This window comes from Klebsiella ornithinolytica (assembly GCF_030505655.1).
Taxonomy (GTDB): Bacteria; Pseudomonadota; Gammaproteobacteria; order Enterobacterales; family Enterobacteriaceae; genus Klebsiella; species Klebsiella ornithinolytica.
In genome coordinates, this window is sequence record NZ_CP130153.1 from 4,104,493 (window position 1) to 4,162,163 (window position 57,671).

The following is a 57,671-nucleotide window of genomic DNA, read 5'->3' on the forward strand; positions in this document are numbered from 1 at the left end:
ATCCCGATCGCCGTCGCCACCAGCATGCCGCTGAACACCGTAGTGCCGATAATCCGCCGACTCTGCGCCCCGGCGCCGGTGGCGAGCATCATCGGCATAATACCGATGATAAAGGAGACGGCGGTCATCAGCACCGCCCGAAAACGCCGGGTGGCTCCCTCGCGGGCAGCATCCACCACCGACATCCCCTCTTCCCGTCTGGCCCGGGCAAACTCGACGATTAATATCGCGTTTTTCGCCGCCAGCGCGATTAACAACACCAGCCCTATCTGCACATACACATCGTTGGCATAGCCGGCTATCCACAGCCACAGCAGCGCTCCGCCGAGGGCAAACAGCACCGACAGCATCACGCTGGCCGGCAGCGTCCAGCTTTCATACTGGGCGACGAGGAACAACCACGCCATCGCCACCGCCGCCAGGACGATCCAGATGGCCTGGTTGCCGGTCTGCTGCTCCTGCCAGGAGATGCCGCTCCACTCGTAATCATACCCCTGCGGCAAATTCGACAGCAGAATTTGCTCCATCACCGCCATCGCCGTGCGGCTGCTGACGCCCTGTGCCGCAGAGCCGCTCACCGACACCGACGGGAACTGGTTGTACTGCTGAATGAACGGCGCGCCGACGGTGGGGGTGACGGTCACCAGATTGCTCAGCCGAATCCGCTCGCCGTGATGATTTCGTACGTACAGCTCGCCGATTTGCTCCGCCCGCTCGCGCCACTGCATCTCGTTTTGCACCACCACCGGATAGACACGATTGTTGATGCTGAAATCCCCGGCGCGCGTCCCGCCAAACGCCGTTTGCAGACTATTGAAGATTCGCGATACCGGCACATCCAGCCGCGCCGCCTGGTCGCGGTCGACGTTGAGCGTCAGCTGCGGCACGTTGCTACTCCAGGTGGTAAACACCTGGCTCAGCTGCGGATGCTGGTTCGCCATCCTTAGCACCTGCTGCGTTACCTGCTCCAGCTCTGCCGTCGATTGCCCGGCCTGTGCCAGAATGCGTAAATTGAACCCGGACGCATTGCCCAGGCCCGGCAACGTGGGCGGCGCAAAGGCCATAATGGTCGCCTCCGGCAGGCCCATCAGCTGTCCCTGCAATTTACCCATCACCTCATTCAGCGGCGGCCGCTGATGCCACTCCTTCAGCATCACCGAGATAAAGCCGCCGTTGGAGGCGCTGGTTCCGTTGAGAATATTAAACCCGGACACCTGAATCACATCCTCAACCGCCGGATTGGCCAGCAGCAGCTCGCGCGCCTGGGCCATCACCGCTTCGGTACGCTCCAGCGACGCGGCTTCCGGCAGCTGTACGCTGGCGAAGAAATAGCCCTGATCCTCCTGCGGCAGAAAACCTTTCGGCATCTGGCTAAAGCTGAAGGCCACCAGAGCGGCGGCAGCGATCGTCGCCACCAGCGCCAGCCACAGACGACGGTTCATCCACCCGACCAGCGCCCCGTAGCCGTCACGCACCGTCGCCAGAGCGCGGTTAAAAGCCCGCCAGAAGGCAGCAGGCTGCGCGGGACGCGGACGCAGCAACAGCGCGCACAGCGCCGGCGTCAGGGTGAGCGCGATGATGCTCGACACCGTCACCGCCGTCGACAGAGTGACGGCAAACTGGCGATACAGCTCACCGACAATCCCCGGCAGGAGCGCCACCGGAACAAACACCGCCAGCAGTACCAGCGTTGTGGCGATCACCGGCCCGGCGATTTGCCGTAGCGCCAGCGCGGTCGCCTCCGCACGCCCCACGCCTTCGGCGAGATGGGTTTCTACGCTCTCCACCACACGATGGCATCATCGACCACCATGGTCAGGGCGAGAATAATGGCGAATAAGCTCAGCGTATTGGCGCTATAGCCCAGCAGATAAAGTACGGCAAAGCTGCCGATCAGCGACACCGGGATCGCCAGGGTGACAATCAGCGTGGCCCGCCAGCTTTGCAGAAACAGCGATACCACCAGCACCACCGCCAACAGGGTCAGCACCAGCGAGACGCCAATCTCTTTAATCGTCGCCGCGACAAAGCGCGTCGTATCGAACTTCACCTCCCAGGTCAGATCCGCCGGAAAGCGGCTGTGCAGGCGGGTCAGTTCGGCGCGCACCGCGTCGGCGACCTGCAGGGCGTTGGCGGTTGGCGTCGGATAGATACCGAGATAGGCGGAGTCTTTGCCGTTCAGCTGCGCGCCGGAACTGTAGCTGCGCGCCCCCAGTTCAATGGTGGCCACTTCGGCGAGTCGAACCAGCTGACCGTGTTCCCCGCTGCGGATCGCTATCTGGCTGAAGCTTTCCGCATCGCTCAGGCGGCCGATGCCGTTGATGGTCAGCGTCTGCTGCTGACCGTTGAACACCGGCGGCGTGCCTACCTGCCCCGCCGCCCCCTGCACATTCTGCTCCCGCAGCGCCTGGGCAATATCGTCGGTCGTCACATTCAGCGCGTTCATGCGATCGGGGCGCAGCCAGACGCGCATGCTGTAATCACGGGCGCCGAACATCTGTACTTCGCCGACGCCCGGTAGACGGGCCAGCGCCTCGCGCACCTGGGTGCTGGCGTAGTTGCTGACGAACAGCGGAGAGAGCGTCTCCAGCGGCGAGTACAGGCTGACGCCCATCAGCAGGTTGCTCGCCCGCTTGCGCACCTGCACGCCGTTCTGCTGCGCATCGACAGGGAGTTGCGCCACCGCCTGCGACACCCGGTTTTGCACGTCAATCGCCGCCAGATCGGCATCGGTTCCGGCCGCAAAGGTCAGGCTCAGGCTGTAGGTGCCGTCATCGGAACTGGTGGACTCCATATACAACATATGGTCAACGCCGTTGAGCTGGGTCTCCAGCGGCGCGGCGATTGCCTCGGCGACGTCCGCCGCGCTGGCGCCCGGCCAGCTGGCGCTGACGTTGACCACCGGTGGCGTAATCTGCGGATATTGTTCCACCGGAATCAGCTTCAGTGCTACCGCGCCGATAAAGGTCAGCAGCAGCGCAATCACCATCGCAAAACGCGGGCGACGAATAAAAAACGTCAGCATCCCTTCTCCTTTCCTTATTTCAGCAACTGAACGGCGGCGCCGTCACGCAGACGCTGCGCGCCGTCCGTCACCACGCGCTCGCCCGCTTGCAGACCGTCCGCCACGACAAACAGCTGCCCCTGCTGGCCGCCCGATGTCAAGCGGCGCAGCGCAACGGTGTTATGGTCCGTCACCACCCAGCTATAAAACCCCTGCGCATCCTGCTGGACGGCGGCAACCGGGATCATCAGACTCTCCTGCGCCTGTCGCGGGCGAAGAATGACCGGCACGTTGCCGCCCGGCAGCAGGCGATGCTGCGGATTGGCGAATTCGGCGCGCAGCACGACGCTGGCGGTGCGGGTATCAATCCGGTTATCGACCGAGGTCAACACCCCATCTTCCCGCCTACCGTCGGGTTCAATCTGCGCCAGCCACGCCTGCTTCAGCGCGCCGATATCGGCATGCTGCCCGGCTTTACTGTAAAAGGCGGCTTCATCTAAGGCGAAAGAGACGCGAATCGGGTCGAGCTGGACGATATCCACCAGCATGCCGCTGGTCGGCCCCACCAGGCTGCCGACATGAAAACGACTGTGGCCAATACGCCCGCTGACCGGCGAGTCGATGCGCGTATAATCCAGCGTAATTTGCTGCGTGGTGACGCGCGCCTTCGCCTGTTCCACGGCGGCGGCGGCGACATCGCGCTGCATCCGGGCGTTATCGACATCGTTGCGGCTGATGGAGTGATTGTTTTTCAGCTGTTGATAGCGGGTCAGCAGCTGCTGGGCCTGACGCAGCGAAGCCTGCGCGCTTTTCAGCTCGGCCCCGGCCAGCGCCAGCGCAGCCCGAGGTTGGGCATCATCGAGGGTGAACAGCCGATCGCCTTCCCTGACGTACTGCCCGTCCTGGAAGTGGCGCTGCACAATGGTCCCCTCCGTGCGTGCGCGGATCTCCACGTCATGAATCGCTTCAATGCGGCCGGGAAGCGGACGTTCAGCCACATGCGGCAGCAGTTGAACGACGGTCGCGCGAACCGGGATGGCGGGCGCGGCGGTGGCCGTCAGGGCGTAACCGGCCAGGCCAAGGGTCAGGCAGACCAGGCGCAAAATGTTTCTCATCGGGATTCCTTGCTGGCGATGCGGCGTCCCTCCCCTGAGCGGAGAGGGGCGCCGGGCGGATCAGGCGGTTTTACGTAACGGGCGGGTCAGACGCTTCTCGACTTCCACCACCAGGAACATCACGATGGCAATCGCCAGGGTGATAAACCAGTAGCGCAGCGGCAGCGACTCGGTGCCAAACATCGTCTGCATAAACGGCAGGTAGATAATCGCCAGCTGCAGGAGCAGCAGCACGCCGCTGACCAGCCAGATGCCTTTGTTGCGCAGCAGGCCAGTATTTAATGAGAAGCCCTCGCTGCGACGGCAGTTAATCATGTACACCCACTGCGCGGTCACCAGCATCTGTAACAGCACGGTGCGGATAAACTCGGCGCTATGGCCGCGCGGCGCCAGCCAGGCCTCAAGAATAAAGGCGGCGACGGCAATCATGGTTCCGACGAAGGCGACGCGCCAGATGGCATAACCATCCATGACGTGCTGGCCGGTTTTCCGCGGTGGGCGGTTCATGACGTTGCGCTCCGCGGCTTCGAAAGCGAGACCGAAAGAGAGCGTGGCGGAGGTCGCCATGTTCATCCACAGAATCAACACCGGCGTCAGCGGAATAATGTTCCCCGCTAACAGGGCAATGATAATCAGCAGCCCCTGCGCCAGGTTGGTGGGCATAATAAACAGAATCGTTTTCTTCAGGTTGTCGTAGACGCGACGCCCCTCTTTCACCGAGCTGGCAATGGTGGCGAAGTTGTCGTCCGTCAGCACCATGTCGGCCGCCTCTTTGGTGACTTCAGTGCCTTTGATCCCCATCGCAATGCCGACGTCGGCCTGGCGGAGCGCCGGCGCATCGTTCACCCCGTCACCGGTCATGCCGACGACTTCACCGGTATCCTGCAGCGCTTTGACCAGGCGCAGCTTATGCTCCGGACTGGTACGAGCAAAAATGTCGTACTCCACGGCGGCTTTCGCCAGTTCGCCATCGTCCATGTGCTCCAGCTGATAGCCGGTCATCGCCTGATGGCTGTTGGTGATCCCCAGCATCTGGCCGATGCTCATTGCCGTCTGCGGGTGATCGCCGGTGATCATTTTCACGCGGATCCCTGCGGTCTGGCAGGCGTGAATCGCCTCTATGGCCTCCGAACGTGGCGGATCCATCATTCCGGCGATGCCGAGGAACACCAGCCCCTCACGCAGATCGTCGTGGGTCAGCGTCGTGCTGCCGGCGCGCGCCGGTTTACAGGCGGCGGCAACCATGCGCAGCCCCTGGCTGGCGAAGCGAGAGATCTCATCCTCCCAGTACTGGCGCTCGAACGGAACCGTCCCCTGCTTTGTCATCTGCTCGCGGCACATCGCGAAAATCACATCCGGCGCGCCGGTGATCAACACACGCTCAGCGGTGTCGATTCTCTGCTGCGTCGCCATGTACTTATACTGTGAATCAAACGGAATTTTGGCAATCAGCTGCGTCTCAACCGGCGGCAGCTTTGCCTTCGCCGCCAGCACTTTTAACGCCCCTTCGGTCGGGCCGCCGGTGATGCCCCACAGGCCGCGCGCGTCCTGTACCAGCTGGCTGTCGTTGCACAGGTCAATGGTACGCAGATACGTTTCCAGTACGCTTCCGGCATGAATTTGTACCGGCTCATCGCTGCCTTCCAGATAGATATTGCCCTGCGGCTCATAGCTGTCACCCTCAACCCGGTAGCAGCAGTCGGCGGTGATAATCGCTTTGACCGTCATTTCGTTCATGGTCAGCGTACCGGTTTTATCCGAACAGACGACGGTCATCGCCCCCAGCGTTTCTACCGTCGGGAGCTTGCGAATAATGGCGTGTTTGCGCGCCATCGCCTGCACGCCGAGGGAGAGGATGATCGAGATAATCGCCGGAAGTCCTTCCGGGACCGCCGCTACGGCCAGGCTAATCAGGGAGAGCAGCAGTTCCCCCATGGGGATATCACGCAGGGCCAGGCTGAAGACAAACAGCGCCGCCATCATGGCGAGGATAATGACGAAAATCGCTTTACCCAGCTTATCCATCTGCACCAGCAGCGGCGTGCGATGCTTCTCGATACCGGCCATCATCTGGTTGATATGCCCAAGTTCCGTATCCTGCCCGGTCGCCGTCACGACGCCGACGCCACCGCCGGCGCTGATGGTGGTACCGGAAAACACCATGTTGGTCCGGTCGCCCAGCGGCAGTTCGCCTTGCAGCGCATCGATGATTTTATCCACCACCGTTGATTCGCCGGTCAGGATCGCCTCTTCCACACGCAGGTTGTGAGTTTCGATCAGGCGCATATCCGCCGGAACGCGGTCGCCCGCCCGCAGAATAACGATATCACCCGGCACCAGATCGCGGGTGGGCAAGGTTTCGTGTTTACCGTTGCGCTGCACCCGGGCATTGCTGGAGAGCATGTTGCGGATCCCCTGCAGGGATTTCTCGGCGTTGCTCTCCTGCACGTGACCGATCAGGGCGTTGATGACCGTGACGCCCAGGATCACCAGGGTATCCACCCAGTGTCCCATCACCGCCGTCAGCGCCGCCGCCGCCAGCAGGACGAAAATCAGCACGTCGTTAAAGTGGGCCAGGAAACGCAGCCAGGCCGGCTTGCTTTTCTTTTCCGGCAGCGCGTTAGGGCCAAAGGAGGCCAGGCGTTCTGCGGCCTCGGCGGAATGCAATCCCTCGGCGCGACTGTGGTTCTGCGCCAGTACCTGTTCAACGGTCTGCCGGTAGGCTGGCTGTGCCGCAGTATCTCCCGCAGGAGGCGAATTATGGGGGTGATGGATTCTGGTCAAATTAAATTTTCCTTATAAATTCCGTTATTCGGAAAGCCTGAAATCATTTCTGGCCAATGAATGAATATGATTTTATATAGCGAGATGAAAATTGATCCAGGACAATTAACGGCCCTCGCAAAATTTAAAATCTGTGATAAGTTAATTCTTCAAACAACTATTACAGAATATTAATAAACATATATTAAACGAGGTTCATTATGTCAGGAATCTACCGTGGACGCCGCCTGGTGCTGTACATCCTGCTGGCTATCAGTATTGCCACGCTGGTGGGATATAGTACCTATACTTTTGTAAAGTACACTCTTTAATAATGACGTTAATTGACATTAAGATGCTATTAATTTAATTACAAATAACGCCAACAATATTAACAGAAGGAATAAAAGTCCTGATATTAGCGCTACGTATAATGGCGTAAAATAATCACTCAGGAAAGGATATTGCGTTAAATGTCATTATACCTGACAATATGTTTTTTAACTGATGATTAACAAGTAATGAAACATCCGCTCGAAACGCTGATCGCCGCCGCAGGCATTTTATTGTTGGCCCTGATCTCTTGTTTACTGCTGCCAGCGCCATCCCTTGGGTTAACGCTGGCGCAAAAACTGGTCGATACCTTCCATCTGATGGATCTCAACCAGTTTTATACCCTGCTCTTTTGCCTGTGGTTCTTAGCGCTGGGCACGGGAGAATATGTGGTGTTGCGTTGGGTCTGGCGCCGCTGGTTTTCCCTTGAGCGCTAACCCGGTAAAGTCACGCATTCCCGCCACCAGCGCCTCGCACCAGGCGGCATAATCATGGCCGCTTGATGAAGGATGGAAGCTGACGCGATAGCCTTTATCGCGTAGCGCCTGTTCAAAGGTAAGGGTATTGCTGTAGATCCCGCCATCGGCTCCCGAGGTCTCAAACCGGCCTGCCTGGAGCCAGAAACGTATCGGATAGCGCGGCGACTGCTGATACTGGCGCGTCAGCCAGCCGGCTTCCTCGCCTTTGGGCGCCCACCAGTAAGAGCCCGACAGACTGAGGACATTGGCAAACAGCCGCGGATAGCGCAGCGCGACCCACGATGCGGCCAGGCCGCCGTAGCTGGAGCCGGCGACAACGGTTTTTTGGCGAATGGCATCCAGCCCCTGTTGTCGCAGCCAGGGAAGCAGCTCATGGGCCATAAAATCGGCGAAGAAGGGGTTGGGCGGCAGCTCTTTCGCCCGGCGCGGGTGATCGAGACTATCAATAAACACCACGTTGATCGGCGGCAGCACATGGCTGGCGATCAGGCTGTCCAGCACGTTGGCGAAGCGGTATTCATCCTGATAGGTTTTGCCATCAAACAACATCAGCGTCCAGCGTGCGGGCTGCGGCAAGCGCGGACGGTAGATCATCACTTCCCGGGTATTATGCAAAAAATCGCTGCGCAGCTGATGGCGGGTCAAAGTGCCATAGCGCAACGGCTGCGCCCTACGCTGCGGCGTGCAGTAGCGCGCCGGATTGAGCGCCAGCAGCGAATAGCGGTTCCAGCGATCGCTGGCGCGGTTGACGCTGTTCGGATTCAGCGGATCGGCCTGAGCGCTGACCAGAATCGCCCGCCGCTGCTCGTGCCCGACGCCGTCGACCTGCGGGACATCCGGCGCCAGCTTATATTGCATCAGGGTATCTGCCGGTACCACGTAGCTGCGAAACCAGACATCGGAATGGCCAAGCCGAAACAGCGGATCGTGATCGCCCGCCGGGGATCCCAGCAGGAAGACGTTTTTTCTCGCCCCGCGCCACAGGAAGGTGACGCGCTTGTGTCCTGCATCCACCGGTTCCACCATCGGCGTCCCTTCCTGTTCGCGCTCCTGCCAGAAACGCGTCGTAGAGCCACCCGCCGCCAGCTCCTGCATCAGCTGCTGCAAACGGGGACTGACGGGATCCAGTGCCTGGGTTTTCGCCAGCGCGGTGGTCTCCTTCATCCGCCAGCGGAAATGCCAGCGGGTGCCTTCTTCGCCGTGGAGCACCAGCGCTGAAGCGCGGTTCACCGGCAGGGAGAACAGCAGCGTTTGCTCGCCATCCGGCGGCCCTCCCGCCAGCAGCGTACGCAGCCGACGGTTATTTTCATCCAGCAGGCGGGCATCCGTTACCCCGGAAATCGTCGCCGAAACGTAGTTTTCCCCTAACGTCGGCAGATCAAAACAGACTTCGCCGCTGGCATCGAATTTTCCCTGCAGCTCTCCCTGCCGCGAAGAAGATTCGCAGTTCATTGCCACCGCCGGTAGCGCACTCATGCCGATCAGCAGACCACCCCATGCCATTTTCATCGCCCGATTTATCCCTGTAAAAATTTGTTACTAACGCTAATGCAAATGGTAATGATTTGCAATAACATCAACTCCGCTCGTTCAGGCCATTAGATTTTTCTGATGGGGGAAAGGGATGATTATGGCAATTTCAACCAAGGACATAGCAAATAAAATGTTTAAATATAATAAGATAACTAAACTCTGGGTCACGGGTCTTGCCGTGGCGACACTCGCCGGGCAGGCGCTGGCGGAGGAGACCCTCGTGGTCACCGCGAGCAGTAATGAAGATCCCACCGCGCCGGTCAAAGGGATCGTGGCGACGAAAACGCTTTCCGCGACGAAAACCGCCGCCGGGCTGGTGAAAACCCCGCAGTCGGTCTCGGTCATCACCCGCGATCAGATGGCGGCGCTGGACGTGACGTCGGTGTCACAGGCTCTGCGCTATAGCGCCGGGGTGTTCACCGAGTATCGCGGATCGTCCAACCGCAATGACGAAGTCTTCGTCCGCGGCTTCAGCTATGTACCGAAGTATCTCGACGGCCTGAGCTATGGCGCCACCGCGTCGTCGCAAACCGGCACAATGGATCCGTGGCTGCTGGAGCGCGTCGAGCTGGTACGCGGCCCGGCCTCGGTGCTGTTTGGCCAGGTCAACCCCGGCGGGCTTATCAGCATGACCAGCAAGCGTCCCACCAGCCAGCCGGTGCATCAAATCCAGTTCCGTACCGGCAACGACAATCTGGCGGAAGGCGCCTTTGATGTCGGCGGGCCGTTAAGCGACGACGGCCACCTGCTCTATCGCCTCAACGGTATCGCCCGCAGCCAGAACAGCCAGGTCGAGGATTATAAAGAGACGCGCATCGCCATTGCGCCGGCGCTGACGTGGTATCCCAACGATGCGACGCGCTTCACGTTGCTGACCAGCTATCAAAAAGATCCCGACGCCGGTTATCGCAACTTCCTGCCGCGCTACGGCACCGTCAACAGCGTCGATGGCAGCTATATTCCGCGCGACTTTAACGTCAGCGACCCCGGCTACAACCAATCCTGGCGCGAGCAGACTCTCATCGGTTATGAATTTGAGCATCAGCTCAACGACATGCTGACCCTACGGCAGAACGCGCGCTATGGGACGATAAAGCAGAAATATCGCTATCTGGTCTATTCCAACAGCGCAGCCAACAGCTCCGTGCTCTCGCGTCGCGCCCAGCATGAGGAGCGGCAAACCGATGAGTTCGGTATCGATAACCAGCTTGAGGCGCAGTTCACGACCGGTCAGCTGGCGCACACCGTTCTCGGCGGCCTGGACTACAAAACCAGCAAGGATAAGCAGTACCTCGGTCGCGCCGGCGGTTCACAGTACGATCTCGACTGGCGTGCCCCGGTCTATGGTGTGAAGGTCGATGAAAGCACCTTCCGTACCGCCAGCGATGAACAGCAGAATCTCGATCAGGTTGGCCTCTACCTGCAGGATCAGCTGAGCCTGGAAAACTGGGAGCTGCTGCTTTCCGGCCGCTATGACTGGGCGGAAGTGCGTACCACCGACTTTACCGACAGCAGTCGCACCCAGAAAAACGACAGCAAGTTTACCTGGCGTACCGGTCTGCTGTACGCCTTTGACTTTGGCCTGTCGCCCTATATCAGCTACAGCACCTCCTTCGAACCCAACCTGCAAACCAATCGTGCGCCGGGCGTCGCTCCGTTCGACCCCAGCGAAGGGAAACAGGTGGAAGTGGGTGTGAAATATCAGCCTACGCCGACGGCGTTGATGACTCTGGCGATGTACGACCTGACCCAAAGCAACGTTGCGACCTGGAACAGCGCGGCAGGATGGTATGAGAACAGCGGTAAGGTCCGCTCGAAGGGGGTGGAAGCCGAAGCGCACGCCACCTTCTTTGACAACCTCAACCTGATTGCTTCATACACCTGGACCGACGCGGAAACCGTGAATACCACCGTCGCCGGCACCGAAGGGAAAACCCCGGCGCGCATTCCGACCCATATGGCCTCGGCGTTCACCAGCTACACCCTGCCCAATGGCGCGCTAAAAAGCCTGACCGCTGGGGTTGGCGTGCGTTATATCGGCACCAGCTACGGCGATGCGAAAAACACCTTCAAGGTACCGGCGGTGGATCTGTATGACGCGATGGTCAGCTATGAGTTAGGCGAATTGAGCTCGAGCCTGAAAGGGGCGAAAGCGCAGTTCAACATCAACAATATCGCCGACACTAAATATGTTGCCTCGTGCGCCGGCGATAGCGCCTGTTTCTATGGCGTGGGTCGTACGGTGACGATGACGGTAAACTACGCCTGGTAGAAGCCCAAAATGCGTCCGCCGGTCTTTCCGGCGGACGCGCCTCAGTGGGCGCGATTGTGATTCTCTTTGCGGTAGGCACCCGGCGGCTGATGAAAGGTGCGGGTGAAAATGCGGGTAAACGTCTGCTGTGAATCAAAGCCGTATTTCAGGCAGATATCATAAACCCGCTGATCGGTGTCGCGCAGGTCGCGCGCCGCCAGCCGCAGTTTACGTTCGCGGATATAGCGCCCCAGACTCTCCCCTTTGTACTGCAAAAAGAGTCGTTGCAGATGCCATTTCGAATAACCAGAGTGACGCGCAATATCATCAATACGCAGCGGCTGATGCAAATTGTCATCAATCCACCCGACGATAGTCTCAATCACCTGAGCGGAAATAGTCATAAGTCCTCTCCTCTTTAATCAAACCCGTATTTATCGCCACCAGGTAGTAAATGATTGCGTCTTATCAGCAACCCAAACCGGCTCGCCAAGCATCGGCGTTAACAACCGCCACGGTCTTTGCTGACTGGCCGCAGCCAGCCGCTTATAAGGATCGTCCCAGCTGTGTTTCGCCAGCACAAAGCGCCCCGCATGCCCCGGGAGCACCGCGCGCGTGCGGAGATCGTCGGCGGCCTGAGCCGTCTCGTCAGGCATCATATGAATGTATTTCCAGTCCTGGTCGTACTGGCCGTTCTCCATAATCGCCAGATCCACGGCGCCAAACTGTTCGCCGATGGCTTTAAAGTGCGGGCCGTAACCGCTATCGCCGCTGTAGTAAATCTTCTGCTGCGGGGTGACGAACATAAAGCTGGCCCACAGCGTTTGATTGCGCTTCAGCCCACGACCGGAGAAATGACGGGCCGGCAGCACATGCACGGTCAGTTCGTCGCTGACCTGCACCGCCTGATGCCAGTCCGCTTCGCTGATAATGGCGCTCTCCATGCCCCAGTAGCGCAGATGCGATCCCACGCCGAGCGGCGTCACCACGCGCTTGATTTTTGGCATCAGCGCTTTGATGGTGGCGTAATCCAGATGGTCGTAGTGATCGTGCGAAATAATCAGCAGGTCTATCTCCGGCATACGCTCCGCATGCCACGGATAGTCACCCGGGAAAGCTTTATTAATAAATGAGAACGGTGCGGCATAGTCGCTGAAGACCGGGTCAATCAGGATGCGTTTCCCCGCCAGCTGCACATACCAGGAGGAGTGGCCGAGCCACACCATCGTATCCTGCCCGATCGGCAGGCTGGCGAGATCGGTATTGACCAGCGGCAACGGCTGCGCGGGACGGGCATTTTCGCGTTTAGTCACCAGAAACTCCCACCAGGCGGCCAGCATATTTTTCTGCCCGGTGAAGCCCGGCGTGGGGAGCTGATTATGAAACTGGCCATCGCGATAGTGTGGCGACTGTTCCACCAGACTGAGCTGCGCGCCCTGCGGCGCCCGGCCAAACCCGGCATTTAAGACAAACGGCAAAGCTGTTGCTGAGGCTAATAACATAATGGCGACCACGCTGAAAGTGACACGGTTCATAACCTGACCAGATGAAACTCCCTATTATGAGAGTTTAGTGATATAACTTGATTATGAGTGAGTAAGCACTCATTATTAAGACGAATATGAAAGTCGTCAAGACGATTTTCAATTTTTTAACATCCACCGTTGCAGTGCCATGACATGGCGTGGTTAGATCGGGGTTTGATTTCGCGTGAGGTAAAATGTAGTGGCTCGTCCTAAGAGTGAAGATAAAAAACAAGCGTTGCTGGAGGCCGCAACGGCCGCCTTTGCCCAGTCGGGTATCGCCGCCTCAACATCGGCTATTGCCCGTAGCGCCGGGGTTGCCGAGGGGACGCTGTTCCGCTATTTCGCCACCAAGGATGAGTTACTCAACGAACTGTACCTCTCGATCAAGTCGGGGTTAGTTAAAGCGATGGTCTCCGGACTGACGCCAAACGAAAAACGGCCGAAAGAGAACGCCCGCAATATCTGGGACAGCTATATCGACTGGAGTATTCGCCACCCGATGGAGCACAAGGCGATTCGCCGGATGGCGCTCAGCGAACGCATCACCGATGAAACCCGAACCCGCGTGAGAGAGATGTTCCCCGAGCTCAACGAAATGTGTCAGCTATCGGTCAAGCCGGTCTTTCTCAGCGACGCCTACAGCGCCTTTGGCGACGCCCTGTTTCTTTCGCTGGCGGAAACCACTATCGAATTTGCCAGCCACGATCCGCAGCGCGCCCGCGAGCTGATCGCCCTCGGTTTTGAGACCATGTGGCAAGCGCTTCACGAGAACGACGCCTGATGGACCGCGCTTCGCTGCACGCCAGCGCCCACCGGATTGCGCTCAGCTATCCGTTTACCGAACACTGTTGGCCGTTCGGCCCGGAGTATGACGTGTTCAAAGTTGGCGGGCGCATTTTTATGCTCACCATGACCCTTCGCGGTCGGGCGCTGGTGAATCTGAAAGCCGATCCGCAAAAATCGCTGCTCAATCGGGAGATTTACCGCAGTATTGAGCCGGGATATCACATGAACAAAAAACACTGGATCACCGTCGTCCCCGGCGAGGATATCAGTGAGGATCTGCTGGCCGAACTTATCGATGATTCATGGAATCAGGTGGTGAATAAGCTGACAAAAAAAGAGCGGATTCGGCTCCGTCCGGAAGGATTTTCAGGCTAGCGCGATAAGTGTTATCGCATTTTTGTCTCTTATCATTTCCCCGCCTTCGCTGTACTCTTCTCCCACTAAACGCCCCGTAAGGGGCTGTAAACTCGAATTATCTTGAGCATAAACCGTGAGGAAGAGTTATGGATATCGTCTCCGTTGCCTTAAAGCGTCACTCCACAAAAGCCTTCGATGCCACAAAAAAACTGACGGCTGAAGAAGCGGAAAAGCTGAAAACATTGCTGCAATACAGCCCGTCGAGCACCAACTCCCAGCCGTGGCACTTTATCGTTGCCAGCACGGATGAAGGGAAAGCACGGGTGGCGAAAGCCGCCAGCGGCACCTATGTTTTCAACGAACGTAAAATTCTTGATGCTTCTCATGTCGTGGTTTTCTGTGCCAAAACCGCCATGGACGACGCCTGGCTGGAGCGCGTGGTGGACCAGGAAGAGGCCGACGGACGTTTCGCTACTCCGGAAGCCAAAGCCGCTAACCACAAAGGCCGCGTTTTCTTTGCCGATATGCACCGTAAAGATCTGCATGACGACAACCACTGGATGGCGAAGCAGGTTTACCTCAACGTCGGCAACTTCCTGCTCGGCGTCGCGGCAATGGGGCTGGACGCCGTGCCGGTTGAAGGGTTCGACGCCGCGATTCTTGACGCCGAATTTGACCTGACCGCACAGGGCTTTACCAGCGTGGTTATCGTTCCGGTCGGCCACCACAGCGTGGAAGATTTCAACGCCACGCTGCCGAAATCACGCCTGCCGCAGGCGACCACCATCACCGAGATTTAATCTCCCCGCGCACGCCGCTCGCCGGCGTGCCAGATTCGTTCTGCATAGCGGCCAATCACCGCCAGCGAAACGGCGAGGATCAGGAAGAACAGCACCTTGTGCATCCCGTCCCAGAAAAACTCGAAGAAACGCGTATAGAGATTGATAGCCAGGAAGGTCAGGCCAAAACCGCGCAGCATTCCGTCATCCGTTTTCAGACTGATATAAATACAGACGCCCGCCGCGACGCCGAATAACAGCGCCCACGGCAGCTGCTGCAGCGGTGAAATGCTGTACCAGGCGTCGGGATCCCGATAGCCAAAAATCGACAGAATCCATAGCGCGATAAACAGATACGTCAGGCCCATGGCCTTACTGACGGTAAACAGCCGGCGCTGAAGCAGCCACTTTTGCAGCATAAAACAGAGCGCCAGCAGCACGCCACCGAACAGCACAAAACGCAGCGGATAGTTCATGCCCAGCCAGTAGGCCCCCCATCCCGCCAGGTAGCCGGTTTCCGCTCCGAACCAGTTGCCCAGCGCCAGCAGGAAGAACAGCCACACCAGCCCGGAACGGGCCGCCAGGCCGATAGCACCATAAATAGCGCAGCCGACCAGAAACAGTGGCGCAATATGGCCGCTGCCGTCATCCAGCCGCACGCCGAGTTGCCACAGCGCCAGCGCGGTAAACACCACGCCGACAAACAAAATCGCCTCACTGCTGTAGTGCCAGTGCGAGGCCTGCCGCTGGCGACGGAATCCCCAGAGGTAGCAAACCAGCGCCACCGCCGCAGGCAGCGCAATCCGCGCCAGCGCCGAGTCGCTGAACAGGCTCATCAGCCAGGCAATCAGTTCACTATCGGCGAACAGGCTGCCCAGCGCGATCAGCAGGCAGGCCAGCGCCGTCCAGAAGGCATAGCGGCTCAGTCGCTGCCAGTCAAAGGTGCTGACGCGCAAAGTGCCCGCCAGCCGCTGGCTTTCCGCGTGGCTCAACTCCCCCGCGGCCTGCCATTCATCCAGCGCCTGCTGAATCACCCGCTGTTGTTTCCTGGTTACGTTCATCTGCGTTCCCTGTCGCTATAAGAGAGAATCCTGTTTATCCAGCCATGCCAGCGCCTGCTCGCCGGCGTCGTCCATCGGCAGGTACACCAGCAGCCGGGAGCCATTACGCGGGGCGGAATACCAGTACATCTGCTGCAGACTAAAGCGTCCGAGCTGGGGATGATTGAAATTCTTCACCTGATTTTCCACGCCGCGGACGTCATAACGCTGATGCCACAGCGTTTCAAATTCGGCGGAGGCGGCAAAAAAGCGCGCCAGCTTATTTTCCCACAGCGGGTCGCCCCGGTGTTCGGCCATGGCCGCGCGGAAATAGGAGACAAACGTCGGCAGCACATCGCGATTTTCAATACGGCTGCGCCAGGTCTCGTGGGTGAGATAGAGATAAATACAGTTACGGTTTTCTTCGGGAAGCGCGGTAAAATCGACGCCCATCAGCCGACAAAAACTGTCGTTCCACGCCACGATATCGAAATTGGGTTTCTGGATGCTGGCCGGCTGCGGCATCAGGCTATCGAGCATCCGCCGGGTCCCCGGAGCGATCCCTTCACATACGTTGACCTGCGTGGTTTCCGGCGGCGTCAGACCGGCCAGCACGAACAGATGGCGCGTCTCCAGCGGACTGCACTGCAGCGCATTCGCGACGCCCACCAGTACCGATTCCGACGGATTAACCTCCCGCCCCTGTTCCAGCCAGGTATACCAGGTCACGCCGACATCGGCCAGCATCGCCACCTCTTCCCGGCGCAGCCCGGGCGTGCGCCGCCGCCCTACTCGCGGCAGGCCAAGACGCTGCGGATCAAGGCTTTCACGCCGGGAGCGCAGAAAGGCGCCCAGCTGCTTACGGCTATCGTCGGGCGCTATCGGCACCGTTTCACGTTGCGGCATTCCCGTCATATTGACTCCAGCATGGTAGTACCAATACCAGTATAGACAGGAACTGGTACCCGTTTAATTTATCGGTAATGCTACGGCCATCCGCTGAATGACGCAATGGAGAGATCCGATGAATTCGTCTGCTGTTTCACCCGGCCGCGCCGGGTTACTGCTTCTGTTGACCGGCCAGATGCTGCCGCTGATCGACACCTCAATTACCAACGTGGCGCTGGACTCTATTACCCATTCACTGGATGCCAGCGCCACCCAGCTGGAGCTGATCGTCGCGCTCTACGGCGTCTCTTTTGCGGTGTGCCTGGCGATGGGCAGCAAACTGGGCGATAACTACGGCCGCCGCCGTCTGTTTATGTGGGGGGTCGCGCTTTTTGGCCTCGCCTCTTTGCTGTGCGGCATGGCCAACTCCATCGGCGGGCTGCTGGCGGCCCGCACGCTGCAAGGCGCGGGCGCGGCGCTGATTGTGCCGCAAATCCTCACCACCCTGCATGTGACGTTGAAAGGCAGCGCCCATGCGCGCGCGATCAGTCTGTATGGCGGGATTGGTGGGATTGCTTTTATCGTCGGGCAGATGGGCGGCGGCTGGCTGGTCTCGGCGGATATCGCCGGCCTGGGCTGGCGCAACGCGTTCTTTATCAATGTCCCGATCTGCCTGCTGGTGCTGGCGTTTAGCCCCCGCTATGTCCCGGAAACCCGCCGCGAAGCCCATTCGGCTATCGACTGGCAGGGCACCTTCAGCCTGGCGCTGATCCTCTGCTGTCTGCTGTTTCCGATGGCGCTGGGGCCGGAACTTCACTGGCCGTGGACGCTCCAGCTTTTGCTGGTGGCCGTGCTGCCGCTGCTGATCTGGATGCGGGCCAGCGCGTTGCGTAAGCAGCAGCGCGGCGAACAGCCGCTGCTGCCGCCCCGTCTGCTGAAACTCACCAGCATTCGCTTTGGCATGGCTATCGCCCTGCTGTTCTTCAGCGCCTGGTCCGGCTTTATGTTCTGCATGGCGCTGACCATGCAGGCCGGTCTCGGCATGGCGCCATGGCAGTCAGGCAACAGCTTTATCGCCCTCGGCGTGGCCTATTTCCTCTCTGCGCTGTACGCGCCGAAGCTGATTGCCCGCTTCAGCATGGGACGTATTCTGCTGATTGGGCTGGTAGTGCAGATAGCCGGTCTGCTGCTGCTGATGGCGACCTTCGGTCACTTCGGCGCTCACACCTCGTCGCTGGCGATGGTGCCCTCTACCGCGCTTATCGGCTACGGCCAGGCGCTGATCGTTAACAGTTTTTATCGCATTGGCATGCGCGATATCAGCGCCAGCGATGCCGGTGCCGGGAGCGCCATTCTCAGCACCCTGCAGCAGGCGACGCTGGGATTAGGTCCGGCAATTCTCGGCTCGCTGTTTTTAACCCTCGCTCAACGCGGCGGCGGCACCTATCCGCAGGCGCTGATCGATTTCCTGGCCGTGGAGGTGGCAATGATGCTGCTCTTAGGCGCGATTGCCCTGCGGCTGCGCCATCATCTCAATATTCGTCCGGTGGCTACCGCCTCATAATCCATCATTGCATGACGCCTGATTTGCATAATGTACATCCAGCGGTCATCATTACCGCTGGATGTACAGGAGACGTTATGCAGGAATTAATCTCACAAATTGCCGCCTTAGGCATCGAAATTACCCCCACCACTTCACTCATTATTATCTTCGGCATTATTTTACTGACCGCCATTGTCGTTCATTTTATTTTGCATAAAGGCGTGCTGCGCGCCTTCGAAAAGCGCGCGCAGGCCAGCAGCCATTTGTGGCTGCAAATCATCACCCAGAACAAACTGTTTCACCGGCTGGCCTTTACCCTGCAAGGGATTATCGTCAATGTGCAGGCGGTGCTGTGGCTGCAAAAAGGCAGTGAAGCCGCCAATATATTGACCACCTGCGCCCAGCTGTGGGTCATGATCTATGCCCTGCTGTCTTTCTTTTCACTGCTCGATGTGGTCTTCAATTTATCGCAGAAATTCGCCACCGCATCCCAGCTGCCGCTGAAGGGGATATTCCAGGGCATTAAGCTGGTCAGCGCGATTATTATCGGCATCCTGGTGATCTCATTACTGATTGGCCAGTCGCCGGCGATATTGATCAGCGGCCTCGGCGCCATGGCCGCGGTACTGATGCTGGTATTTAAAGACCCGATCCTGGGTCTGGTTGCCGGCATTCAGCTTTCCGCCAACGACATGCTGAAGCTCGGTGACTGGCTGGAAATGCCGAAATACGGCGCCGACGGCGCGGTCATTGATATTGGCCTCACCACGGTGAAAGTCCGTAACTGGGACAATACCATCACCACGATTCCTACCTGGTCGCTGGTCTCCGACTCCTTTAAAAACTGGAGCGGGATGTCCGCCTCCGGCGGGCGCCGCATTAAGCGCAGCCTGAATATTGATACCACCAGTATCCATTTTCTCGATGAGCGGGAGCAGCAGCGCTTAATTCAGGCCCGGCTGCTTAAGCCCTATATGGACTCGCGTCATCAGGAGATCAGCGAGTGGAACCAGCAAAACGCCGCCGACCATTCGGTGCTGAACCTGCGCAAGATGACCAATATCGGCACCTTCCGCGCCTATTTACAGGAGTATCTGCGCAACCACCCGCGGCTGCGCAAAGATATGACGATGATGGTGCGCCAGCTGGCGCCGGACGCCAACGGCCTGCCGATTGAGATCTACTGCTTCACCAGCACCGTGGTATGGGCAGAATATGAAAGTATCCAGGCGGATATTTTTGACCACATTTTCGCCGTGGTGGACGAATTCGGGCTGCGTATCCACCAGTCACCGACCGGCAACGATATACGTTCGCTGGCTGCGGCAAATCACGGGTAAGGGTAAGGCTCAGGCACTGGCGCGGGCAATGATGCGCCAGTCCATCATCACCCGTTCGGCGGTGGCCTCCGGGTTGTCGATTTTCTTCAGCAGCAGGGTCACCGCCGTACGGCCAATGTCGCGCGACGGCTGTTCCACGGTGGTCAGCTGCGGCGAGACCATCTCCGCCAGCTCCGTACCATCAAATCCCATGACCGCAATATCGTCCGGCACCCGCAGTCCGGCCTGGGCGATCGCCCGCAGGGCGCCCGCCGCCAGCGAGTCGGCGACGGCAAATACCGCATCCGGCCGCTCTCTGGAGGCCAGCAGCGTTTCCATTGCCGCTTTACCGGCGGCGGCGCTGAGGTCGCTGGCATAAGCCACCTGCTGCCAGGCCAGTTCACGCACATGCAGTACGTTTTTATAGCCGCGCTCGCGCAGGCGGGCATAGCGATAGCTCAGATCGTGGTTAATCAGGGCAATGCGCCGATGACCGCTCTCCGCCAGCCGCGATACCGCCCCCTGCGCCGCATCGATGTCGTTAATGCCGACGCAGGAGATACTGCCGGCATCGGCATACTCGGCGCACTGTACCCACGGCGCATCACCGATCATCATCGTCAGTTCCGGCAGACTGGAGAGCGCGTTCATCGTAATAATCCCGTCGACCACTTTCCCCGACAGCAGCCTCAGCCCGGAAGTCGAGCGCGCCAGATCGGACCCGGAATTACACAGTAAAATACGGTAGCCGTGCTTCTCCGCCTCCTCTTCAATGCCCTTCACCACTTCCGCACAAAACGGGTTCGCAATATTCGACACCATCACCAGAATCATATAGCTCCGTGCCGTCCGCAGCTGGCGGGCCAGCAGGTTAGGCTGATAGTTGCTCTCTTTAATCGCCTGCAGCACGCGTTCGCGGTTCTTCGGTTTAACGGTATCGCTGTTATTCAGCACCCGCGATACGGTTGCCACTGAGACACCCGCCAGACGGGCGATTTTCTGAATTGACATAAAGGCGGCACTTCCTGGGATAAGGGGAATAATGCGCAGGCTACCATAAACGGGCCGTCGGTGTGCAGCGGGGCGCGCGCCAGCCCACTGATGCCCCTACGCATCGTGATGGAAAACTATTAATTATCAGGGCTATTATCCTTGCGCGTTAAGCGCGATGATTTTTCAGGTAACATAAACACCGCGCTCGGGCGCCGATAATTATAAAAGCTTACTATCAATACGTTAGGGATGATGTCATCAATGAAAATTCAAGTCGCACTGCTTGTCCTCGGCGGTTCTCTCGCCGCCCTCACCGGCTGCACCGCCTCAAAATCATCGCCGGAGCGCCATGCGTACTATTTTGTCGCCCATCGTTCTGATTTTGTCGGCGGTAATTTTGCCGTTAACCGGCAGGAAAATTACCGCTTAAATCTGCCGACCTTCACCGAGATCTATAACCGCGGCAAACAGGACCGAACCGCCGGCGTCAGCGAAAGCGATGCCCGACGCAATGCCGATTCCATTAAGCAGCAGGTTATGAAGGGTACCCGGTCACAACACACCTTCACCGGCAATGCCAGCGATAGCTGGAATAATGACATGGAGAATAAAGACGCGGTGCTGTTCGGCAACGAACTTTCCGCCGCCTATCTGGACGGGTATCTCGGCGTAAAATAAGTCATTGCGCGCCACCGGAGTGGCGCACAACCTGCCGCCTATCGCCTGACGCTGACCCAGCGCTGCTGCCGATGGCTTTGCAAAATCGCGTCAACGATATACATCACATCCGCCCCTTCATAAAATGAGGCGAAACGCCGTTCGTCGGCTGCCGGCATCGTCCCGGCGCGTACCGCCTGATAGAAGCTCAACATCATATTCTTGAAGGCGTCCGGCCACCCCTCATTATGCCCGCCGGGGAAGTGGGCGCTGGCGGCGATGTCCGCCTGCATCAGACTCGGGTCATCGCTGAGCAGCTGATTTGGCTGCGCGCGCTGGCCAATCCACAGCCGCTGCGGAAGCTCCTGATCCCACGCCAGCGAACAGCGGCTGCCGTTAATTTCAACCGCCAGGCGGTTCTTTCTTCCGGCGCTGACCTGAGAAACGGTAAAACAGCCTTTGCTGCCGTCATCAAAGCGAAACAGCACGGACCCCATATCTTCCGTATCTACCTCGCGCACCTCAAAACGCGGAGATTCCCCCGTCTGGCTGAAGGTGGACTCGCCGGAAACGGCCGCGTGGCGCGTCGGCCAGACGATAGAAAGATCCGCCATCACCTCGGTGATGCGCCTGCCGGTCATAAACTGCACCGTGTCGCACCAGTGGGAGCCGATATCCGCCACCGCCCGCGAAGCGCCGCCCAGCGCCGACTCCACCCGCCAGTTATAGTCACTTTGCTGCACCATCCAGTCCTGCAAATAGCTGCCGTGCGCCGAAAAAAGCCGTCCGACCTGCCCGGCGCGCATCATGCTGGCGGCCTGCTGGACCATCGCGAACTGGCGATAGACGAAGCTTACGCCGTGCACCACCCCCGCCTTCTCCGCCAGCGTGACCAGTTCACGCGCCTCATCCGGAAGCATGCACAGCGGTTTTTCCGAGAACAGATGCAGCCCGGCGTGCAACGCCTGGCGGTTAATCTTCGCGTGCAGGTGGTTCGGCGTGCAGTTATGTACCACCTGTAAACCGGGATGTGCCAGGAGTTCCTCAACCTGACCATAAGCATGAGCCACATTCAGCTGCCGCGCTTTTTGCTGCGCCTGCGCCAGATTGCTGTCGCACAGCGCCACCACCTCGATGTCCCCGACCCGGCGCAGCGCTTCAATATGCGCCGGACCAATAAATCCAGTCCCAACAATGCCAACCTGAATCATGCTTGCCCCTCGCGACCGCTGGCGAAATCATCAAACGCCCGTTCGGAGACGGGAATAATATGGCGGCGGATAAATTCGCTGCCTTCGCGCGCGCCGGCCTCCGCCTCCTTCAGGCAGCACTCCCACTCCAGCACCGCCCAGCCGTCAAAGTCGTACTCGGTCAGCTTGCTGAAAATGCTCTTGAAATCAATTTGCCCATCCCCGGGCGAGCGAAAGCGCCCCGCCCGCTGCAGCCAGTTCTGATAGCCGCCGTACACGCCGCTGCGGCCGTCGCGACGAAACTCGGCATCTTTGACATGAAAGGCTTTGATCCGCGAATGGTAGATATCGATATACGCCAGGTAGTCCATCTGCTGGAGGTGCAAATGGCTGGGATCGTAGAGCATATTGCAGCGCGGATGGTTATCTACCCGCTGCAGGAAACGTTCAAAAGTCACGCCATCGTGCAGATCCTCACCCGGATGAATTTCATAGCAAAGATCGATCCCCTGCTCATCGTATAGATCGAGGAGCGGACGCCAGCGCCGCGCCAGTTCATCAAACGCCTCATCAATTCGTGACGGATTATGCGGCGGCCAGGGATAAAACAGAGGCCACGCCAGCGATCCGGAAAATGTCGCATGGGCCTGCAGGCCTAAGCGCGCCGAAGCCACCGCCGCCTGACGTACTTTTTCCACCGCCCACTGCTGGCGTGCCGGCGGATTTCCGCGTAGCGCGGCGGGGGCAAAGGCGTCGAACGCCGCGTCATAGGCCGGATGAACCGCCACCAGCTGCCCTTCCAGATGGGTTGAGAGCTCGCTGATGGTCAGACCATGTTCCGCCAGTCGCCCGCGAATCTCATCGCAGTAGGTCTGGCTCATCGCCGCCCGTTCAACATCAAAAATAGCCGGATGATTACACGGGATCTGTAGCGCCTGATAGCCCAGTCCGGCGGCCCAGGCGGCGATCCCGTCCAGGGTGTTAAACGGCGCCTGCGCGCCGATAAACTGCGCCAGAAAAATCCCCGGTCCCTTCATCGTTTTCATACCCCCTCCTGATAGTTAATACTGCTCTTTCTCGCGATACTGGAAAGAGAAAAGGAAAATCAGCGCGATAACCGCCGCGGCCACCGCCGGGATCCACCAGAAGGTGACCCACGCCTGCGGTACGGTCTGCCCGGCCACCAGCTGGTTATACAGCGCGCCGGAAATTTGCGATCCCAATAGCATCCCGATGCCGTAGGTAAACATGACGATCATGCTTTGCGCCTGGCCTTTGACCTTCTCCCCCGCCACGCGGTCGGTATAGATAAAGCCGACGACAAAAAAGAAGTCGTAGCACACGCCGTGCAGCAGGATGCCGAGATAGAGCAGGAAGCGCCCCTCTTCGCTCACTCCAAGGGCAAAGAAGGCATAGCGCACAAACCACGCCACCATCCCGACCAGCAGCATGTACTTGACCCCGAGACGGCGAAACAGCAGCGGGATCACCAGCATAAACGCGATTTCCGACATCTGCCCAAATGACATCGCGGTGCTGACATCCGCCACGCCGGCATCCGCCAGCCAGGAGGCGGTGTAGGCATAGTAGGTCCCCAGCGGAATCGAGATCAGCGTGGCGCAGAGCGAGAAAATAAAGAAATGGCGCGTCTTGAGCAGCGCAAACGCATCGGCGCAGAGCAGGTCGCGAAACTTCAGCGGAATGCCTTTCGCCGCTGCCGGCGTATGCGGCAAAGTCAGGCTGTAGAGGGCCAGTAAGACCGAACACAGCGCCGCCAGATTAAAGATAGCCGTGGTATCGGAAATTCCGCTCACGCCAATACAAATCCCGGCAATAATCCAGCCGATGGTGCCAAAGACGCGCACCACCGGGAAGGTTTTATCAACATTATTCAGGCTGTGGAAAGCGATATTGTTGGTCAGCGCCAGCGTCGGCATATAGCACAACGTATAGCCAAACAGCAGGCCGATAAGCAGCGCGCCATTGTGCGCGACCAGCGCCTGGGGGACGAACCACAGGATCGCGGCTCCCGCCAGGTGCATCACCGCCATCACTTTCTGCGAAGCAAAGAAGCGATCGACCAGCATCCCCAGCACAAACGGCGACAAAATCGAGGCAATAGGCCCGGCAGAGAACGCATCGCCAATCAGCAGCGCCATATCGTAGCGCGTCATCACCAGCCCCAGGGTCACCGACCAGCTTCCCCAGATAAAGAACTGCATAAACATCATTAACGCCAGGCGCGGCACCAGAAACCGGTGCTGCACGCCAACGCTTTCACGTCCTTCCGTCGTTGATACCATTTTGTCCGCCCTCAAAAAGTAATCGATTACAAAACGTCACGAAATAAAAAGTAATCGATTACAAAAAGAAGATCCTGCGCTAATTACGCTAAGCGCGAAGACGATCACAATAAAAGGCAGAACGCCCCGGCGAAGGCCGGGGCAAGGAGGCATTACGCCGGACGGCGCAGCAGCTTAAAGACGATAAACAGGAACAGGATCCATACCGGCAGCAGAATGGCCGACAGGCGCATCCCGTCGATGGTGCACATCAGCACCAGAATCAGCGCAAGGAAGGCAATACAGAGGTAGTTGCCGCCCGGTGCCAGCAGCGCTTTGAACTTCGGCTCCCGCCCTTTTCGACGCTGGGCCGCGCGGAACTTCAGGTGCGCCATGCAGATCATGATCCAGTTCAGCAGCAGCGTTGCCACTACCAGCGCCATCAGCAGACCCAGCGCTTTCTGCGGCAGCAGATAGTTCAGCAGCACCACCAGCGAGGTAATCACCCCGGAGAGGATCAGCGAATTGACCGGCACGCCGCGTTTGCTGACGCGGGCCAGAAACTTCGGCGCATTGCCCTGTACCGACAGACCGAACAGCATGCGGCTGTTGGAGTAAACGCCGCTGTTGTAGACCGACAGCGATGCCACCAGAATGACGAAGTTAAGTGCAGAAGCTACCACGTTACTGTCAAGATTATGAAAAATCATCACAAACGGGCTGCTGTCGGACTTGATTTCCACCCACGGATAGAGCGCCAGCAGCACCACCAGCGAACCGATATAAAACAGCAGAATACGGTACACCACCTGGTTTACCGCCTTCGGAATGCTCTTTTCCGGATTTTGCGCTTCGGCGGCGGTAATACCAATCAGCTCCAGGCCGCCGAAAGAGAACATAATCACCGCCAGAGACATCACCAGGCCATGCCAGCCGGTGGCGAAGAAACCGCCGTGGCGCCACAGGTTGTCAAATCCGGCTTTGCTGCCGCCGTGGCCGCCAAACAACATCCACAGGCCAAAGCCAATCATGCCGATAATCGCCAGCACTTTAATTAAGGCAAACCAGAATTCCGCCTCGCCATACAGGCGAACGTTAACGAGGTTAACGGCATTGATGATGACAAAGAAGGCCGCCGCCCAGACCCAGGTCGGCACATCCGGAAGCCAGTACTGCATATAGATGCCGGCGGCGGTGAGCTCAGCCATCCCCACCAGCACAAACATCACCCAGTAGTTCCAGCCGGAGAGAAAACCGGCAAACGGGCCCCAGTATTTATACGCGAAGTGGGCAAAGGAGCCGGATACGGGCTCTTCGACCACCATTTCGCCAAGCTGGCGCATGATCAGAAAAGCGACGATCCCGGCGACGGCATAGCCGATCAGGACGGCCGGCCCGGCCATCTGAATCGCCGGTCCGATACCGAGAAACAGGCCGGTACCGATAGCGCCGCCGAGGGCAATGAGCTGAATATGTCGGTTCTGTAAACCGCGATGAAGCGTCGGGCCGCTCTCCGCTGTGGCATCTGACTGCGTTGACGCGTCTTTCACGTCTTTCCCCTGTGAGTTTTTATGAAGGGGCACCTTTTAACACTTCTGCTCGCCCGACTTCAAGTTGCAGATGCGTTGATTGCGCGGCAAGGGATGGTGACGAACGGCGGAAAAGGGATACACAGAAGGGGCGAGCGGCGTTGTCCCGCCCCGAATGTTAGGATCAGAAATCGTAGCTCATCGATACTTTAACGGTACGTGGCTGGCCCTGGAACAGATAGGTGCCGGTATCATCAATACCTGACCAGTAGTTCTCATTGGTCACATTATCCACCCCGGCACGCAGGACCATCTGGTTTTGATTCTGGTTCAGCGCCAGACGGTAGCGCACGCCCAAATCGAGGGTCGTATAGCTGTCGAGTTTTTTGCTGTTCGCCGCGTCGGCATACTGTGAACCGGTGTGGTTCACCCGTGCGGTGGCCGTCAGCCCGTCAACCGGCTTGATGTCATACTCCGCGCCTAACACCGCGTAGAAGCGAGAAACGCCGATGGCATCTTTACCATCGTTGATACCCTTCGCCGTTTTGGTTTGCTCCGGATCCAGCCACTGAACGCTGCCGTTCAGGCGCAGGCCTAGCGTCGGTTCGCCGAAGATGTTCAGTTCGACGCCGCGGTTACGCTGCTCGCCATCCAGACCGTAGTAGCCGTTAGCATCGGAGATAGCGTTAGGCTTTTTAATTTCAAACAGCGCCAGCGATCCCCCCAGGGTGCCATAATCAATTTTTACCCCAACCTCATCCTGTTTCGAATGAGCGATCCCGGTGCTCTGCCCGGCATTTGTCGCGGTATTTGGCGCCACGCTCCCCGGCTGCAGCGCCTCGGTGTGGTTGGCGTACAGCGACAGCGTCTCCCACGGCTTGTAGACCAGACCCACCGTCGGCGTCCAGCGGCTCTGGGTATAGCGGGAAGACGTATCTTCCAGACCGGTTTTGTTGCTGTAGTTACGCACCACCACTTTCTGATGACGCGCGGCGGCGGTGAGCAGCAGGCTGTTATCAAAGAAGCCTAGCGTGTCGCTCAGCAGCCAGCCCTGGGTACGGCTGCGTGACGTGGTGAGCGGGTCGAAGTAGTTGCCGCCAAAATAGGCGTTATCCGGCATCGCCACATCATGGTTGTCATAGATATTGGTGGTCGGGTTTTTCGCCGACATACGCCAGGCGGTGGCATCGGTTCTGACCTGGGCGGCATAGCCGACGTTGACCTGATGAGAGATAACCCCGGTGTTGAAATTACCCCGTACACCGCCCATTCCGCTGATCGAGTCGATGATGCGGTTGGTATCCAGACGCCCGACGGTAGCATCGCCGTTGTCGTTAACCAGCTTCGGCGCGCTATAGGTGCCGGTTTCATGCGAGTGCTGGCCGCCGAGGGCGCTGTACAACGTCCAGCTGTTGGTCAGGTCATACTCGGCTTTGGCCATACCGAATTCGCTTTCTATATCGCTATAGCCCCACTTCTGGCTGTAGTTTTTGCTGTTATCCGGCAGCGCAGGAACAAAATCGACGCCGCTGATATTGATCCCCATCGTTCCGCCATGGAACGTCTTTTTCTGATAGCCGAAATCAAGAGAGGAGCGCAAACGGTCGCCGCGATAATCCAGCCCCAGTGACCCCAGCGTCGTGCGGCGCCGGTCATTATCAACCGCGCCCTCACCTTCGCGGTGAACCAGGTTCACCCGGGCGCCAAACTGATTATCTTCGCCAAAGCGACGGCCAAGGTCGAGGCTGCCGCCGACCTGAGAATCAGCGGTATAGTCCACGCCAACGCGGGTGGTCGGCACATCATCCGCACGTTTCGGTTCGAGGTTGATCATCCCGCCGACGCCGCTGCTGGCGACGCCATTGAGCAGACCGTTAGCCCCTTTGAAGACTTCAACGCGCTCCAGCATCTGGGTATCCATCACCTGACGCGGCACCACGCCCGCCAGGCCGCCCATGGTCATATCATCGCCATCCAGCTTAAACCCGCGAATGCGATAGGTTTCGGCAAAGTTACCGTAGCCCTGCACCGCCTGTACGCCGGCGTCATTACCGATCACCTCGGCGATAGTTTGCGCCTGCTGGTCCTGAATCAGTTTCGAGGTATAGCCGATAACGCTAAACGGCACATCCATCGCCTTTTGTTCGCCAAGCATACCGATACGGCCGCCGTGGGCAATTTGTCCGTCAAGGAAGGCCGGTACCACCAGGTCGCCGCCGGCTTTAAAATCGCTGCCTTCGGTCGCCTGAACGAGCATAACCTCTTCGTTTTTGTTGCTATCCGCGGTGTTGTCTGCAGCTACAGCGCTCTGGGTAATGGCGCCAATGGTTAACGCCAGCAGCGTTTTGCGCAGCGGGAATGGGGAAGACGTGATGTGCATAATGAGTCCGTGATGAAGATAAATGGAACAAATGGCCCGCTGCCGGGCCAGAATTTTTTATTGCGCGTTCAGGTCGATGCGGACAACGCTGTCCGGACCTTTGGTGGAGTGATCTTTGTTGAACGGTTGTTTAACGGTCACAAACAGCGTCTGCCCCTCGGCATCAAGCAACAGGCTGTTTGGATTCACGGGGATATCCCACTGTTTTTTCAGCGCATAGGTAGTGCCATCGAGGCTGATAACCTTGCCGGACTCGCGCTGGGAGATATAAATCTCATTGCGTTTCGGGTTGAACAGCACCGCCAGCGAGTCGCCCAGGTCGAGCTGCTTAATCACCTTGCCGCTGTGAATATCCAGCACCAGAGTGGTTTTCGCTTTTGAGTTATCGGTGACGAACAGGCGGCCGGTCTCGCTGTCTTCGGCGATATTCAGCAGCAGCGCCGGCTTGTCGCCCAGCGGCTTCCAGCGCTGTTCAATGCGGTTATTGCGCGGGTTGATTACGAGGATTTCCCCGCCGCCGTTGGCTGCATACAGACGTCCGGTTTGCGCGGAATAGTGCAGGCCGGTCATCCATTTGCCGGTATTTTTAATCCGCGCTTTCAGCTTCAGCGTATTGGCATCAACCACCCAGATTTGCGCCGGATCGGCAACGGCACCCACGTAGAGGGTATTATTCAGCAGCAGGATCTGGCGCGCGCCGTACGGCAGCCCCTTCTCGTTGCGCTCGCTAAACAGCAGGCGCTTTTTGACTTTGCCGGTGGCGGTGTCAATGGCGCTGATGCCGCCGTCAAGCGAGTTGGTGACGAACAGCGTTTTGCCATCCGGCGTTATCTGGACGGCAAAGTTTTTCAGGTCGGTGTAGCTCAGGCCGATGGTCTTCAGCGTTTTCGGGTCGAGCTTATAGACCGCCCCGCCCTGCACGTCTTTAAAACCTTCGGCGCTGGCCACGTACAGCGCATCGCCCCGTGGGCTGAGCGCCATTTCGTACAGCCCCTCGGCCAGTTGACGTTTGAGCGGCTGTATGACGGTAACGGCGTTTTTCTCGGCGACCGGCGGGGTTACCTTAGTGGAAGGGGGTGTGGCGCAGCCGCTTAAGACGGCAGAAATGACCAGAGCTAATACCGGAATGGTGTATTTCATCATTGAAATCCTTAACAAAATCAATAAACCGGTGGTAGCTCTTCGCCGATATTATGTTGTTCCGGCATAGCAAGACTGAACCCCACCCTACGCCTTCGCTGTTTCCTTGTGAGCGGCTCACTGGCGCAGGTTAGTCCATTCTTAGCCTGCAAACAAAAAGAAGAATGAGAACTATACTCATTATCTTATAGCGTGCAAGCCTAATCACAACCGACCCGCGCAAAAGCGATAATCTGCTGAAAACAAGGCGTTCTTATGGGGGGAGCGGCTCTCACGAGCGGGAGAAAACGACAGACCCCGCGCGCTGACCGTACGGGGTAAGGGAAAATACGGGCCACATCCGACAAATCGCACGGCCCGATATACGATCGCTTCAGCACTATAGCGGCCGATGGCGCCGGACTAATAGCGTACCATCACCGATTTGAGTTCGGTGTAATCATCGATAAAGGCGCTGCCGAACTCGCGGCCAATCCCCGACCCTTTCATGCCGCCAAACGGCACCGCCGGATCGAGAAAGGTGTGCATATTCACCCAGACAATTCCGGCGTTAATCGCGTCGGAATAGCGCAGCGCCTTGCGGATGTTCTCCGACCAGACGCTGGCGGCCAGGCCAAACGGCGAAGCGTTAATCCGGGACAGCGCCTCCTCTTCGCTTTGGTAGCCGATAAAACTGCACACCGGACCGAAAGTCTCTTCCTGCATCAGCGTGCTGTTTTCGCTCCGGACCTTCACCGCCGTCGGTAAGACAAAATAGCCGTCGCCGGGCAGCGCTTCACCGCCGCAGACAATGGTGTCGCCCTCTTCCCGCGCTTTTTCAATCAGCTGCAGCACCTTCTCAAACTGCACCCGATTAGCCAGCGGCCCCATCAGCGTCTGTTCATCCAGCGGTGAGCCGGGACGCAGCGCAGACAGGCGCTGCTTCAGTATTTCCAGCACCGCATCCAGCTTGCCCTGCGGCAGATAAAACCGCTCGGCGGCAGCGCAGATTTGCCCCTGGTTCAGATAACCTGCTTCGATAATGCCGTCCGCCATCGCCTCGGGGGTGAGATCGTCGAGAAACAGCGCGGCGTTTTTGCCCCCCAGTTCGAGGGTGACGCGTTTTCCGGCGCCGATCGCCGCATGCTGAACTTTCTCGCCGGTCGCCACCGAACCGGTGAAGCTGACCTTGGCGCAGGCCGGGTGGGCGATCAAGCGCTGGGCGATTTCACCGCCCGCGCCGTTCACCACGTTAATCACCCCGTCCGGGATCCCCGCCTCTTTCGCCAGCTCCGCAACCCGCAGCAGCGTCAGCGGCGTATACTCGCTCGGCTTCATCACGATGGTGCAGCCGCACACCAGCGCCGCCGCCAGCTTCCAGATAGCGATCATTATCGAAAAGTTCCACGGCACGATCCCTACCACTACGCCAACCGGCTGACGACGAGTAAAGGCCGTGTACTGCTCTCCCGCCATGGACGGGAGCGAGACATCCAGCGTTTCGCCGGTGACCTTGCCTGCCCAGCCGGCAAAGTAGCGCAGGAACGCCACCGACTGATCCAGCTCAAGCATTCGCGCCAGGCCGATGGTTTTACCGGAGCACAGGCTCTCCAGCTGCGCCAGCTCCTCACGATGGCTGGCCAGCAGATCGGCCAGCCTGAGCAGCAGCGTGCCGCGCTGCAGGGTCGGCATCGCACGCCAGGAGTCAAAGGCCTGGCTGGCGCTGGCCATCGCCCGATCCGCCTGCCCGACATCCGCCGACGTTACCCCGGCAATCGCTTTGCCAGTGGCGGGGTTTATCACCGCCAGCGTCGGTCCGTTGCCGGGCAAAGCCTCTCCGGCAATAAACTGCCCGTGCGGTTGGCGTAAAAAAGCTGCTACTTCAGCAAGTAAGGTCACGTCGCTCATCGGTGGCATCCGTTTTTTCAGGAAATGTTCCTCATCACATCACGCCAGAAACAGACTGCCTATCGTTCTAAAGAACGTCATTCTTTCGGACGATATTCAGCGCCCCGCCGCCATGCTGTGATGGAGGTCTTAGCCAGGCGAGACAGACAGGGTAACGCTATGAATATCAAAATCGATGCGCTGAACTACTACGGCGCCACCAAAAAATATCAGCTGCATTTTCCGGCGCTGCAGGATGATATTGACGCCGACGTGGTGATCATCGGCGGCGGCTTTTCCGGTATCAACACTGCGCTGGAGCTGGCAGAACAGGGCATCACCAACGTGGTCGTACTCGAAGCCCGTCATTTAGGCTACGGCGGCACCGGCCGCAACGGCGGCCAGGTCATGGCCGGCATTGGTCACGACATCGAAGCGGTGAAAAAACATGTGGGTAAAGAGGGGCTGGAGACGCTGTTTAAAATCTCGAACCTTGGTGCAGGAATCATTCGCGAACGGATTAAGAAATACAATATCGATGCCGACTTTGTTCCGGGTTACGGCTATCTGGCCTATAACCAGCGTCAGCTGAAGACCCTGCGCCAGTGGGAAAAAGAGTTTAAGGCCGCCACTCCGGATGAGGATATCGCGCTCTATACCGGCAGCGATGTGCAGCAAATTGTGGGCTCCGACGTCTACTGCGGCGCGCTCAAGCATATGGGCGGCGGGCAGATCCACTCCCTGAATATGCTGCTGGGCTCGGCAAAAGCGGCGCATTCATTAGGGGTGAAAATTTTCGAATCCTCTCCGGTCGTAGAGGTGAATTACGGCAAAGAGGTGCGGGTTCGCACGGCGATGGGCAGCGTGAAGGCGGCTAAACTGCTGTGGGCCTGCGACAGCTTCCTCAATAATCTGGAGCCGGAAATCTATAACAAGACGCTGGTGACCTACTCTTATCAGGTCTCAACGGAACCCCTTTCCGATGAGCTGATCGAACGCATCAGCCCGCTACGCGGCGCCTTCAGCGACATTCGCCCGGTCATCAACTACTACCGAATTACGCGGGAAAACCGCCTGCTGTTCGGCAGCGCCACGCGCTACCTTGAATATACGCCGAACGATTTTGCCGCCTGGAATCGTACGCTGCTGGCGGAAGTGTTCCCCTATCTTAAGGATGTCAAAATCGACTTCGCCTGGGGCGGCCCGATGGCCTGTAGCGCGAACCTGTTCCCGCAAATTGGCACCCTGCGCGAGCACAATAACGTTTTCTACGTTCAGGGTTATTCCGGGTTTGGCGTCACCCCCTCGCATATCGTGTGCAAAATTCTCGCCGAAGGAATTAACGGCGGCTCAGATCGTTACCGCCTGATGAGCAGTATTCCTCACGCCACAATCCACGGTCGTGACAGCCTGCGTCTGCTGCTGGTCACCGCCGGAAAACTCATGCATCAAACCGCCGGTTACTGGAAAGGCCGGAGTTAACCAGGAGAACATCATGCAAGCATTTAAACTCGATCAACCGGTTCCTGAACTGCAGCCTATCGGCAGCGTCAGCCTGCTGGGCGCAACGCCAACCGAAGGCGATCCGCAGGTGGCGGGCGCTATGGTTTACGGCGAACCACAGGACGCCTTTACCTGCGGTCTGTTTTCGTCCACTCAGGGGAGTTTCACCATGACCTATCCGTTTACCGAACACGCCACCGTGCTGGAAGGCGAAGTTGAGCTGACCGTCTCTGGCGGCAAGCCGCAGCGCTTCGCCCCGGGCGACAGCTGGTTCGTGAAGCAGGGCACCGAAGTGGAGTGGAAAATCCTCACCCCGCGCTTCGTCAAACACTACCTGGCGAACGTCGAAAGCCGCTAACCAACGCAGACAATCCCCGGTGCCCGGCGGCGGGGATTGTATTCATGCACTGGGTCACAGATTCAACCGCCGTTCTCCACCTTCAGGACGATATTCATTGAGCCGGATGCCAACCTAAATTATGACTATCCGGAATGGCTATTCACTTCCAGCCACTCCCTGCCCTTACCTATCTTGTGCAGAGGTTGACTATGTTCAGTAAAAGACTCGCCAGCCATCTCGAACGCGGCGTCGTCGGCTTTCCTACTACCCTCGCCAGCTCCGTCGGACTGATTATGGCCAGCCCGGTGATCCTGACCGTGACCAGCGGTTTTGGGATGGGCGGCGATACCTTCGCGCTGGCGGTACTACTGGCGTTTATCATGATGCAGGCGCAGGTCACCACCTTTGCCGAAGCGGCGACGCTAATCCCCACGACCGGCTCGGTATATGACTATATCGCCTGCGGGATGGGGCGTTTTTTCGCCATTACCGGCGCGCTGTGCGCCTATCTGATCGTGCATATTTTTGCCGGCACCGCGGAAACAATTCTGGCCGGGGTGATGGCGCTGGTGAACTTTGAGTCCATCAGCAGCCAGATGGCCGCCCATCAGAATACCTGGATGGTCGGCGTCGGGATGGTGGTGGTGTTCGGCCTGCTGAACGCCATTGGCGTCGAGATCTTCGGAAAGGTCGAAGTCGTACTGACCTTCGGGATGTGGAGCACGCTGACCATTTTCGGCCTGTGCGGAATTTTTATGGCGCCGGTGACCCATCTCTCCGGCTGGTTCGGCACGCCGCTTGATGTCAGCGATCTCTCAGGTCTGTTCGGCTATATCGGCATGGCGATGTTTATGTTCGTCGGCTGTGAACTGGTGACCCCCATGGCCCCGGAAATTAAACACGCGCACCGCACCATTCCTCGCGCGATGGCGCTCGGCCTGCTGGGCGTCGCAAGCTGCATGTTTATCTATGGTGCGGCCATTAACCGTCAGGTCGAGAACGTGGTACTGGACGCGGCGAACAACGTCCACCTGCTGGATACGCCGATGGCTATTCCGGCCTTCGCCGAACGGGTGATGGGCCACGCGGGACAGTACTGGCTGGGCGTCGGCCTGCTGCTGGCGGGCTGCGCGACCATTAATACTCTGATGGCCGCCGTACCGCGGATTATCTACGGCATGGCGCTGGATGGCGCGCTCCCGCGCTTCCTGACCTGGCTGCATCCCCGCTTCAAGACGCCGGTTATCGCCATTGCCATTGGCGTGGCGATACCCTGCCTGCACGCCTGGTATCTGAACGGCAATATCGATCGTATCGTGCCGCTGATCCTCGCCGCCGTCTGCGCCTGGGGCGTCGCCTATCTGCTGGTGACCCTTTCGGTGGTACTGCTGCGTATTCGTCGTCCGGATCTGCCTCGCGCCTACCGCTCGCCGTGGTTCCCGCTGCCGCAAATTATCTCCAGCGTCGGGATTATTATCGCCATCATCAATATCACCCCGCCGGGGATGGACAGCCGCGAAGTGCTGGTGCCATTTGGCATCATGCTCGGCCTGACCGCCGCCTATGCCCTCTTCTGGACGGTGTGCGTCCAGCGGGTCAACCCGTTCCGTCCGGTACCGGTTGAAGAGGTGGTGGAACGCGCGATTGGCAACTATGAGAAACAGAACCAAGGGGAGATGACGCCAGATGCCCTCCGTCCCCTCGTTTAGTACCCCGCTGATGAATGCGGTGCAGCGCGACCTGGCCGGCTGGAACAGCGAAAAGCTCAGCGAGCGCAGTGCGGTGCTGCACCTGAACGCTACCACCGACGTCACCTTCAGCGTTCGCCAGAAAAGGCTGTTTATGGCCAGCATTCACAGCTGCGAATTTGTCGTCGAGGGGCCGGTCACCCGGCCCGCTCAGGGTAGCATTCGCGCCCATCAATCCGGCTGGCTTAAACGCCAGCCGGTGACCTTCCGGGCGGCAAAACCGGCCGCCGATCTCGCCCGTTACCTCAACCGTTTTCCGCGTTTACAGCAGACATTAAGCGAACTGGATTACCGCCGTTTCTCCTTAACCATTGATAATCAGCGCTGGCGCTGCTGCATTGAGCCGTGGGCCGCCAGCGAAGTGGTCTGCAAAATGCCGCCGCTGCGCCGCTATCTGCGTCTCGAAAAACATCAGCGGATGCTGCTGCTGAGCGTTATGAATATGCTGCATCAGGCGATCGGTCAGTGGATGGCGCAAACGGCGACAGAGAAGTGACATCAAAGAGAAGTGAAAAGTAGTCTCACACAGGAGAGCGCTTCTCCGCCTTCCTGGCGGAGAAGCGAAAGGAGATTACTTCAGCCCAAACCGGTGCGCCAGTTCGTCAATCGCCTGGCGCTGAAAGCGGGTAAAGGCCTCGCGCGGTTGCTGTTGCTGAATAAACGCCAGCAGCGGATCCTCAACCTCGGTTTTCACGCCGCTCAACGCCTCCATCACCGCCAGCCCGCAGAACGGTACATAGGATTCGGCATAGCCCCCTTCATGCACCATCACCAGCTTACCGCCGCACAGACGATCGGCCGCCTCCTGCACCCGTTCGGTCATGGCGCGGAAACTATCGCTGTGGAGCAGCATTCGCGCCAGCGGATCCATAGCGTTGGCATCGTAACCGCAGGCGACGATAATCAGATCCGGTTCAAAACGCGCCAGCGCCGGCAGCACGATCGTTTCCAGCGCATAGCGCCAGCCGTCGTCCCCTGCGCCGGCCATCAGCGGAACGTTAATGTTGTAACCTTCGCCGGCACCGGTGCCGCGATCTTCCTCTCCGGCATAGCCCGGTGGGAAACAGCCGTCCTGGTGCAGCGAGATTGTCAGCACATCGTCACGATGCAGGTAGATATGTTGCGTACCGTTGCCGTGGTGCACATCCCAGTCGAGGATCGCCACTTTACCCAGCCCGAACCGCGCCTTCGCCCGCTCCACGGCAATGGGAATGTTGGCAAGAAAACAGAAGCCCATCGATTGATCCGGCAGGCAGTGGTGGCCCGGCGGCCGCGACAGAGAGTAGGCATTATCCAGCTCGCCGCTCAGCACCGCCTCAACCGCGGCACAGGCCAGCCCGGCAGAAAGGCAGGCAATTTCATAGCTGCCCGGCCCCAGCGGCGCCTCTTTGCCCAGCAGACCGCCGCCGCTATCGCTGATCGCCTTAAAGCGCTCCAGATAATGTGCCGGGTGAATGCGGCGCAGATCCTCCTCGCCGGCGGCCGCGCCGCCGCGTAGCTGAAGCTGCGCAGTCAGCCCCGCGACATCCATCAGGTTTTTCATCCGACGCTTGGTCTCCGGCGATTCCGCATGGCCGCCCCCTGCCGGAGGTTGTACCCAGCCGCCGACCGGTAGCGTCACCGCATGCAGGCCGGTACTGTGCCAGAAACAACGTTCATCAAAGAAGAAACCGGTTTTTCTTTTCACTCTATCCTCCCGTTGGCTCACTCTTCCCGGCGGACGATGCCGCCAGAATTAATCCTGCTGAGATCAGCGCGCAGCCGCCTGCCGCCGCAAGCAGCGCATCGGCGCTGGAAAAACGTTGTAGCAGCGCCCCGGCCAGCGCCGGACCGGCCGCCATTCCGCCGCCAATCACCAGATTGATGCTGTTCATCAGGCGACCGTTGTTATCCAGCCCGGCAACGCGCGCGAGAATAAAAGGCAGAACAAAGGTCCAGGTGAATTTGAACAGCAGCGCGGCCAGCGCGAAGCGCATCAGCAGCGGATGACTGACCAGCAGCACAATGCTGAGAATCAGCAGGCCGTAGCCCAGCCAGACCGGTATCCGGTCCGGGCGCCGCGTGCCGCGCAGAGCGGCGCCGCCCGCGCCGATAATGCCGCACACCGTCGCAGCCGCCAGCACCATGCCAATTTGCGCCGCGGTCAATCCCGCCGCGCTGCCGATGGTGCCGATAAAAGTCCACACCGCGCTGAGGCTGATATAAAACGTGAGGATCGCCAGCACCGCGCACAGCTTACGTCGCGGTGCGGCCGCGGGCGGCTGGCGGGAAGAGGCCGACATCGGCTGAAAGCGCTGAGGAAAGGCCGGGACCAGCGGCAGACAGCAGAGCATGATAGCGGCGAGGATCAGATACACCACCTTCAGGCCAAAGCTGGCAAACAGGGCGGGTAACACCAGCAGTCCCACCATTCCCAGCAGCAGTTGTCCCAGCACCCAGAAGGCATACACCCGGGAAGGATTGGCCGTCCCGGCCGCACAGCTGATACACAGGATCATCAGGGTGCCCCCCGCCAGCGAGGCGATGAAGCGGGCGATCAGCAGCGTTTCGTATTGACTGACCGCCGCCGAGACAAGATTGGCGACGAGAAACACCGCGCAGGCGCACAGGGCCACGCGGCGCCAGTTCAGACGACTCATCCACCACCATGCGGGCAGCGTCGCAAGGCTCATGGCGCCGAGTTCGGCGGAGAAAAGATAGCCAATCTCTGCCGGCGTCAGCTGCCATTCGCTGGCCAACTGCGCCGCGACCGCTGGCGCGGTCATCAGAATCCCCGGCGCAACGGCAGCGAAAATGACGATGGCCGCCAGCAGGCGGGCGGTGAAAACCAGCCCGGACGGCTGGGATAAAAGCTTTTCGGCAACAGGCGTACTCGACATCGTGGTGCGTGCTCCAGTCAAAAAAGTCTCCCCCCGGGCAGCAGTCCAGGGAGTGATACCGTCAGGCATCAGGAAAACGCCGCGGTCGGCGGCGCGCGCGGGATGCGATGAGTCAGATTACAGATGCAGCGTGCGCTGAGCGGATGGCATCCAGGTTCGGGAAACGAGCTCGGTACGATTGACCACTTCGGTCTTGGCAAAAATATTGCGTAGGTGGGTCTTCACCGTGGAGAGAGAAATATCCAGCTGACGGGCAATCAACTTATTACTGGCCCCTTCGCGGACCATGCCAACAATTTCACGCTCTTTCGCCGTCAGCATCGCCGGCAGGTCTTCCTCTTCCTGGAGACAATCGTGGATGGCCAGCTCCACCAGCGGCAGCACCGCCTGGGCGCGCAGACGCTCTTCGCTGGAGAAAGCGACGTCGCGCATTAAGGAGATACCGGCAATAATCCGTCGGTCGCGGCGAATAAACACTTCGGTCATGTCGCGAACATTATTCGGCAACATAAACTCATGATAGTAATGACGGTTACGGTCACAGAGGCCTGGCGTCATCGCCGCCATGGTAATTGCCTGATGGCTAAAGCGGGACGGCAGCAGCGGATCTAACGGCTGAAAACACTCCAGATATTGCTGGTGCGTATTCGCAGAAATATTATGCAAAATATAGTGTTCTGGTTTTAAACGATGATTGACCCGATAAAACACCGCCGACGACAGTGGAATTAACTGTGAAATAGTCTGTAAACAACGGGCAATTATCGCATCATTACGACTGGCTTTTAATAAAGCAGACATGATCCCCTCCCGTCGAGGTGAAAGTGCGTTAAACGCGGATGACCAACGATACAAGAAGCATACATTTCACATTTAAGTAACACAATCATTAACATATTAACAATGTGATATTGGTTGCAAAATTTTATTTAAGACACTGTTATTTAAAACATTATTATTGCGCATAGCGTTGTGTTATCGACCTAATATTAAAACATAAACAAAAGTTATTAACTTTATCCCCTGGCGCCGCGCGCTTCACATTCTCACGCTTTTCAGCGCCGAACTCGTCCTTTAGAACGATAGTCTTTTTCAACGACTCCTCTATACCTGATAAATAACACTCAGGTCATTTTCATCAGGCGCTTAACTCTGCAGGGAAGCGTAGGTTTTTCTGCTGCCCAAACAGGACCGCAGGCCGAAAAAATTAACCGGAGACGGAGTGCTGCCCCGCGCCAGAATGGCAAATAAAATAACTTAACCGGACAGGATCAAAACGATGCTGAATATCGCCGCACTACGCCAGCAGCAAATTCCGCTGGCTATGGAGCCTCGGGCAACGGTGCCCTTTCATCTTTTGATCAAACCCATTGGTCCGGCCTGCAACCTTGCCTGCCGTTACTGTTATTACCCACAGGGCGATACCCCGGTGCGGAAAATGGACGATGCGACGCTGGAGTCGTTTATCCGCCGCTATATTGCCGCCCAACCGGCCGGGGCCCGGGAGATTAATTTCGTCTGGCAAGGCGGCGAACCGCTGCTGGCCGGACTGCGGTTTTATCAGAAGGCGCTGGCGCTGCAGCAGCGCTATGCCCCCGCGGGCGTCACCATCAGCAACAGCCTGCAAACCAACGCCACGCTCATCAACGATGCGTGGTGCCGCCTGTTCCGGGAACATCACTTCACGGTCGGCGTCAGTCTGGAAGGCAGTGAAACACTGCAAAACCACCATCGTCCGGATAAACGCGGCCAGGCCAGCTACCCGGCGGCGCTGCGCGGCATCGCTCTGCTGCACCGGCATCAGGTGGAATTTAATTTACTGGTGGTGGTCCACGACGAGATGACCCGGCACGCGGCCTCCATTTACGACCATATTGTCAGTCTTGGCGCCCGCTACCTGCAGTTTCAGCCGCTGATGAGCGAAGGCGATGCCCTGGCGCAGGGCTACCGGCTCAGCGCCGATAACTGGGGGCGCTTTATGGTCGCTATCTGGCGCCAGTGGCGTAAGCGCGACGATATCGGGCGGGTTTTTGTGATGAATATTGAGCAGGCGTGGGGGCAATATTTTAGCCATACCAGCGCCACCTGCGTCCATGCCGCTCGCTGCGGCAGCAACCTGGTGATGGAGCCCGACGGCCGGCTCTACGCCTGCGATCACCTGATTAACGACCGGCATCATCTTGGCCAGCTCGACGACCGCCCGCTGGCTCAGGCGGTGGAGAGCACGACCCGCCTGCCCTTCGGCAGCGAAAAAAGCCGACGCCGGGAGTGTCAGCAGTGCGCGGTAAAAATAGTCTGCCAGGGCGGCTGTCCGGCCCATCTTAACGACGCCGGCTACAACCGGCTGTGCGCCGGCTACTTCCATTTTTTTAGCGAAATTCTTGCTCCGCTGCGCCCCTACTCCCGCGATCTGAACGGCCTGCGCGCCTGGCGCGCCCGCTTTATCGACAGTCGGGCGACGCGCTAACCGACATTTTTCCATGGTCGCGCCGCCTTCATCTTCGGGCGCGATGAATCCCCGATCCTGAACAGGAGACCCGGTAGTGAAGAAAAAAACAGTGGCCGCCGCGCTGAGCATGATCCTCTCCGGCGCAGCGCACAGCGCGCAAACCGAGCGCCCCAACATCATCGTGATTATCGCCGACGATATGGGGTATTCCGATATCAGCCCCTTCGGCGGTGAAATCCCGACGCCTAACCTGCAGGCGATGGCCGAACAGGGCGTGCGCATGAGCCAGTACTACACCTCGCCGATGTCAGCCCCTGCCCGTTCGATGCTGTTGACCGGGAATACTAACCATCAGGCCGGCATGGGCGGAATGTGGTGGTATGACAGCACCCTTGGCAAAGAGGGGTATGAACTGCGCCTCACCGATCGCGTCACTACCATGGCCGAACGATTTAAAGATGCCGGCTATAACACGCTGATGACCGGGAAATGGCACCTCGGCTTTGTACCCGGCGCCACGCCAAACGATCGGGGCTTTCGCCACTCGTTCGCCTTTATGGGCGGCGGCACCAGCCATTTTGACGATGCGATACCGCTGGGTACCGTCGAAGCCTTCCACACCTACTACACCCGCGACGGCCAGCGGGTTTCGCTCCCCGCCGACTTTTACTCCAGCGAGGCCTACGCCGCCCAGATGAACCAGTGGATCAAAGAAACGCCGTCGGAACAGCCGGTTTTTGCCTGGCTGGCCTTTACCGCCCCCCACGACCCGCTGCAGGCGCCGGATGAATGGATTTCCCGTTTTAAAGGTCAGTACGAGCAGGGCTATGGCGAAGTTTATCGCCAGCGAATTGCCCGTCTGAAGGCGTCAGGTATTCTCCATGACGACACGCCGCTTCCTGGGCTGGATCTCGATAAAGAGTGGGCGGCACTGACGCCGGAGCAGCAAAAATACACCGCGAAAGTGATGCAGGTATACGCCGCGATGATTGCCAACATGGATGCACAGATCGGTACGGTGATGGAAACGCTGAAGCAAACCGGGCGGGATAAAAATACGCTGCTGATCTTTTTAACCGATAACGGCGCTAACCCGGCAGAAGGCTTTTACTACGAATCAGAACCCGCATTCTGGAAGCAGTTCGACAATCGCTACGAGAATATTGGCCGCAAAGGTTCGTTCGTCTCCTATGGCCCGCACTGGGCGAACGTCAGCAACGCCCCTTACGCGCGCTACCACAAAACCACCAGCGGCCAGGGCGGCATCAATACCGACTTTATGATTGCCGGGCCCGGGATTGTCCATAGCGGCAAAATCGACGCCACCACCATGGCGGTGTATGACGTCGCGCCCACCCTCTATGAGTTCGCCGGTATCGATGCCACGAAAGCGCTGGCGAAAAAACCGGTCCTGCCGATGGTCGGCGTCAGCTTTAAACGCTATCTGACCGGCGAAAGCTTACAGCCGCCGCGCTCCCGCTACGGCGTCGAGCTGCATAACCAGGCGGCCTGGATTGACGGTGACTGGAAGCTGCGGCGGCTGGTAAAAACCTTCCCGCAGGCGGGCGACGCGCCGTGGGGGCTGTTCAATCTTAAGCAGGACCCGCTGGAAACCCATGATGTCGCCGCACAATATCCGCAGCGGGTGCAGACCATGAGTCAGGATTACGCGGCGTTTGCCGGTCGCACCATGGTGGTTCACGCCGACGGCAAAGCCATCGACTATGTCGGCATCGACGCGAAAACCGGTCGCTACCTCGCGGTGGATCCTCAGACCATGAAACCCGTTGCGGCGCCACAGGCGATACCGGCGCCGCAGCACGATTGATTCATCCGGCGATCGTTCTTTCGGGCGATAGCCGGGAGCATATCCCCTTTCTAAGGTACAAAGCAGGCGTGTTGGGAGAGAAACGATGAGTAGAGTGGTAGTGATTACCGGCGGTGGCACCGGGATTGGCGCCGCCTGTGCACGACTGATGGCGGCGGCGGGCGAGACGGTGTTCATTACCGGCCGCCGTCTTGCCCCTTTGCAGGCGCTGGCGGAAGAGACCGGCGCGGTGGCGCTGGCGGGCGATGCCGCCAGCGGCGATGAGTGGCAGGCTCATCTGCTGCCGACGATTCTCGAACGCGCGGGCCATATCGACGTTTTAATCTGTAGCGCGGGCGGCATGGGCAACGGCGCCGTCGTGGAGACCAGCGACCGGCAGTGGCGTGCGGCGCTGGAGAGCAATCTCAACAGCGCGTTTGCCAGCGTCCGCGCCTGCCTGCCATCGCTGATTGCCCGACGCGGCAACGTGCTGTTTGTCGCCTCGATCGCCTCCCTCGCCGCCGGACCGCAGGCCTGCGGCTACGTCACCGCCAAACATGCAGTGATGGGCCTGATGCGTTCAGTCGCGCGGGACTATGGCCCGCAAGGCGTACGCGCCAACGCCATTTGCCCCGGCTGGGTGACCACGCCGATGGCCGATGAGGAGATGCAGCCGCTGATGGACGCGCAGGGGATCAGCCTTGAGCAGGCCTATCAGCAGGTGTGTCGCGACGTCCCGCTGCGCCGCCCGGCCAGCGCGCAGGAGATTGCGCTCGCCTGCCAGTTCCTCTGTTCCCCGCAGGCGTCGATTATCAGCGGTGCGACGCTGGTTGCCGACGGCGGCGCCAGTGCGGTTGATGTCCCGACGCTGGCATTTGCTTAACGTTCTTACACAACAAGGATCTCACATGACTTCAGAAGCCGTATTTATTCAGGTCGGCGCGCTTGCGGACGGCTTTGCGCCTCACGGCAACGTGCTGCCGGTTTCCTCTTTGCCCGGCGGAAAGCCACTGACCTTTTATTTGGCCGACGGCGCCCGTCATCAGCTGACGATGGCCGATGACCACGCCCTGCTCTGGGACGGGCAGCCCGTTTCCGGGCGCGTGACCGCCATTCGCCCCGATGTACTGTTTATCGATTTTCTCGATCCCGGCAAGGAGAACGCCAGCATCAGCGCGGTGTGCAACCTGACGCAAAATAACGCTACCCTGGTCTACGGTCAGCTGCCGACGGAGCAGGCCGCGCGCCTCGATGCGTTCAGCCGCGTCGAGCAGGGGCTGCCGCTGACGGCAGTCGAAGCCCGCTTCCATTTTGCCCGACTGAACCGCGAGCCGGGACCGCTACCGACCTTCACCCGCGCGCTGGTGGGAATGCGTAACCAGTACACCTACAGCCCGACCGAACGCTACGAGCATATTTATCTCAACGATAACTTCTATGCCTGGCAGTGTCTGGAGGGTGTGGAGAAAGGTCTGGCGGATGTCGATCGCTGTCACTATGTGCAGGTGGCGGACGATCTGACGCTGTTCGTCTGGCGCGAGAAAATCATTCCGACGCTGGGCGTGATCCTTATCGATCTGCAGCAGATGCGCACCGACGGCAAGATTCTCGGCTATCAGGGAAGTGATTTTGCCGCGCTGAGCAATTTCCCGGTCGGGGCCAGCGCGCAGATTCTGAATGTGACGAACCATTCTTCCTGAGCGTAGCGCCGGAGCCTGGCGGCTCCGGCACGTCGTCGTCAGGCGCTGGCAATCTCCAGCCGCGCCAGCTGGGCGGCATTCAGCGTCAGCTGAGCGGCACGAGCAAAGCTCTCAACCTGAGCCACGCTGGTGGCGCTGGCAATTGGCGCGGTCACCCCTTCCCGGCCCATCAGCCAGGCCAGCGCCACTTCGCCAGGTTTGGCATGATGCTGGGCGGCAACCTCTTCCAGAGTATCGATAATCCGCATTCCGCGCGGATTAAGGTATTTCCCGATGCCGCTGCCGCGCTGGCTTTGCGCCAGATCGGCCTGTTGACGGTATTTACCGGTCAGGAAGCCGGAGGCGAGGCTGTAGTAGGTGACGACGCCTATTTCCCGGCTGATGCACAGGTCGCACAGCGCCCCCTCAAAAGCGGAGCGGTGATAGAGGTTGTATTCCGGTTGCAGCACCTGCCAGGCCGGCAGCCCCTCTTTCCGCGCCACTTCCAGCGCCGCGGAAAGCTGCTGGGCATCCAGGTTAGAAGCCCCCGTCGCGCGAATTTTCCCCGCCTGCTGCAGCGCGTGAAAAGCGCTCAACGTCTCGGCAATGGGGGTTTCCGGGTCCGGCCAGTGGGCAAAATAGAGATCGATATAATCGGTGTTCAGACGGCGCAGCGAGTTTTCCACGGCCTGCTGGATCCAGGCTTTCTTCAGCCCTTTTTGCCCGGGCAGCCCTAAATCAGAGCCCACTTTGGTGAAGATTTTTACCTTATCACGCATCCCCGGACGCGCCTGCAGCCAGCGGCCAATCAGGGTTTCCGACTCGCCACCCTGGTTGCCATCCGCCCAGCGGGAGTAGACATCAGCGGTATCAATGGCGTCAAAGCCGTGGTCGACAAAAGCATCAAGAATGGCAAAACTGGTTTTTTCATCGCAGGTCCAGCCAAACACGTTGCCGCCGAAGACCAGCGGCGCGATGGAAAATCCGGTTTTGCCCAATGGACGTGTATTCATGCCGTTCACTCCTTATCGCTTATATTCTGCATCCTTCGCCAGGCCGCAAGGGGCGGGAAAGAACTATGAGTGGAGAGTCAGAAAAGGAATCTTGCGGCGGGCCCATCCGTGCCCGCCGGACGCATCACAACATTATGTCCCGGAATAGACGTCAAAGCTAAAATATTTACCCGACAGTTTTTTATAGGTTCCGTCGGCAAGAATCTGCGCGATCGCGCGGTTAATTTCCTGACGCAGCGCGTCGTCCTCTTTACGCAGGCCAATCGCAGCGCCGGCGCCAAACAGCTTATCGTCCTGCAAATGACCGCCAACAAAGGCGAAATCTTTGCCCTGCGGCTGCTGCAGGAAGCTGTAGTCCGCCATCATTCCGGAGAGCACCGCGCCATCAATACGCCCGGACTCCAGATCCCGCACGACGCTGTCAGCGCCCTGATAGGCCACGATATTAATTCCCGCCGGACGCCAGTGCTGGTTGACGTAAGTCTCCTGCGCTGAGCCCTGCTCCACGCCGATCGTTTTGCCTTTGAGCTGCTCCGGCGTATTGCCGGTCAGCGTATTTTTACGCGCCACGAGGAACACCGGGCCGTTATATAGCTTGTCGCTAAAGCCAATCTGCTCTTTGCGTTTCTCGGTCATATACATGCCGGAGAGAATCGCGTCGAATTTACGCGCCTTCAGCGCCGGAATAATGCCGTCGAAGTTGCTTTCCACCCACACGCATTTCGCCTGCAGCTGCTGGCAGATGGCGTTGCCTAAATCAATATCGAAACCCGCCAGTTTGCCCTGCGGGTCTTTCCATTCAAACGGCGCAAAAGTGGGATCGACGCCAAAACGAATTTCTTTTTGTTCTGCGGCCAGCGTCGATGCGGATGCCATCAGCGCGACCCACAGCAGTAGTGATTTTTTCATTATTTACGAGCTCCAGAGATCAACGGCAGTGTGTTTCAACTAACCGGGCGAAAAACGACGCCCCGGTGGTAATAATGTCATCGTTAAAGTCATAGCCAGGGTTATGCACCATGCAGCCGCCTTTATCGCCCTTCTCGCCGTTACCCAGCAGGAAATAGCAGCCCGGACGCGCCTGCAGCATAAAGGCAAAATCTTCGCTGGCATTCATCGGCGAAATGGATTCCAGCACCTGTTCGCTACCAAAGAGTTCCGTCGCTAATGCTTTGGCGAACGCGGTCTCCTCCACGCTATTGGTCAGCACCGGGTAGGAGTCGTAGACCTCAATCTCGCTGGTCGCTCCGTAGCTTTTGGCGGTAAATTCGGTGATGTCGTGAATCCGTTTAATCAGCAGGTCGCGTACCTCCTGCTTCATCGCCCGCACGGTCAGTTCCATCACCGCGCTTTCCGGGATCACGTTAGAGGCGATGCCCGACTGGAAGGTGCCGACGGTGACAACGGCGGTTTCCCCCGGCGGCACGTTACGCGCGACGATACTTTGCAGGGCCATCACCAGCGCCGAGCCGGCGAGAATGGGATCGACCGCGCGCTCCGGATGGGCGCCGTGGCCGCCGTAGCCGTGAATGGTTATCTTGACGGTATCCGCCGACGCCATAAAGTTGCCGGCGTAGAAGCCCAGCTTGCCGACCGGCAGTCCCGGCATATTGTGCAGCGCAAACACGCAATCGCAGGGGAAGCGTTCAAACAACCCGTCTTTTATCATCAGGTCTGCGCCGCCAATCGCCTCTTCCGCTGGCTGGAAAATCACATGCACCGTGCCGTTAAACTGGCAGGCCGGCGAGGCAATATATTTTGCCGCCGCCAGCAGAATAGTGGTGTGACCGTCGTGGCCGCAGGCGTGCATTTTCCCTGGTACGGTGCTGGCCCAGGGTAATTCCGTGGTTTCAAAAATCGGCAGTGCGTCCATATCGGCGCGCAGCCCGATCGTGCGCGATGAATGCCCTTTCGTAAGCGACCCTACCAGCCCGGTTTTCCCCAGCTCGCGGGTCACCGCATAACCCCACTCCGCCAGTTTTTTCGCCACCAGCTCGCTGGTATTAAACTCTTCCAGACTTAATTCCGGATGGGCATGTAAATAATGACGGATCGCAATCATCTCTTCTTCAGCTGCTTTAATTTCTGGAATCACAAAATTGCTCATGCCGGTCTCCGGGAAATAAGAAATAGATATTCTGATTCATTCAGGCTTCAGGTAAACGGTTGTCGAAAAGTGGGATGCCAGAACCCCAAAACGTGAAGTATGAAGAATAATCTCAGACTCAATAACTTATCTGGATAAGCGTTTAATGCAAGCAAGATTTCTGATTTCCGGCGTGCGCTTCATCTCATTTACTAATGATTATTCAGCAAGTTACCGGCAATGCGAAAAAGAGTAAGGCGTTCAACAGAATGTAAAAAAGGCCAGCAACACCATGCTAATAAACCTTATTTTAATAGTGATATAACCCACAAATAAGGCAAAATTTAAATATAAACTTTTAATTATTGGATTGTTAACGAGTTTTTATTCTACGATCGCCACGCTTAAATCAGCGTATTAAATACCCGCATTTCTTCAGGAGGCGCCATGTTGCGGGCAGCGAGCATGCCGATAGCGCAGGCAGCGAAATCACCACGACATACCTGAAGATGATTCACGACGCCTCCTCCGGAACCAACGGAAAAATAAACGCGCGCCATAAGATGGACGCAGAATAGCGTAGAACTCAAATATGAAATATCAGGCTCTTTTCCTGGCGTCAGCGCTGGCGCTGGCAGGCTGTAGCGCCCAGGGTGATACCGCCAGCCAGCAGCGCGCCAGTATTCAAAAAATACGCAGCGAAACGCTGAGCAAACTCTATTCTCTCTACCCGGAAGCCCGTAGCGATATCCAGCACGCCGATGGCTATGCCGTATTTGCCAGCAACAGCAGCAAAATTCTGGTATTAGGATTTGGCAGCGGTTACGGCGTGGTTAAAGATCTCCGCACCGGCAAAGATACCTATATGAAAATGGCTCAGGGCGGCGCCGGGCTGGGGATGGGCGTGAAGCAGCAGCGCACCGTACTGGTGTTCCACGATAAAGCGGCACTCCACACCTTTATTACCCAGGGCTATATGGTCGGCGCAGACGCGAATGCCGCGGCGAAATATGATGATAAAGGTGTCGCGCCGGTCGCCGCGTCGGCAAGCGGCGTCGCAAAGGATACCTCTTCGCTGCCGTCGAAAGTGAACGTTTATGAAATTACCGAGAAAGGGCTGGCCGCTCAGGCGATGCTCAACGGCTATAAGTACTGGCCGGATGAGGCGTTGAATAAAAGATAGATTGCACGGGATAACAGGTCACCCGGCGGTAATCCCCTCTCCCTGAACGGGAGAGGGTTTGCCCGAGGGCGGATTCGCCCCTGCAGCATCGGTGCGAAATTAATGCGAAAGGACGCCGTTCACCAGAATAGACGTAATGATGCCGGTGGCCGCCGCAATCAGGACATAGTTGCCGTTAATATACGACCAGTGCTGCCCCTGCGGAGGCGGCGGCAGGCCGCGATCGTTCCAGTTGCTGACCCGATAATCATTCCCGCGATAACGCTCCGGCGCAGGTTGCCCCTTACGGAAGTCATGCCCGTTCCACGCAAAGTGGTCTTGTTCATGACGTTCCTGATGCGACTTCCCTTGTGCATGATTATTGCCGCGATTGTCGCCGGGGTTGTGACGATCCGAGCCGCGATTATCCGCGCCCTGACGATGGCTGTCGCCGTTGCCCTGAGGACCATTATTACCCGGTCCCTGCTGACGATTGCCGTCCGGACTACCGTGCCCAGAGCCGTTTTGCCACACCTGCTGTTGGCCTGGGTTACCGTTGCCGTTCGGGCCGTCGGCCCAGGCTAACGAGCTTAATGCGCAGGACAACATAACGGCCAGAGAAATCATTTTTTTCATTGTACACCTCCTGATATGCCTCCTTTTTACCGCCGGAATGTGGAGAAAGAGTGAGTATCAGGATATCCAGGACAATTCCTGGCATTATCGTTCGCTATCAACGCCGCGAGGGGCGTCGCCGCGACGTCATCACCGTCGCTGCCGATGAGGGGCAAAAAGAGGGGCAAAAAAAAGGCCGCTTTCGCGACCTTATTTTATGCAACGCTACCGGAATTATTCGGTGACTTTATTTTTCAGCTCTTCCGCACCCTGCTTGGTTTTATCCCAGCCTTTTTCGGTGGCGGCTTTAGTCTTATTCCAGCCTTTTTCCGTCCCTTCTTTGGTCTTATCCCAACCCTTCTCCGTCCCTTCTTTGGTCTTATTCCAGGTTTTTTGAGCACCTTCGCTCACCTGGCTGCCGACGCTGTCGCTTTTACCTTGCGCCGCGTGTTCGGCTTTCAGCTTCTGCTCTTCGCCCTCGTTCTGGGCCTGGTGCAGTTTTTCTTTCGCCGTATTCGCCCCTTCATGGGCCGCCGCGACGGTATCATCAGTTGCGTGTGTTGTCGCAGCAAAAACAGGGGCTGCTACCAGAATCGCAGATAACGCAATCATTGCTTTTTTCATCATTTCCTCTCTAACGTGCTTAATGTTATGAGTCATCAACAGCATGGCATAACATTCCGATCATGACTTTAGGGATAGTTCTTAAAACCAGCGCCGTCTATTTTTCCCATTTTTCAGTCTTACCACCACGCTATTCAGGATGCACCAGCAAATTCCAGTAAGTTGTTACATTTTATGAAAATGCTTTTTCATATACCTGCCGTTTATTTTTATACGCGAATAATTATCAAAATCATTATATTTATAAATATGCAAACGGAACTCAAATTATGGCAAGAAAATCAGTAAGTTCACTCATTCTTACTGCCTTAATCTCGATCCCCGCGCTTAGCTACGCGACGCAATATCCCCTCACGGTTACCGACCTCGATGGCCGTCAGATAACGCTCCAGCATGAACCCCAGCGCATCATCCTGCAGGATGGACGGGATCTCATGTCGCTGGCGCTGCTGGATCGGGACAACCCGTTTCAACGCGTTGTGGCCTGGAACAACCTGGCGAAAAAGCAGGACGTGGCGACCTGGAAAATGCTGCAGCAGAAGTGGCCGCAGTCAGCAGCCATTCTTGATATGGGCTTTAGCGACAAAGGCAACGTTGACCTGGAAAGCGTCCTCTCCCGCCAGCCCGATCTGATGATTGCACAGCTGCGCGCAAAGCCGGCGCTGACCGAAAGCGGGGTGATCGGCAAACTTACCGCACTGAAGATTCCGGTGTTATTTGTCGATTATGAAGTCAATCCTTCCCGCGATACCGCCCCCAGCATCGACCTGTTAGGTCAGGTGCTTAACCGTGAGAGCAACGCCAAAGCTTATACCGATTTCTACCGCCGGCACCTGCACGCTATCGAGCAGCAAACGGCCACAATCACCCCAAAAGCCACGGTTTTCGTCGAAGCGCTGGCCGGCAATAGCGACGCCTGCTGCTTTACCCACGGGCACAGCGGTTGGGGCGGATTAGTGGAAGCCGTCGGCGCCACTAATGTTGGCTCCCAGCTGCTTCCCGGCGCCTCCGGATTTGTATCGCTGGAAAAAATTATCAGCATGAAGCCCGATGCCTACATCATGACAGGTTCGAAGCGCGGCAACAGCCAGGTACTGCCGCTAGGCTACCAGGTCAGCCAGCAGGAGGTTAATGCCCAGGGTGAAGCGCTGCTGGCGAGAACCGGCGTCAGCGATATCCCGGCGGTAAAAGCGAAGCGGGCCTACGGGGTTTACCACCATTTCTATAACCATCCGTGGAATATCGTCGGCATGGAGTACCTGGCAAAAGATATCTACCCGCGGGCGTTCACTACCCTGAATCCCGATGAGACGTACCACGACATCGTGCGTCGCTTTACCTCCCTGCCAGACCTGCCGTTCGTTTTTTCCTGGAAACAAGGTGAGTAACCCGCATGAGTTCGACCACTGAATCCGGCATCCGCATACGGAATACCGGTACCGACGGCGTGATGGCCCACTATCGCCAAATTCTGCGTCGCCGCATCGCATTGATGCTACTGTTGTTGCTGCTGATTGTCGCCTCGCTGCTACTCGATTTCGTGCTCGGGCCGTCAGGCATGTCGCTACATACCCTATGGCAAACCCTGACGAACCCCGGCAGCGCAGCGGCCGGAACGCGGGTCATTGTCTGGGATATTCGTATGCCCTACGCGCTGATGGCAGTGGTGGTGGGCCTTGCTCTGGGCCTGGCCGGCGCAGAGATGCAAACGATCCTCAACAATCCGCTCGCCAGCCCTTTTACACTCGGCGTCTCCTCAGCGGCGGCGTTCGGCGCAGCGCTGGCCATCGTGCTGGGGATTGGCCTTCCCGGCATTCCCAACCAGTGGTTTACCTCCGCAAACGCGTTTCTGTTCGCCCTACTGGCCGCCCTGCTGCTGGACGGCATCACCCGCTGGACCCAGGTCGCCACTTCCGGGGTCATCTTATTTGGTATCGCGCTGGTATTTACCTTTAACGCCCTGGTATCGATGCTGCAGTTTGTTGCCAATGAGGACACGCTACAGGGCCTGGTGTTCTGGACCATGGGCAGTATCGATCGCGCCTCCTGGCAAAAAGTGGGGATTTTATTTGCCGTCCTGGCGGTCGTGATGCCACTTTCCATGCTGAATGCGTGGAAGCTAACCGCGCTGCGCCTCGGCGAAGATCGGGCGATGAGTTTTGGCATCAACGTCCGTCGTCTGCGTCTGACCACGCTTTTGCGCATTAGCATCTTATCGGCGCTGTCGGTGGCCTTCGTTGGCCCAATCGGCTTTATTGGCCTCGTCGCACCGCACATTGCGCGCCTGGTTTTTGGTGAGGATCACCGCTTTTATCTGCCCGCCAGCGCCTTTATTGGCGCGCTGGTGCTATCGCTCGCCTCGGTGGCGTCGAAGAATCTGCTGCCCGGCGCGATCATCCCGGTAGGGATAGTCACCTCGCTGGTCGGTGTTCCCTTCTTCCTGAGCATTATTTTACGCCATCGGGGGAACGTATGAGCCTGCACACCCCAGCGGAATCGGGACTGGCGCTCGGCCATTTCAACGCCGGTTATCCGAAACGTCAGGTCATTCACGATCTGACTGTCCCTCATCTACCGTGCGGTAAAATCACGGCGCTTCTGGGTCCCAACGGCAGCGGGAAATCGACGCTAATGCGGGCGATGGCGGGCCTCGGCCCGTCGACGGGGGAACTGTCACTGGCCGGAGAAAACCTGCTGACGCTACCGTTTGCCAGACGGGCAGAAAAAGTGGTCTATCTACCGCAAACGCTGCCTGCAGGCGTGCATCTGCACGTGCTGGAGTCAATTATCGTCGCCCGGCACGCTGCCGGAGGCGAACGTTCTGATAGCGAGGCGGAAGTCATGTCCCTGCTGCGCCAGCTGGGTATTGCACATCTGGCGTTAAGCTACCTGGACCAGCTTTCCGGCGGGCAAAAACAGCTCGTCGGCCTGGCCCAGTCGCTTATCCGCCAGCCGTCATTACTCCTGCTGGATGAACCGCTCAGCGCGCTGGATTTGAACTACCAGTTTCACGTGATGGACCTGGTACGCCAGGAGACCCGCCGGCGCAATATCATCACCCTGGTGGTGGTACATGATATTAATATTGCGTTGCGCCATGCCGATCATGTGCTGATGCTGAAGGAAGGCCAGCTGCTGGCCGACGGCGCGCCGTCGCAGGTGATTACGCCGGAGATACTTGCGTCGGTCTATGGCGTGCGCGGCCGGATTGAACCCTGTTCTCAGGGGATAATGCAGGTGATTATCGACGGTCTGGCAGAGGGATGATAAGACGCTGGCCAGGCACGTGAGTTGCCCGACCAGCGCCCGCTTAACGGCGTACGCAAACGACAGGTTAATGATCGAGATAAAGGTAGTTTTCCCAGCTTTTCATGCGGATCAGGATCTTCCTGATTAGCGACAGGTGCTCTAAATGGCCGGAGTAAACCGCCGCTTCAACATCGGTTCCCTGCGGCAGATGGTAGTTTTGTAGCCGCGTATCCGTCACCCGGAAGACCACCAGCGCCCGACCGCGGGTATCCAGATCGCGAGTTGTCAGCAATGTCCCCTGTCCCTGAAACTGACTCTCGCCAATCGCCGGCAGCACCTCGGCCACCTCGGCGTGAAATACCGTCCCCGGTACCGCCGGGAACAGGAGCTCGGCCTGCTCGCCTTTTTCCAGACGCTGCAACGAATTCTGGCGGAAGGCCGCCACGAACTCACGTTTGTCCGCTTCTCCCGTCGGGACAAAGGTCATCACCGGCTTCAGACCGAGGGCTGTCGACATCGTCCCGGGGCGTAAACCGACGGTGCTGACGTAGCCATCTGACGGGGCGCGAACGACGGTATTTTCCAGTTTAAACTCCGCCGCGCGCAGCTGCGCAAGCAGCGAGGCGACTTTGGTGTTTTCGCCGTTGACCACCGAATTCAGGTTATTGTGCGCCTGAACTACGCTCGCCTGAGCAGCGGCGACCGCGGCTTCATCGGCCTTCCAGCTCTGACGGCGGGTATCCACCATCTGATCTGAAAATGCGCCTTTGTCGTGGCCCGCCTGGAAGCGAGCATATTCCCGCTGCGCCCGATCGCGCAACGCTACCGCTTTTTGGAGATCGGCCTGGGCACTGTTGAGAGCGGCGTTGAGCGACAGCGCATCCTGGCTGGCCGCTTTGACCTGCGCTGTCAAATCATCAACCTGCGCCTGAAAGGGCGTCGGGTCGAGGGTGAACAAGACGTCCCCCTTGTGCAGCATTTGATTCGGCTGCACCGGCACGCTCATCACCCGGCCGCGCGTTTGCGAGACAACAGGCACCGTGCGAAAGACCTGTTTACCTATATCGGTGTAGGGGAAGTTATAGTTCATTCCCAGAATTAATGCGCCAATCAGTACCACCCCACCTAATACGGCGGTAGGCACCGTCCATTTATTCAGCGGAATACGGAAAATTTTAAATATCGCAATACTTAATGCGGCATAACACAGGAGCAGCAACGTTTCCATTATTCAGCCCCTTTATTATTTATATTGACTGCGGCACGCTGTTTCACCGCATTTAATTCCTGCTGAAGGGTGTCCAGACGAGTGCAGGCCTGTTCCAGGCGATGATGCAGGTCGCTCTGTTCTTGCGCCATTTTTTGCATCCCCCAGCCGCGGTCTTCACGCCACAGAGTGGCCCAAATCCACAGCAGCGGCCACAGGATATGCAGTGTAAACAGGCTCACCCATCCGGCGTAATGGATCGCATCCTGATGCGGATGATTTCTTTTTTTAGCAATTTCATAGGGGATATCGTGAATCACAATTACCCCGTAAAACAGGATCAGGACTACCGCAACGAGGATAGCCAATGCAACATAATCCAGGGTCATAGAATAACTCCAGAGAGATAATTAAATTAAGCCGTAAGCGGAATGAAGGCGTCACGACGCCGGGGAAATAATTAAAAATAATTTTCCATGCGAGTATTAATCAGAATTTTTCAGGGATTTTCCGGTCAATGGAAATAAGCTGCCCTTTTTTCACCGTAATATATCCCCCCTCTTTCAGCGCCGCCAGCACCTGATAGACATAGCTTCTTGAAAGATTCGTTCGTTTGATAATAAAAGCGGACAAACTTTCGCGCTTGCCGGTATCAATTTCGCGGCGGTACAGATAGCGAAAGAGCATCGACTTGATGGTCTGAAACCCCGACAGATTGCCTCTTTCATTGCTGACATCCAGTACGAAGATGCCCATATAAACCAGAATCGTCGTCAGCTCTTTCATGTACTGCGGCGACGAATGATAAAAAATACGTTCAAAATCGCTGGCGGCAATTTTGCTAAAGCGACAATTTTCCTGGCAGCGGTAGAAGAATCTGGCCGACGGACAATAGTGCTCCAGCAGGCCCAGCGGCATATTTTCAATAACAATACCCAGCAGATTTTGCTCATCATCTACGGCAAGGGTCACCTGCCCTTGCCGCAAAAAGTAGATGAACCCTTCTGCGGGCTGGAAACGCTCGCCGCTGGCCAGCTCAAGATCTTCACCGCAGGCAATAACCTCTGGCAGATGGCTTGTCAGCTCCAGCGACTGGTAAAAAGCGTGAATATTGCCAAAACGACTCACCATCTTTAAATACGCTCTCCCTCGCTCGCCGGCAGTGGGCAAATCATTGCTTCACAAAATATAGCGAAGAACACCAGGCAGTAAAAGTCCACAGCTGGAGTTCTGCCTCCGGGAACGATGCTCCCCGCTTCCGTCACGCCGTTTTTTGTCCTGCTTCTCACTTTATCGATCGCAGCGTTTCGTTCATCGGCGGGCTATGCTTAAATAAGCTAAACCGGTTTAATTAAGTTTAGCATTGAGGTGAAAACAGTATGAATGCAAAAGTTTGGGTGCTTGGGGATGCGGTAGTGGACCTGCTGCCGGAAAGCGGCGGTCGCCTGTTGCAGTGTCCCGGCGGCGCACCGGCCAATGTGGCGGTAGGTATCGCCCGCCTGGGTGGCAACAGCGGGTTTATCGGCCGCGTCGGCGACGATCCTTTTGGCCGCTTTATGCAGCAAACTCTGCGCGAGGAACAGGTGGATACCCGCTACATGCGCTGCGATCCGCAGCACCGGACCTCTACCGTGGTGGTCGATCTCGATGGCGAAGGGGAAAGAACCTTTACCTTTATGGTACGCCCCAGCGCGGATCTGTTTTTACAGCCGGAAGATCTTCCGCCCTTCGCCGCCAACGAATGGCTGCACGTCTGCTCCATCGCGCTCAGCGCCGAACCCAGCCGCAGCACAACCTTCGCGGCGATGGAGAGAATAAAATTAGCCGGCGGTCGGGTCAGCTTTGACCCCAATATCCGCGCGGATCTCTGGCAGGACCCGGAGCTGCTGCATGCCTGTCTCGATCGCGCGCTGCGTCTGGCAAACGTGGTAAAACTGTCCGAAGAAGAGCTGGCGTTAATCAGCGGCAGAGACGATTTAGTCGAAGGGATAACCGCCCTGACCCAACGCTACCAGCCTGAACTTCTGCTGGTCACTCAGGGTAAAGCCGGGGTGCTCACCGCTTTTCAGCAGCAGTTAACCCACTTCTCCGCGCAGCCGGTGGTCAGCGTCGATACGACCGGCGCAGGCGATGCGTTTGTCGCCGGGCTGCTTGCCAGTCTTGCCGCGAAGGGAATGCCAACGGATCCCGCGGCGCTGGAACCGGCAATCATGCAGGCGCAAACCTGCGGAGCGCTGGCCACTACCGCCAAAGGGGCGATGACCGCCCTTCCCTACCAGCACGATCTTAACCTCTCATTTTGATCCTTTCGGGCTGCTCTGGCGGCCCACTTTGTTGCATCCATCACATTTATTAAATCGGTTTAGCAATTTATATTCACAGATGTTAAAGGTCATGTTTAACATAGCGCCTAAACCGGTTTAGCAAAAACACAATAATGTCAATTTTACGTTTGGGATGCGACCTACATGTATAAAAAAAGCACACTCGCGGTTGTTATTACTTTGCTCACCGGCGCGGCCTCAGCTCATGCACAAACGGACCTCAGCAGTATCGAAGCCCGTTTGATCGCCCTGGAAAAACGTCTGCAGGATGCCGAAAACCGGGCACAGACCGCGGAAAACCGCGCCGAGTCGGCGGAGAAGAAAGTCGAGCAGCTCACCACCCAGCAGCAAAAAACCCAGGACAACACCCAGCAGGTAGCCCAGCGCACCGCCCAGCTGGAGAAAAAAGCCGACGAGAAAAGCGGGTTTGAGTTCCACGGCTACGCCCGCTCCGGCGTAATCATGAACGACTCCGCCGCCAGTACCAAATCCGGCGCCTATATGACACCGGCGGGGGAAACCGGCGGGGCCATCGGCCGTCTGGGGAACCAGGCCGACACCTATGTCGAAATGAACCTCGAACATAAGCAGACCCTGGATAACGGGGCAACGACGCGCTTCAAGGTGATGGTGGCCGACGGCCAAACCACCTACAACGACTGGACGGCAAGCAGCAGCGATTTGAACGTGCGCCAGGCTTTCGTCGAGCTGGGTAATCTGCCCACCTTCGAGGGTCCCTTCAAAGGTTCAACCCTGTGGGCCGGGAAACGTTTCGACCGCGACAACTTTGACATTCACTGGGTCGACTCCGACGTGGTATTCCTCGCCGGGACCGGCGGCGGTATTTACGACGTGAAGTGGAACGACAGCCTGCGGAGTAACTTCTCTTTATACGGGCGCAACTTCGGCGATATTGATGATTCAAGCAATAGCGTGCAGAACTACATCCTCAGCATGAATAACTTCATCGGCCCGGTGCAGGTGATGGTCAGCGGGATGCGGGCGAAAGATAATGATGAGCGCAAAGATACCAACGGTAATCTGGTCAAAGGCGATGCGGCAAATACCGGGGTACATACGCTGCTCGGTCTGCACAACGACAGCTTTTACGGCCTGCGTGAAGGGACCAGCAAAACGGCCCTGCTCTATGGCCACGGGCTGGGTGCCGAAGTGAAAGGCGTCGGTTCCGACGGCGGGTTGCGCCCGGGAGCAAATACCTGGCGCTTCGCC

Annotated in this window: 49 protein-coding genes and 1 pseudogene (2 of these 50 only partly in view); 23 read left to right on the top strand and 27 right to left on the bottom strand. The window is 58.1% G+C overall.

Features of this window, described 5'->3' with window-relative positions:
* The 3 genes and pseudogenes from Q1L34_RS19590 to Q1L34_RS19600 form a co-directional block, all read right to left on the bottom strand.
* A pseudogene (locus tag Q1L34_RS19590) lies at window positions 1-3,025 on the bottom strand (efflux RND transporter permease subunit); it reaches 67 nt to the left of the window's first position.
* A 14-nt stretch (window positions 3,026-3,039) separates the two neighbouring features.
* A complete protein-coding gene (locus Q1L34_RS19595; RefSeq protein WP_054829224.1) occupies window positions 3,040-4,119 on the bottom strand; it encodes an efflux RND transporter periplasmic adaptor subunit in 1,080 nt (359 codons plus the stop codon).
* Between the two features lie 60 nt (window positions 4,120-4,179).
* Complete coding sequence (locus tag Q1L34_RS19600; RefSeq protein ID WP_015584947.1) at window positions 4,180-6,903, bottom strand: cation-transporting P-type ATPase; 2,724 nt, start codon at window positions 6,901-6,903, stop codon at window positions 4,180-4,182.
* Between the two features lie 500 nt (window positions 6,904-7,403).
* On the opposite strand from Q1L34_RS19600, the gene Q1L34_RS19605 reads away from it, so the two are divergent.
* Window positions 7,404-7,652 (top strand): DUF1158 domain-containing protein, encoded by a 249-nt coding sequence (locus tag Q1L34_RS19605; protein WP_004859198.1) that lies wholly within the window; start codon window positions 7,404-7,406, stop codon window positions 7,650-7,652.
* Here Q1L34_RS19605 and Q1L34_RS19610 read toward each other — a convergent pair.
* Window positions 7,581-9,203, bottom strand: coding sequence for an alpha/beta hydrolase-fold protein (locus tag Q1L34_RS19610; RefSeq protein WP_004859195.1), 1,623 nt, complete (start codon window positions 9,201-9,203; stop codon window positions 7,581-7,583). The two genes, Q1L34_RS19605 and Q1L34_RS19610, sit on opposite strands and share 72 nt — an antisense overlap.
* Window positions 9,204-9,357: 154 nt before the next feature.
* On the opposite strand from Q1L34_RS19610, the gene Q1L34_RS19615 reads away from it, so the two are divergent.
* The gene (locus tag Q1L34_RS19615; RefSeq protein ID WP_032717170.1) at window positions 9,358-11,499 is read left to right on the top strand and encodes a TonB-dependent siderophore receptor; all 2,142 of its coding nucleotides are present in this window, start codon (window positions 9,358-9,360) and stop codon (window positions 11,497-11,499) included.
* Window positions 11,500-11,540: 41 nt separating this feature from the next.
* Here the strand turns inward: Q1L34_RS19615 and Q1L34_RS19620 are convergent, their stop codons facing one another.
* The gene (locus tag Q1L34_RS19620; RefSeq protein WP_004859189.1) at window positions 11,541-11,882 is read right to left on the bottom strand and encodes a RamA family antibiotic efflux transcriptional regulator; all 342 of its coding nucleotides are present in this window, start codon (window positions 11,880-11,882) and stop codon (window positions 11,541-11,543) included.
* A 30-nt stretch (window positions 11,883-11,912) separates the two neighbouring features.
* The gene (locus Q1L34_RS19625; RefSeq protein ID WP_015584948.1) at window positions 11,913-13,013 is read right to left on the bottom strand and encodes an MBL fold metallo-hydrolase; all 1,101 of its coding nucleotides are present in this window, start codon (window positions 13,011-13,013) and stop codon (window positions 11,913-11,915) included.
* Window positions 13,014-13,203: 190 nt separating this feature from the next.
* On the opposite strand from Q1L34_RS19625, the gene Q1L34_RS19630 reads away from it, so the two are divergent.
* The 3 genes from Q1L34_RS19630 (at window position 13,204) to nfsB (ending at window position 14,947) form a co-directional block, all read left to right on the top strand.
* Complete coding sequence (locus Q1L34_RS19630; protein WP_004859175.1) at window positions 13,204-13,785, top strand: TetR/AcrR family transcriptional regulator; 582 nt, start codon at window positions 13,204-13,206, stop codon at window positions 13,783-13,785.
* A complete protein-coding gene (locus tag Q1L34_RS19635; RefSeq protein WP_004859171.1) occupies window positions 13,785-14,165 on the top strand; it encodes an MmcQ/YjbR family DNA-binding protein in 381 nt (126 codons plus the stop codon). Before Q1L34_RS19630 ends, Q1L34_RS19635 begins: the two co-directional genes overlap by 1 nt.
* A gap of 128 nt (window positions 14,166-14,293) precedes the next feature.
* Complete coding sequence (gene nfsB / locus Q1L34_RS19640; protein ID WP_015584949.1) at window positions 14,294-14,947, top strand: oxygen-insensitive NAD(P)H nitroreductase; 654 nt, start codon at window positions 14,294-14,296, stop codon at window positions 14,945-14,947.
* Here nfsB and Q1L34_RS19645 read toward each other — a convergent pair.
* Entirely contained in the window at window positions 14,944-15,987 is a 1,044-nt protein-coding gene (locus tag Q1L34_RS19645) for a DUF2157 domain-containing protein (protein WP_165552148.1), read from the bottom strand. The genes nfsB and Q1L34_RS19645 overlap by 4 nt on opposite strands.
* 15 nt (window positions 15,988-16,002) lie before the next feature.
* Window positions 16,003-16,881 (bottom strand): helix-turn-helix transcriptional regulator, encoded by an 879-nt coding sequence (locus tag Q1L34_RS19650; RefSeq protein ID WP_327204248.1) that lies wholly within the window; start codon window positions 16,879-16,881, stop codon window positions 16,003-16,005.
* A gap of 109 nt (window positions 16,882-16,990) precedes the next feature.
* Here Q1L34_RS19650 and Q1L34_RS19655 point away from each other — a divergent pair, with 109 nt between their 5' ends.
* Window positions 16,991-18,418 (top strand): MFS transporter, encoded by a 1,428-nt coding sequence (locus Q1L34_RS19655; protein ID WP_069476153.1) that lies wholly within the window; start codon window positions 16,991-16,993, stop codon window positions 18,416-18,418.
* A 77-nt stretch (window positions 18,419-18,495) separates the two neighbouring features.
* On the top strand, window positions 18,496-19,740 hold the full coding sequence (locus Q1L34_RS19660; protein ID WP_004859156.1) for a mechanosensitive ion channel family protein: 1,245 nt from the start codon (window positions 18,496-18,498) through the stop codon (window positions 19,738-19,740).
* A 9-nt stretch (window positions 19,741-19,749) separates the two neighbouring features.
* Here Q1L34_RS19660 and Q1L34_RS19665 read toward each other — a convergent pair whose 3' ends face one another.
* Window positions 19,750-20,730: a LacI family DNA-binding transcriptional regulator gene (locus tag Q1L34_RS19665; RefSeq protein WP_004859153.1), complete on the bottom strand. Its 981-nt coding sequence runs from the start codon at window positions 20,728-20,730 to the stop codon at window positions 19,750-19,752.
* Window positions 20,731-20,973: 243 nt separating this feature from the next.
* Between Q1L34_RS19665 and Q1L34_RS19670 the strand changes: the two genes are divergently transcribed.
* On the top strand, window positions 20,974-21,390 hold the full coding sequence (locus Q1L34_RS19670; protein ID WP_327204249.1) for an Exc2 family lipoprotein: 417 nt from the start codon (window positions 20,974-20,976) through the stop codon (window positions 21,388-21,390).
* Between the two features lie 38 nt (window positions 21,391-21,428).
* Here Q1L34_RS19670 and Q1L34_RS19675 read toward each other — a convergent pair whose 3' ends face one another.
* From Q1L34_RS19675 to Q1L34_RS19705, 7 genes are all read right to left on the bottom strand, one after another.
* A complete protein-coding gene (locus Q1L34_RS19675; protein ID WP_004859146.1) occupies window positions 21,429-22,580 on the bottom strand; it encodes a Gfo/Idh/MocA family protein in 1,152 nt (383 codons plus the stop codon).
* A complete protein-coding gene (locus Q1L34_RS19680; RefSeq protein ID WP_004859143.1) occupies window positions 22,577-23,605 on the bottom strand; it encodes a sugar phosphate isomerase/epimerase family protein in 1,029 nt (342 codons plus the stop codon). Before Q1L34_RS19680 ends, Q1L34_RS19675 begins: the two co-directional genes overlap by 4 nt.
* A 15-nt stretch (window positions 23,606-23,620) precedes the next feature.
* Window positions 23,621-24,826, bottom strand: a complete 1,206-nt coding sequence (locus tag Q1L34_RS19685; protein WP_162268840.1) for an MFS transporter — start codon at window positions 24,824-24,826, stop codon at window positions 23,621-23,623.
* Window positions 24,827-25,014: 188 nt separating this feature from the next.
* On the bottom strand, window positions 25,015-26,391 hold the full coding sequence (gene pheP, locus Q1L34_RS19690; protein ID WP_004859136.1) for a phenylalanine transporter: 1,377 nt from the start codon (window positions 26,389-26,391) through the stop codon (window positions 25,015-25,017).
* Between the two features lie 163 nt (window positions 26,392-26,554).
* The gene (locus Q1L34_RS19695; RefSeq protein ID WP_048022968.1) at window positions 26,555-28,750 is read right to left on the bottom strand and encodes a TonB-dependent receptor; all 2,196 of its coding nucleotides are present in this window, start codon (window positions 28,748-28,750) and stop codon (window positions 26,555-26,557) included.
* A 57-nt stretch (window positions 28,751-28,807) separates the two neighbouring features.
* Complete coding sequence (locus Q1L34_RS19700) at window positions 28,808-29,890, bottom strand: YncE family protein (protein WP_032724208.1); 1,083 nt, start codon at window positions 29,888-29,890, stop codon at window positions 28,808-28,810.
* Window positions 29,891-30,292: 402 nt separating this feature from the next.
* Window positions 30,293-31,786, bottom strand: a complete 1,494-nt coding sequence (locus tag Q1L34_RS19705) for an aldehyde dehydrogenase family protein (protein WP_160873196.1) — start codon at window positions 31,784-31,786, stop codon at window positions 30,293-30,295.
* 150 nt (window positions 31,787-31,936) lie between these two features.
* On the opposite strand from Q1L34_RS19705, the gene Q1L34_RS19710 reads away from it, so the two are divergent.
* The 4 genes from Q1L34_RS19710 (at window position 31,937) to Q1L34_RS19725 (ending at window position 35,843) form a co-directional block, all read left to right on the top strand.
* Entirely contained in the window at window positions 31,937-33,238 is a 1,302-nt protein-coding gene (locus Q1L34_RS19710; protein ID WP_004859120.1) for an NAD(P)/FAD-dependent oxidoreductase, read from the top strand.
* Between the two features lie 13 nt (window positions 33,239-33,251).
* A complete protein-coding gene (locus tag Q1L34_RS19715; protein WP_004859114.1) occupies window positions 33,252-33,617 on the top strand; it encodes a cupin domain-containing protein in 366 nt (121 codons plus the stop codon).
* Window positions 33,618-33,808: 191 nt separating this feature from the next.
* Window positions 33,809-35,308, top strand: coding sequence for an APC family permease (locus Q1L34_RS19720; protein WP_004859112.1), 1,500 nt, complete (start codon window positions 33,809-33,811; stop codon window positions 35,306-35,308).
* On the top strand, window positions 35,286-35,843 hold the full coding sequence (locus Q1L34_RS19725) for a DUF3156 family protein (protein ID WP_064359664.1): 558 nt from the start codon (window positions 35,286-35,288) through the stop codon (window positions 35,841-35,843). The genes Q1L34_RS19720 and Q1L34_RS19725 overlap by 23 nt, the downstream gene beginning before the upstream one ends.
* Window positions 35,844-35,918: 75 nt before the next feature.
* On the opposite strand, the gene Q1L34_RS19730 is transcribed toward Q1L34_RS19725, so the two are convergent.
* The 3 genes from Q1L34_RS19730 to Q1L34_RS19740 all read right to left on the bottom strand — a co-directional run bounded on the left by Q1L34_RS19730 (window position 35,919) and on the right by Q1L34_RS19740 (window position 39,027).
* Window positions 35,919-37,034 (bottom strand): class II histone deacetylase, encoded by a 1,116-nt coding sequence (locus tag Q1L34_RS19730; protein WP_032716820.1) that lies wholly within the window; start codon window positions 37,032-37,034, stop codon window positions 35,919-35,921.
* 1 nt (window position 37,035) lies between these two features.
* A complete protein-coding gene (locus Q1L34_RS19735; RefSeq protein WP_004859100.1) occupies window positions 37,036-38,226 on the bottom strand; it encodes an MFS transporter in 1,191 nt (396 codons plus the stop codon).
* A 117-nt stretch (window positions 38,227-38,343) separates the two neighbouring features.
* Window positions 38,344-39,027 (bottom strand): helix-turn-helix transcriptional regulator, encoded by a 684-nt coding sequence (locus tag Q1L34_RS19740; protein ID WP_004859096.1) that lies wholly within the window; start codon window positions 39,025-39,027, stop codon window positions 38,344-38,346.
* Between the two features lie 478 nt (window positions 39,028-39,505).
* Between Q1L34_RS19740 and Q1L34_RS19745 the strand changes: the two genes are divergently transcribed.
* The 4 genes from Q1L34_RS19745 (at window position 39,506) to Q1L34_RS19760 (ending at window position 44,182) form a co-directional block, all read left to right on the top strand.
* A complete protein-coding gene (locus tag Q1L34_RS19745; RefSeq protein ID WP_327204250.1) occupies window positions 39,506-40,693 on the top strand; it encodes an anaerobic sulfatase maturase in 1,188 nt (395 codons plus the stop codon).
* A gap of 76 nt (window positions 40,694-40,769) precedes the next feature.
* The gene (locus Q1L34_RS19750; RefSeq protein WP_327204251.1) at window positions 40,770-42,503 is read left to right on the top strand and encodes an arylsulfatase; all 1,734 of its coding nucleotides are present in this window, start codon (window positions 40,770-40,772) and stop codon (window positions 42,501-42,503) included.
* Window positions 42,504-42,588: 85 nt separating this feature from the next.
* On the top strand, window positions 42,589-43,365 hold the full coding sequence (locus Q1L34_RS19755) for an SDR family NAD(P)-dependent oxidoreductase (protein ID WP_044349154.1): 777 nt from the start codon (window positions 42,589-42,591) through the stop codon (window positions 43,363-43,365).
* A gap of 25 nt (window positions 43,366-43,390) precedes the next feature.
* The gene (locus tag Q1L34_RS19760; RefSeq protein WP_151333911.1) at window positions 43,391-44,182 is read left to right on the top strand and encodes a MoaF C-terminal domain-containing protein; all 792 of its coding nucleotides are present in this window, start codon (window positions 43,391-43,393) and stop codon (window positions 44,180-44,182) included.
* A gap of 38 nt (window positions 44,183-44,220) precedes the next feature.
* On the opposite strand, the gene Q1L34_RS19765 is transcribed toward Q1L34_RS19760, so the two are convergent.
* From Q1L34_RS19765 to Q1L34_RS19775, 3 genes are all read right to left on the bottom strand, one after another.
* Window positions 44,221-45,174 (bottom strand): aldo/keto reductase, encoded by a 954-nt coding sequence (locus Q1L34_RS19765; RefSeq protein ID WP_004859079.1) that lies wholly within the window; start codon window positions 45,172-45,174, stop codon window positions 44,221-44,223.
* A 132-nt stretch (window positions 45,175-45,306) separates the two neighbouring features.
* Window positions 45,307-46,083: an ABC transporter substrate-binding protein gene (locus tag Q1L34_RS19770; RefSeq protein ID WP_004859075.1), complete on the bottom strand. Its 777-nt coding sequence runs from the start codon at window positions 46,081-46,083 to the stop codon at window positions 45,307-45,309.
* 19 nt (window positions 46,084-46,102) lie between these two features.
* On the bottom strand, window positions 46,103-47,281 hold the full coding sequence (locus Q1L34_RS19775) for a M20 aminoacylase family protein (protein WP_015584965.1): 1,179 nt from the start codon (window positions 47,279-47,281) through the stop codon (window positions 46,103-46,105).
* 571 nt (window positions 47,282-47,852) lie between these two features.
* On the opposite strand from Q1L34_RS19775, the gene Q1L34_RS19780 reads away from it, so the two are divergent.
* Window positions 47,853-48,443 (top strand): lipid-binding SYLF domain-containing protein, encoded by a 591-nt coding sequence (locus Q1L34_RS19780; RefSeq protein WP_004859069.1) that lies wholly within the window; start codon window positions 47,853-47,855, stop codon window positions 48,441-48,443.
* Between the two features lie 99 nt (window positions 48,444-48,542).
* On the opposite strand, the gene Q1L34_RS19785 is transcribed toward Q1L34_RS19780, so the two are convergent.
* On the bottom strand, window positions 48,543-49,058 hold the full coding sequence (locus Q1L34_RS19785; protein ID WP_004859066.1) for an RcnB family protein: 516 nt from the start codon (window positions 49,056-49,058) through the stop codon (window positions 48,543-48,545).
* 50 nt (window positions 49,059-49,108) lie between these two features.
* On the opposite strand from Q1L34_RS19785, the gene Q1L34_RS19790 reads away from it, so the two are divergent.
* Window positions 49,109-49,282, top strand: a complete 174-nt coding sequence (locus Q1L34_RS19790) for a hypothetical protein (RefSeq protein ID WP_155407389.1) — start codon at window positions 49,109-49,111, stop codon at window positions 49,280-49,282.
* On the opposite strand, the gene Q1L34_RS19795 is transcribed toward Q1L34_RS19790, so the two are convergent.
* The gene (locus Q1L34_RS19795; protein ID WP_015584967.1) at window positions 49,272-49,661 is read right to left on the bottom strand and encodes a hypothetical protein; all 390 of its coding nucleotides are present in this window, start codon (window positions 49,659-49,661) and stop codon (window positions 49,272-49,274) included. The genes Q1L34_RS19790 and Q1L34_RS19795 overlap by 11 nt on opposite strands.
* A 269-nt stretch (window positions 49,662-49,930) precedes the next feature.
* Between Q1L34_RS19795 and Q1L34_RS19800 the strand changes: the two genes are divergently transcribed.
* The 3 genes from Q1L34_RS19800 to Q1L34_RS19810 are packed head-to-tail and all read left to right on the top strand — an operon-like array spanning window position 49,931 to window position 52,928.
* Window positions 49,931-51,049, top strand: coding sequence for an ABC transporter substrate-binding protein (locus Q1L34_RS19800; protein WP_015584968.1), 1,119 nt, complete (start codon window positions 49,931-49,933; stop codon window positions 51,047-51,049).
* Window positions 51,050-51,108: 59 nt separating this feature from the next.
* On the top strand, window positions 51,109-52,137 hold the full coding sequence (locus Q1L34_RS19805; protein WP_160873239.1) for a FecCD family ABC transporter permease: 1,029 nt from the start codon (window positions 51,109-51,111) through the stop codon (window positions 52,135-52,137).
* Window positions 52,134-52,928, top strand: a complete 795-nt coding sequence (locus Q1L34_RS19810; RefSeq protein WP_044349161.1) for an ABC transporter ATP-binding protein — start codon at window positions 52,134-52,136, stop codon at window positions 52,926-52,928. Before Q1L34_RS19805 ends, Q1L34_RS19810 begins: the two co-directional genes overlap by 4 nt.
* Window positions 52,929-52,995: 67 nt before the next feature.
* Here Q1L34_RS19810 and Q1L34_RS19815 read toward each other — a convergent pair whose 3' ends face one another.
* From Q1L34_RS19815 to Q1L34_RS19825, 3 genes are all read right to left on the bottom strand, one after another.
* Window positions 52,996-54,138 carry an HlyD family secretion protein gene (locus tag Q1L34_RS19815; protein ID WP_088402157.1) on the bottom strand — a complete coding sequence of 381 codons (1,143 nt, stop codon included), beginning with the start codon at window positions 54,136-54,138 and terminating at the stop codon, window positions 52,996-52,998.
* Window positions 54,138-54,506, bottom strand: a complete 369-nt coding sequence (locus tag Q1L34_RS19820; RefSeq protein WP_032716811.1) for a DUF3302 domain-containing protein — start codon at window positions 54,504-54,506, stop codon at window positions 54,138-54,140. The genes Q1L34_RS19815 and Q1L34_RS19820 overlap by 1 nt, the downstream gene beginning before the upstream one ends.
* A gap of 100 nt (window positions 54,507-54,606) precedes the next feature.
* A complete protein-coding gene (locus Q1L34_RS19825; RefSeq protein WP_004859040.1) occupies window positions 54,607-55,248 on the bottom strand; it encodes a helix-turn-helix domain-containing protein in 642 nt (213 codons plus the stop codon).
* Window positions 55,249-55,496: 248 nt separating this feature from the next.
* On the opposite strand from Q1L34_RS19825, the gene cscK reads away from it, so the two are divergent.
* Together cscK and Q1L34_RS19835 are read left to right on the top strand one after the other, a co-directional pair.
* Window positions 55,497-56,420, top strand: a complete 924-nt coding sequence (gene cscK / locus Q1L34_RS19830) for a fructokinase (protein WP_004859037.1) — start codon at window positions 55,497-55,499, stop codon at window positions 56,418-56,420.
* Window positions 56,421-56,585: 165 nt separating this feature from the next.
* Window positions 56,586-57,671, top strand: partial view of a carbohydrate porin gene (locus tag Q1L34_RS19835; RefSeq protein ID WP_004859034.1) — the 5' portion only. The gene runs 432 nt beyond the window's last position; the window shows 1,086 of its 1,518 coding nt (coding positions 1-1,086); it begins with the start codon at window positions 56,586-56,588; its stop codon lies beyond the right edge, outside the window.

What these genes read in the sequence shown, in the direction of transcription:
- Q1L34_RS19595 (WP_054829224.1), bottom strand. Translation starts at nt 4,119, where the DNA reads ATGAGAAACATTTTGCGCCTGGTCTGCCTGACCCTTGGCCTGGCCGGT.
- Q1L34_RS19605 (WP_004859198.1), top strand. Translation starts at nt 7,404, where the DNA reads ATGAAACATCCGCTCGAAACGCTGATCGCCGCCGCAGGCATTTTATTG.
- Q1L34_RS19610 (WP_004859195.1), bottom strand. Translation starts at nt 9,203, where the DNA reads ATGAAAATGGCATGGGGTGGTCTGCTGATCGGCATGAGTGCGCTACCG.
- Q1L34_RS19615 (WP_032717170.1), top strand. Translation starts at nt 9,358, where the DNA reads ATGTTTAAATATAATAAGATAACTAAACTCTGGGTCACGGGTCTTGCC.
- Q1L34_RS19620 (WP_004859189.1), bottom strand. Translation starts at nt 11,882, where the DNA reads ATGACTATTTCCGCTCAGGTGATTGAGACTATCGTCGGGTGGATTGAT.
- Q1L34_RS19625 (WP_015584948.1), bottom strand. Translation starts at nt 13,013, where the DNA reads ATGAACCGTGTCACTTTCAGCGTGGTCGCCATTATGTTATTAGCCTCA.
- Q1L34_RS19635 (WP_004859171.1), top strand. Translation starts at nt 13,785, where the DNA reads ATGGACCGCGCTTCGCTGCACGCCAGCGCCCACCGGATTGCGCTCAGC.
- nfsB (WP_015584949.1), top strand. Translation starts at nt 14,294, where the DNA reads ATGGATATCGTCTCCGTTGCCTTAAAGCGTCACTCCACAAAAGCCTTC.
- Q1L34_RS19645 (WP_165552148.1), bottom strand. Translation starts at nt 15,987, where the DNA reads ATGAACGTAACCAGGAAACAACAGCGGGTGATTCAGCAGGCGCTGGAT.
- Q1L34_RS19650 (WP_327204248.1), bottom strand. Translation starts at nt 16,881, where the DNA reads ATGACGGGAATGCCGCAACGTGAAACGGTGCCGATAGCGCCCGACGAT.
- Q1L34_RS19655 (WP_069476153.1), top strand. Translation starts at nt 16,991, where the DNA reads ATGAATTCGTCTGCTGTTTCACCCGGCCGCGCCGGGTTACTGCTTCTG.
- Q1L34_RS19660 (WP_004859156.1), top strand. Translation starts at nt 18,496, where the DNA reads ATGCAGGAATTAATCTCACAAATTGCCGCCTTAGGCATCGAAATTACC.
- Q1L34_RS19665 (WP_004859153.1), bottom strand. Translation starts at nt 20,730, where the DNA reads ATGTCAATTCAGAAAATCGCCCGTCTGGCGGGTGTCTCAGTGGCAACC.
- Q1L34_RS19670 (WP_327204249.1), top strand. Translation starts at nt 20,974, where the DNA reads ATGAAAATTCAAGTCGCACTGCTTGTCCTCGGCGGTTCTCTCGCCGCC.
- Q1L34_RS19675 (WP_004859146.1), bottom strand. Translation starts at nt 22,580, where the DNA reads ATGATTCAGGTTGGCATTGTTGGGACTGGATTTATTGGTCCGGCGCAT.
- Q1L34_RS19680 (WP_004859143.1), bottom strand. Translation starts at nt 23,605, where the DNA reads ATGAAAACGATGAAGGGACCGGGGATTTTTCTGGCGCAGTTTATCGGC.
- Q1L34_RS19695 (WP_048022968.1), bottom strand. Translation starts at nt 28,750, where the DNA reads ATGCACATCACGTCTTCCCCATTCCCGCTGCGCAAAACGCTGCTGGCG.
- Q1L34_RS19700 (WP_032724208.1), bottom strand. Translation starts at nt 29,890, where the DNA reads ATGAAATACACCATTCCGGTATTAGCTCTGGTCATTTCTGCCGTCTTA.
- Q1L34_RS19705 (WP_160873196.1), bottom strand. Translation starts at nt 31,786, where the DNA reads ATGCCACCGATGAGCGACGTGACCTTACTTGCTGAAGTAGCAGCTTTT.
- Q1L34_RS19710 (WP_004859120.1), top strand. Translation starts at nt 31,937, where the DNA reads ATGAATATCAAAATCGATGCGCTGAACTACTACGGCGCCACCAAAAAA.
- Q1L34_RS19715 (WP_004859114.1), top strand. Translation starts at nt 33,252, where the DNA reads ATGCAAGCATTTAAACTCGATCAACCGGTTCCTGAACTGCAGCCTATC.
- Q1L34_RS19720 (WP_004859112.1), top strand. Translation starts at nt 33,809, where the DNA reads ATGTTCAGTAAAAGACTCGCCAGCCATCTCGAACGCGGCGTCGTCGGC.
- Q1L34_RS19725 (WP_064359664.1), top strand. Translation starts at nt 35,286, where the DNA reads ATGCCCTCCGTCCCCTCGTTTAGTACCCCGCTGATGAATGCGGTGCAG.
- Q1L34_RS19735 (WP_004859100.1), bottom strand. Translation starts at nt 38,226, where the DNA reads ATGTCGAGTACGCCTGTTGCCGAAAAGCTTTTATCCCAGCCGTCCGGG.
- Q1L34_RS19740 (WP_004859096.1), bottom strand. Translation starts at nt 39,027, where the DNA reads ATGTCTGCTTTATTAAAAGCCAGTCGTAATGATGCGATAATTGCCCGT.
- Q1L34_RS19745 (WP_327204250.1), top strand. Translation starts at nt 39,506, where the DNA reads ATGCTGAATATCGCCGCACTACGCCAGCAGCAAATTCCGCTGGCTATG.
- Q1L34_RS19755 (WP_044349154.1), top strand. Translation starts at nt 42,589, where the DNA reads ATGAGTAGAGTGGTAGTGATTACCGGCGGTGGCACCGGGATTGGCGCC.
- Q1L34_RS19760 (WP_151333911.1), top strand. Translation starts at nt 43,391, where the DNA reads ATGACTTCAGAAGCCGTATTTATTCAGGTCGGCGCGCTTGCGGACGGC.
- Q1L34_RS19765 (WP_004859079.1), bottom strand. Translation starts at nt 45,174, where the DNA reads ATGAATACACGTCCATTGGGCAAAACCGGATTTTCCATCGCGCCGCTG.
- Q1L34_RS19770 (WP_004859075.1), bottom strand. Translation starts at nt 46,083, where the DNA reads ATGAAAAAATCACTACTGCTGTGGGTCGCGCTGATGGCATCCGCATCG.
- Q1L34_RS19775 (WP_015584965.1), bottom strand. Translation starts at nt 47,281, where the DNA reads ATGAGCAATTTTGTGATTCCAGAAATTAAAGCAGCTGAAGAAGAGATG.
- Q1L34_RS19780 (WP_004859069.1), top strand. Translation starts at nt 47,853, where the DNA reads ATGAAATATCAGGCTCTTTTCCTGGCGTCAGCGCTGGCGCTGGCAGGC.
- Q1L34_RS19785 (WP_004859066.1), bottom strand. Translation starts at nt 49,058, where the DNA reads ATGAAAAAAATGATTTCTCTGGCCGTTATGTTGTCCTGCGCATTAAGC.
- Q1L34_RS19795 (WP_015584967.1), bottom strand. Translation starts at nt 49,661, where the DNA reads ATGAAAAAAGCAATGATTGCGTTATCTGCGATTCTGGTAGCAGCCCCT.
- Q1L34_RS19800 (WP_015584968.1), top strand. Translation starts at nt 49,931, where the DNA reads ATGGCAAGAAAATCAGTAAGTTCACTCATTCTTACTGCCTTAATCTCG.
- Q1L34_RS19810 (WP_044349161.1), top strand. Translation starts at nt 52,134, where the DNA reads ATGAGCCTGCACACCCCAGCGGAATCGGGACTGGCGCTCGGCCATTTC.
- Q1L34_RS19815 (WP_088402157.1), bottom strand. Translation starts at nt 54,138, where the DNA reads ATGGAAACGTTGCTGCTCCTGTGTTATGCCGCATTAAGTATTGCGATA.
- Q1L34_RS19820 (WP_032716811.1), bottom strand. Translation starts at nt 54,506, where the DNA reads ATGACCCTGGATTATGTTGCATTGGCTATCCTCGTTGCGGTAGTCCTG.
- Q1L34_RS19825 (WP_004859040.1), bottom strand. Translation starts at nt 55,248, where the DNA reads ATGGTGAGTCGTTTTGGCAATATTCACGCTTTTTACCAGTCGCTGGAG.
- cscK (WP_004859037.1), top strand. Translation starts at nt 55,497, where the DNA reads ATGAATGCAAAAGTTTGGGTGCTTGGGGATGCGGTAGTGGACCTGCTG.